Annotated in this window: 55 protein-coding genes and 1 riboswitch (2 of these 56 cut by a window edge); of the genes, 21 read left to right on the forward strand and 34 right to left on the reverse strand. The window is 53.9% G+C overall.

Annotated elements, in window-relative coordinates; translation table 11 throughout:
* The 3 genes in view from WKJ03_RS01265 to purU are tightly spaced (at most 41 nt apart) and all read right to left on the reverse strand, a layout consistent with a single transcriptional unit that may run on beyond the window.
* Positions 1-392: the 5' portion of a hypothetical protein gene (locus WKJ03_RS01265; protein ID WP_337840340.1), read on the reverse strand. 133 nt of this gene lie to the left of the window's left edge; the window shows 392 of its 525 coding nt (coding positions 1-392); the start codon lies at positions 390-392; the stop codon falls past the left edge of the window.
* Entirely contained in the window at positions 392-874 is a 483-nt protein-coding gene (locus WKJ03_RS01270; RefSeq protein WP_337840341.1) for an acyl-CoA thioesterase, read from the reverse strand. The genes WKJ03_RS01265 and WKJ03_RS01270 overlap by 1 nt, the downstream gene beginning before the upstream one ends.
* A 41-nt stretch (positions 875-915) precedes the next feature.
* Positions 916-1749 carry a formyltetrahydrofolate deformylase gene (purU, locus tag WKJ03_RS01275; protein WP_337840342.1) on the reverse strand — a complete coding sequence of 278 codons (834 nt, stop codon included), beginning with the start codon at positions 1747-1749 and terminating at the stop codon, positions 916-918.
* Between the two features lie 260 nt (positions 1750-2009).
* Here purU and tsaA point away from each other — a divergent pair, with 260 nt between their 5' ends.
* The 6 genes from tsaA to WKJ03_RS01305 all read left to right on the forward strand — a co-directional run bounded on the left by tsaA (position 2010) and on the right by WKJ03_RS01305 (position 7585).
* The gene (gene tsaA, locus WKJ03_RS01280; protein WP_337840343.1) at positions 2010-2798 is read left to right on the forward strand and encodes a tRNA (N6-threonylcarbamoyladenosine(37)-N6)-methyltransferase TrmO; all 789 of its coding nucleotides are present in this window, start codon (positions 2010-2012) and stop codon (positions 2796-2798) included.
* Complete coding sequence (locus tag WKJ03_RS01285) at positions 2689-3795, forward strand: galactose oxidase (protein WP_337840344.1); 1107 nt, start codon at positions 2689-2691, stop codon at positions 3793-3795. The genes tsaA and WKJ03_RS01285 overlap by 110 nt, the downstream gene beginning before the upstream one ends.
* Positions 3796-3853: 58 nt before the next feature.
* On the forward strand, positions 3854-5575 hold the full coding sequence (locus WKJ03_RS01290) for a proline--tRNA ligase (protein ID WP_337840345.1): 1722 nt from the start codon (positions 3854-3856) through the stop codon (positions 5573-5575).
* 40 nt (positions 5576-5615) lie between these two features.
* On the forward strand, positions 5616-5921 hold the full coding sequence (locus tag WKJ03_RS01295) for a DUF6170 family protein (protein WP_337840346.1): 306 nt from the start codon (positions 5616-5618) through the stop codon (positions 5919-5921).
* 2 nt (positions 5922-5923) lie between these two features.
* Positions 5924-6715: a TetR/AcrR family transcriptional regulator gene (locus WKJ03_RS01300; RefSeq protein ID WP_337840347.1), complete on the forward strand. Its 792-nt coding sequence runs from the start codon at positions 5924-5926 to the stop codon at positions 6713-6715.
* 108 nt (positions 6716-6823) lie between these two features.
* Positions 6824-7585, forward strand: coding sequence for a VacJ family lipoprotein (locus WKJ03_RS01305; protein ID WP_337840348.1), 762 nt, complete (start codon positions 6824-6826; stop codon positions 7583-7585).
* Between the two features lie 40 nt (positions 7586-7625).
* On the opposite strand, the gene WKJ03_RS01310 is transcribed toward WKJ03_RS01305, so the two are convergent.
* The 11 genes from WKJ03_RS01310 to ccmA form a co-directional block, all read right to left on the reverse strand.
* Complete coding sequence (locus tag WKJ03_RS01310; protein ID WP_337840349.1) at positions 7626-8609, reverse strand: galactose oxidase; 984 nt, start codon at positions 8607-8609, stop codon at positions 7626-7628.
* Between the two features lie 75 nt (positions 8610-8684).
* Complete coding sequence (locus WKJ03_RS01315; RefSeq protein WP_337840350.1) at positions 8685-10106, reverse strand: peptide MFS transporter; 1422 nt, start codon at positions 10104-10106, stop codon at positions 8685-8687.
* Between the two features lie 196 nt (positions 10107-10302).
* On the reverse strand, positions 10303-11490 hold the full coding sequence (ccmI, locus tag WKJ03_RS01320; RefSeq protein ID WP_337840351.1) for a c-type cytochrome biogenesis protein CcmI: 1188 nt from the start codon (positions 11488-11490) through the stop codon (positions 10303-10305).
* Entirely contained in the window at positions 11487-11978 is a 492-nt protein-coding gene (locus tag WKJ03_RS01325; RefSeq protein WP_337840352.1) for a cytochrome c-type biogenesis protein, read from the reverse strand. Before WKJ03_RS01325 ends, ccmI begins: the two co-directional genes overlap by 4 nt.
* A 3-nt stretch (positions 11979-11981) precedes the next feature.
* A complete protein-coding gene (locus tag WKJ03_RS01330) occupies positions 11982-12551 on the reverse strand; it encodes a DsbE family thiol:disulfide interchange protein (RefSeq protein WP_337840353.1) in 570 nt (189 codons plus the stop codon).
* Positions 12544-14502, reverse strand: a complete 1959-nt coding sequence (locus WKJ03_RS01335; RefSeq protein WP_337840354.1) for a heme lyase CcmF/NrfE family subunit — start codon at positions 14500-14502, stop codon at positions 12544-12546. The genes WKJ03_RS01330 and WKJ03_RS01335 overlap by 8 nt, the downstream gene beginning before the upstream one ends.
* Complete coding sequence (gene ccmE / locus WKJ03_RS01340) at positions 14499-14981, reverse strand: cytochrome c maturation protein CcmE (RefSeq protein WP_337840355.1); 483 nt, start codon at positions 14979-14981, stop codon at positions 14499-14501. Before ccmE ends, WKJ03_RS01335 begins: the two co-directional genes overlap by 4 nt.
* A complete protein-coding gene (gene ccmD / locus WKJ03_RS01345) occupies positions 14978-15181 on the reverse strand; it encodes a heme exporter protein CcmD (protein ID WP_337840356.1) in 204 nt (67 codons plus the stop codon). The genes ccmE and ccmD overlap by 4 nt, the downstream gene beginning before the upstream one ends.
* A complete protein-coding gene (locus WKJ03_RS01350; protein ID WP_337840357.1) occupies positions 15181-15918 on the reverse strand; it encodes a heme ABC transporter permease in 738 nt (245 codons plus the stop codon). Before WKJ03_RS01350 ends, ccmD begins: the two co-directional genes overlap by 1 nt.
* Before the next feature lies 1 nt (position 15919).
* Positions 15920-16582 (reverse strand): heme exporter protein CcmB, encoded by a 663-nt coding sequence (gene ccmB, locus WKJ03_RS01355; RefSeq protein ID WP_337840358.1) that lies wholly within the window; start codon positions 16580-16582, stop codon positions 15920-15922.
* Positions 16576-17202: a cytochrome c biogenesis heme-transporting ATPase CcmA gene (gene ccmA / locus WKJ03_RS01360; RefSeq protein ID WP_337840359.1), complete on the reverse strand. Its 627-nt coding sequence runs from the start codon at positions 17200-17202 to the stop codon at positions 16576-16578. The genes ccmB and ccmA overlap by 7 nt, the downstream gene beginning before the upstream one ends.
* A gap of 97 nt (positions 17203-17299) precedes the next feature.
* Here ccmA and WKJ03_RS01365 point away from each other — a divergent pair, with 97 nt between their 5' ends.
* Both WKJ03_RS01365 and WKJ03_RS01370 read left to right on the forward strand, forming a co-directional pair.
* Positions 17300-19246, forward strand: a complete 1947-nt coding sequence (locus tag WKJ03_RS01365; RefSeq protein WP_337840360.1) for a flagellar hook-length control protein FliK — start codon at positions 17300-17302, stop codon at positions 19244-19246.
* A 1-nt stretch (position 19247) separates the two neighbouring features.
* The gene (locus WKJ03_RS01370) at positions 19248-19559 is read left to right on the forward strand and encodes an EscU/YscU/HrcU family type III secretion system export apparatus switch protein (RefSeq protein WP_337840361.1); all 312 of its coding nucleotides are present in this window, start codon (positions 19248-19250) and stop codon (positions 19557-19559) included.
* Here WKJ03_RS01370 and WKJ03_RS01375 read toward each other — a convergent pair.
* Positions 19548-19826, reverse strand: a complete 279-nt coding sequence (locus WKJ03_RS01375) for a hypothetical protein (protein ID WP_337840362.1) — start codon at positions 19824-19826, stop codon at positions 19548-19550. The genes WKJ03_RS01370 and WKJ03_RS01375 overlap by 12 nt on opposite strands.
* Before the next feature lie 108 nt (positions 19827-19934).
* Complete coding sequence (locus WKJ03_RS01380; protein ID WP_337840363.1) at positions 19935-20132, reverse strand: hypothetical protein; 198 nt, start codon at positions 20130-20132, stop codon at positions 19935-19937.
* Positions 20133-20399: 267 nt separating this feature from the next.
* Between WKJ03_RS01380 and WKJ03_RS01385 the strand changes: the two genes are divergently transcribed.
* Positions 20400-21467 (forward strand): AI-2E family transporter, encoded by a 1068-nt coding sequence (locus WKJ03_RS01385; protein WP_337840364.1) that lies wholly within the window; start codon positions 20400-20402, stop codon positions 21465-21467.
* A gap of 65 nt (positions 21468-21532) precedes the next feature.
* Here the strand turns inward: WKJ03_RS01385 and rluB are convergent, their stop codons facing one another.
* The 8 genes from rluB to WKJ03_RS01425 form a co-directional block, all read right to left on the reverse strand.
* Positions 21533-22483 carry a 23S rRNA pseudouridine(2605) synthase RluB gene (gene rluB, locus WKJ03_RS01390; protein ID WP_337840365.1) on the reverse strand — a complete coding sequence of 317 codons (951 nt, stop codon included), beginning with the start codon at positions 22481-22483 and terminating at the stop codon, positions 21533-21535.
* Positions 22476-23066 carry an SMC-Scp complex subunit ScpB gene (gene scpB, locus WKJ03_RS01395; RefSeq protein ID WP_337840366.1) on the reverse strand — a complete coding sequence of 197 codons (591 nt, stop codon included), beginning with the start codon at positions 23064-23066 and terminating at the stop codon, positions 22476-22478. Before scpB ends, rluB begins: the two co-directional genes overlap by 8 nt.
* A 32-nt stretch (positions 23067-23098) precedes the next feature.
* Positions 23099-23917 (reverse strand): ScpA family protein, encoded by an 819-nt coding sequence (locus WKJ03_RS01400; protein ID WP_337840367.1) that lies wholly within the window; start codon positions 23915-23917, stop codon positions 23099-23101.
* 15 nt (positions 23918-23932) lie between these two features.
* The gene (locus tag WKJ03_RS01405) at positions 23933-24553 is read right to left on the reverse strand and encodes an L-threonylcarbamoyladenylate synthase (RefSeq protein WP_337840368.1); all 621 of its coding nucleotides are present in this window, start codon (positions 24551-24553) and stop codon (positions 23933-23935) included.
* Positions 24554-24609: 56 nt separating this feature from the next.
* Positions 24610-25461: a PHP domain-containing protein gene (locus WKJ03_RS01410; RefSeq protein WP_337840369.1), complete on the reverse strand. Its 852-nt coding sequence runs from the start codon at positions 25459-25461 to the stop codon at positions 24610-24612.
* A 105-nt stretch (positions 25462-25566) separates the two neighbouring features.
* Positions 25567-26985: a glycoside hydrolase family 30 beta sandwich domain-containing protein gene (locus WKJ03_RS01415; RefSeq protein ID WP_337840370.1), complete on the reverse strand. Its 1419-nt coding sequence runs from the start codon at positions 26983-26985 to the stop codon at positions 25567-25569.
* A 10-nt stretch (positions 26986-26995) separates the two neighbouring features.
* Entirely contained in the window at positions 26996-28498 is a 1503-nt protein-coding gene (locus WKJ03_RS01420) for a tryptophan halogenase family protein (RefSeq protein ID WP_337840371.1), read from the reverse strand.
* A gap of 13 nt (positions 28499-28511) precedes the next feature.
* Positions 28512-31253: a TonB-dependent receptor gene (locus WKJ03_RS01425; RefSeq protein ID WP_337840372.1), complete on the reverse strand. Its 2742-nt coding sequence runs from the start codon at positions 31251-31253 to the stop codon at positions 28512-28514.
* Between the two features lie 451 nt (positions 31254-31704).
* Here WKJ03_RS01425 and WKJ03_RS01430 point away from each other — a divergent pair, with 451 nt between their 5' ends.
* Positions 31705-32892 carry a helix-turn-helix domain-containing protein gene (locus WKJ03_RS01430; RefSeq protein ID WP_337840373.1) on the forward strand — a complete coding sequence of 396 codons (1188 nt, stop codon included), beginning with the start codon at positions 31705-31707 and terminating at the stop codon, positions 32890-32892.
* On the opposite strand, the gene WKJ03_RS01435 is transcribed toward WKJ03_RS01430, so the two are convergent.
* Together WKJ03_RS01435 and WKJ03_RS01440 are read right to left on the reverse strand one after the other, a co-directional pair.
* A complete protein-coding gene (locus tag WKJ03_RS01435; RefSeq protein WP_337840374.1) occupies positions 32884-34074 on the reverse strand; it encodes a PepSY domain-containing protein in 1191 nt (396 codons plus the stop codon). The genes WKJ03_RS01430 and WKJ03_RS01435 overlap by 9 nt on opposite strands.
* A gap of 67 nt (positions 34075-34141) precedes the next feature.
* Positions 34142-36262 (reverse strand): TonB-dependent receptor, encoded by a 2121-nt coding sequence (locus tag WKJ03_RS01440; protein WP_337840375.1) that lies wholly within the window; start codon positions 36260-36262, stop codon positions 34142-34144.
* A gap of 585 nt (positions 36263-36847) precedes the next feature.
* Between WKJ03_RS01440 and WKJ03_RS01445 the strand changes: the two genes are divergently transcribed.
* From WKJ03_RS01445 to trpA, 6 genes are read left to right on the forward strand one after another with little or no spacing between them, the layout of a single operon-like run.
* Positions 36848-38428, forward strand: a complete 1581-nt coding sequence (locus tag WKJ03_RS01445) for an anthranilate synthase component 1 (RefSeq protein WP_337840376.1) — start codon at positions 36848-36850, stop codon at positions 38426-38428.
* On the forward strand, positions 38425-39048 hold the full coding sequence (locus WKJ03_RS01450) for an aminodeoxychorismate/anthranilate synthase component II (RefSeq protein WP_337840377.1): 624 nt from the start codon (positions 38425-38427) through the stop codon (positions 39046-39048). The genes WKJ03_RS01445 and WKJ03_RS01450 overlap by 4 nt, the downstream gene beginning before the upstream one ends.
* Positions 39041-40057, forward strand: coding sequence for an anthranilate phosphoribosyltransferase (gene trpD, locus WKJ03_RS01455; RefSeq protein WP_337840378.1), 1017 nt, complete (start codon positions 39041-39043; stop codon positions 40055-40057). The genes WKJ03_RS01450 and trpD overlap by 8 nt, the downstream gene beginning before the upstream one ends.
* Positions 40050-41432 (forward strand): bifunctional indole-3-glycerol-phosphate synthase TrpC/phosphoribosylanthranilate isomerase TrpF, encoded by a 1383-nt coding sequence (trpCF, locus tag WKJ03_RS01460; protein ID WP_337840379.1) that lies wholly within the window; start codon positions 40050-40052, stop codon positions 41430-41432. Before trpD ends, trpCF begins: the two co-directional genes overlap by 8 nt.
* Positions 41425-42612, forward strand: a complete 1188-nt coding sequence (trpB, locus tag WKJ03_RS01465; protein WP_337840380.1) for a tryptophan synthase subunit beta — start codon at positions 41425-41427, stop codon at positions 42610-42612. Before trpCF ends, trpB begins: the two co-directional genes overlap by 8 nt.
* 26 nt (positions 42613-42638) lie before the next feature.
* Positions 42639-43445: a tryptophan synthase subunit alpha gene (trpA, locus tag WKJ03_RS01470; protein ID WP_337840381.1), complete on the forward strand. Its 807-nt coding sequence runs from the start codon at positions 42639-42641 to the stop codon at positions 43443-43445.
* A 90-nt stretch (positions 43446-43535) separates the two neighbouring features.
* Here trpA and WKJ03_RS01475 read toward each other — a convergent pair whose 3' ends face one another.
* Together WKJ03_RS01475 and WKJ03_RS01480 are read right to left on the reverse strand one after the other, a co-directional pair.
* Complete coding sequence (locus WKJ03_RS01475) at positions 43536-45326, reverse strand: TonB-dependent receptor (RefSeq protein ID WP_337840382.1); 1791 nt, start codon at positions 45324-45326, stop codon at positions 43536-43538.
* 37 nt (positions 45327-45363) lie between these two features.
* Positions 45364-45583: riboswitch (cobalamin riboswitch) on the reverse strand.
* Positions 45584-45653: 70 nt separating this feature from the next.
* Positions 45654-46136, reverse strand: coding sequence for a YajQ family cyclic di-GMP-binding protein (locus tag WKJ03_RS01480; protein WP_337840383.1), 483 nt, complete (start codon positions 46134-46136; stop codon positions 45654-45656).
* Between the two features lie 81 nt (positions 46137-46217).
* Here WKJ03_RS01480 and WKJ03_RS01485 point away from each other — a divergent pair, with 81 nt between their 5' ends.
* Together WKJ03_RS01485 and WKJ03_RS01490 are read left to right on the forward strand one after the other, a co-directional pair.
* Complete coding sequence (locus WKJ03_RS01485) at positions 46218-46580, forward strand: VanZ family protein (protein WP_337840384.1); 363 nt, start codon at positions 46218-46220, stop codon at positions 46578-46580.
* Entirely contained in the window at positions 46577-47479 is a 903-nt protein-coding gene (locus tag WKJ03_RS01490) for a 2-dehydropantoate 2-reductase (protein ID WP_337840385.1), read from the forward strand. Before WKJ03_RS01485 ends, WKJ03_RS01490 begins: the two co-directional genes overlap by 4 nt.
* On the opposite strand, the gene thiI is transcribed toward WKJ03_RS01490, so the two are convergent.
* The 3 genes from thiI to pomA form a co-directional block, all read right to left on the reverse strand.
* The gene (gene thiI / locus WKJ03_RS01495; protein ID WP_337840386.1) at positions 47455-48918 is read right to left on the reverse strand and encodes a tRNA uracil 4-sulfurtransferase ThiI; all 1464 of its coding nucleotides are present in this window, start codon (positions 48916-48918) and stop codon (positions 47455-47457) included. The two genes, WKJ03_RS01490 and thiI, sit on opposite strands and share 25 nt — an antisense overlap.
* A 70-nt stretch (positions 48919-48988) precedes the next feature.
* Positions 48989-49927: a flagellar motor protein MotB gene (locus WKJ03_RS01500; protein WP_337840387.1), complete on the reverse strand. Its 939-nt coding sequence runs from the start codon at positions 49925-49927 to the stop codon at positions 48989-48991.
* An 11-nt stretch (positions 49928-49938) separates the two neighbouring features.
* On the reverse strand, positions 49939-50706 hold the full coding sequence (pomA, locus tag WKJ03_RS01505) for a flagellar motor protein PomA (RefSeq protein WP_337840388.1): 768 nt from the start codon (positions 50704-50706) through the stop codon (positions 49939-49941).
* Between the two features lie 189 nt (positions 50707-50895).
* On the opposite strand from pomA, the gene WKJ03_RS01510 reads away from it, so the two are divergent.
* Genes WKJ03_RS01510 through dxs form a run of 3 tightly spaced genes read left to right on the forward strand, consistent with a single transcriptional unit; the run spans position 50896 to position 53906 of the window.
* Positions 50896-51138, forward strand: a complete 243-nt coding sequence (locus WKJ03_RS01510) for an exodeoxyribonuclease VII small subunit (RefSeq protein ID WP_337840389.1) — start codon at positions 50896-50898, stop codon at positions 51136-51138.
* Positions 51139-51141: 3 nt separating this feature from the next.
* Positions 51142-52026 (forward strand): (2E,6E)-farnesyl diphosphate synthase, encoded by an 885-nt coding sequence (ispA, locus tag WKJ03_RS01515; protein WP_337840390.1) that lies wholly within the window; start codon positions 51142-51144, stop codon positions 52024-52026.
* 14 nt (positions 52027-52040) lie between these two features.
* A complete protein-coding gene (gene dxs / locus WKJ03_RS01520; RefSeq protein WP_337840391.1) occupies positions 52041-53906 on the forward strand; it encodes a 1-deoxy-D-xylulose-5-phosphate synthase in 1866 nt (621 codons plus the stop codon).
* Positions 53907-53928: 22 nt separating this feature from the next.
* Here dxs and WKJ03_RS01525 read toward each other — a convergent pair whose 3' ends face one another.
* The 3 genes in view from WKJ03_RS01525 to thiL are tightly spaced (at most 31 nt apart) and all read right to left on the reverse strand, a layout consistent with a single transcriptional unit that may run on beyond the window.
* Positions 53929-56961, reverse strand: a complete 3033-nt coding sequence (locus WKJ03_RS01525) for a diguanylate cyclase (protein WP_337840392.1) — start codon at positions 56959-56961, stop codon at positions 53929-53931.
* A gap of 31 nt (positions 56962-56992) precedes the next feature.
* Complete coding sequence (locus tag WKJ03_RS01530) at positions 56993-57472, reverse strand: phosphatidylglycerophosphatase A (protein WP_337840393.1); 480 nt, start codon at positions 57470-57472, stop codon at positions 56993-56995.
* Positions 57472-57671, reverse strand: partial view of a thiamine-phosphate kinase gene (thiL, locus tag WKJ03_RS01535; RefSeq protein ID WP_337840394.1) — the end only. The gene runs 760 nt beyond the window's last position; only the last 200 of its 960 coding nucleotides appear in the window; the start codon falls outside the window, past its right edge; its stop codon occupies positions 57472-57474. Before thiL ends, WKJ03_RS01530 begins: the two co-directional genes overlap by 1 nt.

Below are 57671 nucleotides of genomic sequence, written 5' to 3' on the forward strand. Positions count from 1 at the left end.
TGGGTAATGCCCTGCTGATTATTTTCCACCTGTTCCAGTGCCACTATGGCCCCTGTCGCCGCATCCACCGACATAGTGCCATGCGTATAAAAACCTGCCGTGGTGAAATAATAAAACACCAGGCTTTGCCGTTTTTCATCCCAGAAGATCATGCTTTCGCCACCGTAAGCGCCATCATTCACCGAATGAACCGTTTTGATGGCCTGCCCGTTTAACACCCGCTGCCAGTGGGATTTATCCAGCATTCTTTCGGTTTTACCCGGCTCCGTCAGATCGCCTTGCCAGAAACTGCCCAGAAAAGGCCGGAACACTTCCAGTTTCGGGTGCAACACAGCTTCAGCGGCCTGCACACTCCAGACACAACTCAGTACAAATGCGATAAGGTATTTCATCAGTCTCTCCCCGAATAAAAATCCAGCATATCCTGCTCTACTTCCTGCGAAAAGGCTTTGGTTTTGCGGGCATAGGCCTCCAGAAACCTGTCTTCGTCCGTTTGTGGTTCCCAGGCCGGCACCCTTGCAGGCTGCCCCTGTGCATCCAACGCCACAAAGCTGATAATGCAATGATTGGTCTCCTGTTTGGTGCCACCTTTGCTGTCAAAAGAGCTGACCTGCACCAGCACCTGCATACTGGTGGTGCCGGTCTGTACGACACGGGCGACCAGCTCGACCTGATGCCCGACCAGAATAGGGTGACGAAAGCGGATGGTGCCGACGGATACAGTGACACAATAAAGTCCGCTCCAACCGGCGGCACAGGCATAGGCCACCTGATCAATCCACTTCATCACCATACCGCCATGCACTTTGCCACCAAAATTAACATGGGTCGGTTCAGCCAGAAAACGAAATTCAACCTGTCGTTGCAATGCCATAGCGTCTCCTTTGTTCCAGACAGCATAGCTGCCCGGACAGGTTAGAGAATCACTGTTTTATTGCCACAGACAAAAACCCTGTCTTCCAGCACCAGTTGCAGCGCTTTGCTCAGCACGTTTTTTTCCACATCCCGGCCTGCTTTCACCATATCAGCCGCACTGTAAGTATGATCAACAGGTGTCACCAACTGTTTGATAATAGGCCCTTCATCCAGATCATCCGTGACAAAGTGGGCGGTCGCACCGATGATCTTTACCCCACGTTTATGCGCTTGATGGTATGGGTTGGCGCCGATAAAGGCCGGCAAAAAACTGTGGTGAATATTAATAATCCGGCCCGGATACGCTGCAACAAAAGCCGGGCTCAGTACCCGCATAAATTTAGCCAGCACCAGATAATCCGGATTGTAACTGTCGATCACCTGGCGAAGTTCAGCCTCATGCTGCTCGCGGCTTTTATGCAAATGGCTGACCCAGTGGTACGGCAGCTCAAACTTTTCGCTCAGGCTTTGCAACTCCGGATGGTTTCCGACCACAGCCGCTATATCCAGCGATAAGGAACCGTCATACACCTTCATCAGAATATCGCCCAGGCAATGGGCTTCTTTGGTCACCAGAATCACCACCCGCTTTTTGCCTTGGGCTATCAGCTGGCGCTGGCTGCCTTTGGGCAAAGCGTGGTCTAAGTCCCACAGCAGCGTCTGGTCATTAAAAATGCCTTCCAGCTGAGTACGCATAAAAAACACACCTGAATCCGGGTCAACAAATTCGGTATTGCGGATAATGTTCAGCTGGTGCTTGTAACAAATATTGGTGATTTGCGCGATCAGCCCTTTGGAATCCGGGCATTCCACTAACAGTACTTTTTTTTCCATGGTTCATTATTCTCGTCAAAAACTATAGACACAGCATTCAGAGCGGAATTTACGTGAAAGGCAACAGGGGTTGATTGGCTGCAGGCTCTTTGGCTTGCTTACAGGCTATGTATCCTGCATATCCGCTGGATTGTAAAGCACTTTTTCTGTCGCATTGCCCCTTGCACCGACAAACTTGTCCAGAGGTGAACGGACCTGCCATAATACCGCCCTGTTGTTTTTCGTTTTTGGTGTCTGACACCACATGCCCAGAGGATCGAATGCCCTCTTATCAACTGCAGGTCGTGGGTTACGTCCGCTCCCCTTACAAACAGAAGTTTGCCATTCCCCGCCAGCCAGGCCTGATTGCTGAAGCCAAAGCTGAATTGGTGCTGGAAAAAGGTTTTGACGATGATGCGATGGTCCGTGGCATCGAAGCTTTCAGCCATTTGTGGCTGGTGTTTGTGTTTCATGAAACGGCGGACAAAGGCTGGTCGCCTTTGGTTCGCCCTCCCCGTTTAGGCGGCAATGAGAAAAAAGGCGTGTTCGCCACCCGTGCCACCTTCAGGCCCAATCCTGTTGGTTTGTCGGTGGTAAAACTCGAGGGCGTGGTGCGCCGCCAGGGCCGTTTAGTTCTGCAGTTATCCGGCGTGGATTTACTCGACAACACACCAGTTCTGGATATTAAACCTTATCTGCCTTATGCCGACGCCTTGCCAGAGGCGTTGGGAGGCTTTGCCGACAGCGCGCCTGAAACCGATATGACGGTCAGCTTTTCGGAGCAGGCAAGCGCTTTTTGTCAGCACCAGACCCACTACCCCGATTTACGCCTGCTGATTGAAAAGGTGTTGAAACAGGACCCCAGACCTCAGTACAAAAAACAAAAAAGTGACAGTCAAAGCTATGGCATGACCCTGTATCACTTTAATATCAAATGGACAGTGAATGGAGGCCATAACCATGTTACAGAAATACATCAGCTGCAAAATAGGGCAACAGGGCCTGTTGCTATGCCGGGCGCTGACGATGGGCCTGGTGCTGTCTCCCAGCCTGAGCCTTGTGGCGGCTGAACTGCCCCCACTGCCAGAACCTGTCAGCAATCAGGTTGTTTTGAGCACCAGTGTTGGCGGCAAAACATATGTCAGCAGCTTTATGGGCCTGGGTGGCGGCAAAAGCGCTAAAGATGTGCATAACAGAGCCTGGCAATGGACGCTTGGCGACCCGGTCTGGCAAGCGGTCAGCCCGGTACCAAGCCGGGCCCGGCTGACAGGCCGGTTAGCAGCCAGCGGAGTGGCCATGCAAAACCACTTCTTTTTATTTGGCGGTTACACTGTAGCGGCCAACGGAGAAGAAACCACCAGCGCCGAAAGCTACAGATACAGCCCGGTGACCCGTACTTACAATAAACTGCCGGACATGCCCGTAGCGGTGGATGATGCGGTCGCGCTGAGTTATCAGAACCGGTACATTTACCTGGCCAGCGGCTGGTCGCAGGACGGCAATGTCAACCTGATGCAGCGGTTTGACAACTTCACTCAGAAGTGGAGCCAGGCCACCCCTTTTCCTGGCACTCCAACCTTTGGTTTAGCCGGAGCTATCACAGGCTCAGTGCTGGTGCTCTGTGATGGCGTGGCGATCAATTACCAGCAACAACCCCGTCAGTATCAGAGCCTGGCTCAGTGCTGGCGAGGCGACATTGACGCCAAAGACCCGGCAAAAATCAGCTGGCAGCCGTTACCCCACCCAACAGGCACAGCCCGTTACCGGATGGCCGCCGCTGAAGTGACCATCAATGGCAGTACCTACCTGGCCTTTGTTGGCGGCAGTGAAGCGGCCTATAACTTTAATGGTGTTGGTTACAATGGCCAACCGGCCGAACCCAGCTCTGCCGTCTGGTTATTTAATCCGGCCAGCAACAGCTGGTTACTGGCACAAACAGCTGTAGGTGTGATGGACTTGCGCACACTGCTGACACTGGACGGTGAGTTATACAGCCTTGGCGGCATGCTCAGCGGCCAGCAAGTGACAAACCAGTGGACCCGGCATCAGATTAAACTTCTGCCCTGAGCCAACGCTTGGTAGAATGCAACCCAATTTTTATGAAAAGAACAACACGGAATTCAGTATGCGGACAAGTCAGTATTTAATCTCCACCTTAAAAGAAACTCCGGCGGATGCTGAAATTATCAGCCATCAGCTGATGATGCGCGCTGGCATGGTGCGTCGCCTTGCTTCCGGCCTGTACACCTGGCTGCCGTCTGGCTTGCGGGTGTTACGCAAGGTGGAGCAGATTGTCCGTGAAGAAATGAATAAGGCCGGTGCCATTGAAGTGCTGATGCCAGTGGTGCAACACGCAGAGCTGTGGCAGGAATCGGGCCGATGGGACAAAATGGATGCCGAGCTGCTGCGGTTTAAAGACCGACACCAGCGTGATTTTGTATTGGGCCCGACCCACGAAGAAGTAATCACCGATCTGGTGCGCAAAGAAATCACCAGCTACAAACAGCTGCCAATCAACCTGTATCAAATTCAGACGAAATTCCGTGACGAGCGCCGCCCACGTTTTGGCGTGATGCGGGCCCGTGAGTTTTTAATGAAAGACGCCTATTCCTTTCATTTAAGCCAGGAAAGCCTGCAACAAACCTACGATGCGATGTATCAGGCTTACTGCAATATCTTCACCCGCCTGGGCCTGGATTTCCGCCCTGTACTGGCCGACACTGGCGCCATTGGTGGCAGCATGTCGCATGAGTTCCATGTGCTGGCGGCCTCAGGCGAAGATGCCATAGTGTTCTCCGATGGCAGCGATTACGCCGCCAATATCGAAAAAGCTGAAGCACTGAAACCTGCAGGTGAGCGCCCGGCCGCGACAGCAGCCAAAGCCGAAGTGGCCACCCCCAATGCCAGAACCATTGAGGAAGTGTCAGCCCTGTTGAACATTGAAGCAGCACGCATTGCCAAGACCCTGATTGTGCGCGCCCATACGGACGATGACAAAGCACCGGCCAGCTTCGTGGCGCTCATCCTGCGCGGTGATCATGAACTGAATGAAATTAAAGCGGAAAAACACCCACTGGTGGCCAGCCCGCTGCAGTTTGCCACTGATGCAGAAGTGCAACACATTTGTGGCGCCGCACCTGGGTCTGTCGGCCCTGTGGGTCTGAGTATTCCGGTGATTGTCGACCACAGTGCCGCCCATCTGGCCGATTTTGTCTGTGGCGCCAATAAAGATGGCGTCCATTTGACAGGTGTGAATTTTGACCGCGATATTCAGAACTACCAGAGCTACGATTTACGCAACGTGGTTGAAGGCGATCCAAGCCCTTGTGGCAAAGGCAAACTGGTTATTCGCCGCGGTATTGAAGTAGGTCATATTTTCCAGCTGGGCGACCGGTATTCGTCTGCAATGAAAGCCGGCGTGCTGAACGAAGAAGGCAAACACCAGATCATGACCATGGGTTGTTATGGGGTGGGTGTCAGCCGTATTGTCGCCGCCGCCATTGAACAGAACCATGATGAATTTGGCATTAAATGGCCAGTCGCCATTGCCCCATTTACCGTAGCCCTGGTGCCGATGAATATGCACAAATCGGTGCGCATTCAGGACGCAGCCGAAGGGCTGTACAACGAACTGAGCGCCGCTGGGATTGAAGTGCTGTTTGATGATCGCAAAGAGCGTCCTGGCGTGATGTTTGCTGATATGGAGCTGCTCGGTGTGCCCTTCCATATCATCATTGGCGAGCGCAATCTGGATGAACAGAAGGTGGAACTGAAAAACCGCCTGACCGGTGAAAAGCAGCTGCTGAACCTGAACGAGGTTCAGGCAGTGCTGACATCACTGATCTAACCGGATATTGCGGGCTCTTCGAGCCCGCTTCGGAGCTGTGATGCATTTCTCCAGTCATACCATTGCCGAATTACAGGGGCTGAATTTTGCGCAGCGCATGCAGGTGATCCGTAAAGCCACCGATCAGCTGCCGACGCCGAAAAAACTGCTGTTGAATCTGCTGAAACTGGCCATTCTGATCCCATTGTTTATGTTGATCGCCCGTTATCAGCATATGGCCGATCTCGTGTGGATAGCGGCGCTGTTGCTGGCCTACCCCCTGCTGACCCGTCCGTTGACCTTTTGGCTGTGCCAGCCTTACCTGCGCCAAAGCAGAGCCCAGCTGAAGCTGGAAGGCCAAGGCTGACCATGCTGAAGTTCCTCTGTGATCTGGCCAGCAAAGAGCCGGTTTGCCCGTTACAGACCCGGGTCAGCCGTAAACAGCAGGCCATTGCCGAGCGGGAACAGGAACTGCTCGGCATTGCCTTTGAACTGGTCCGCCAGGAAGGTTTTGCCAACCTGACGATGGAGCGGCTGACCAAACTCAGCCCTTACTCCAAAGGCACTTTGTATAATCATTTTTGCAGCAAAGAAGATGTGATAGTGGCGCTGTGCAATGCCGCCATGCGGGAAGAACTGGTGCTCTACCGCAAGGCCAGAGAGTTTCGGGGCTGCAGCCGGGAAAAAGCGCTGGCCATGCATTTTGCTTATTTGCTGGCGTCCGAGCGCAACCCTGTGCTGTTTAATTGTGTACTGACCGCCAAAAGCCCTGTTGTACAGGAAAAAGCCTCGCAGGCACGCACCCTGATGCAGCAGGATCTGGAAAAAGAAATTACCCTGCTGATCGACAGCCTGCTGGCCCAGGCGGTCGCACAACAGGAGCTGGACAGTCCAACAGAATCATCATTAGAACTGATGGCCTTTGCCAACTGGGCCATGGCCTTTGGTGGTATAGCACTGCTGCTCAATGCCCGCGCCACCCACAGCATCAGCCGGCTGGATGGTATGAACCCATTTTTATTTAATCTCAATACCTTACTGGATGGCATGCAGTGGCGGCCACTCAGTGCCGATTTTGACTACCAGCACAGCTGGCAACGGGTCGCTCAGGAAGTCTTTTCTGTTGAAATGGCTGAACTTCCACTGCCATTTCAGCTCTGAGCCTGTTACAAATTCGAACTGTTGCTGTGGTAAAAGCGGATGTTTCCGGCCGTCATTTGTCCGTATAATGCCGCCATCCTGTCATCGTTCACTTAAGGATTTTCGTTGATGAAGCTAAGCATGATGCGTTTGATTGTTCCGTTGCTGGCCGTTGCTCTGGCCAGTGGTTGTGCCAGCACCACCAGCACAGAACCACAGGCCAACAGCGCCTACTCCGACCCAAGGGATCCGATAGAGCCCTTTAACCGTGGCGTCTGGGATTTAAACTACGACGTGCTGGATGCCTATATTTTGCGTCCGGCCACTGTAGGTTATATGACTGTGGTGCCCAAACCAGCCCGCCAGGGCATTGCCAATGTAGTGAATAACCTGGATGAGCCCGTGAATGTGGTGAATGCTTTATTGCAGTTCAAACCCAGAAGTGCAGTTATTGGCACAGGGCGTTTTGTAATTAACAGCACTTTGGGCTTGTTTGGTTTGTTTGATGTCGCTACCGCATTGGATTTAAAAGAACATGACGAAGACTTTGGCCAGTCACTGGCCGTCTGGGGTGTTCCTCATGGCCCTTATGTGATGTTACCCGCCATGGGACCAGGCACGGCGAGAGACGTCACAGGGCGTCTGGTGGACAATCTGTATTTCCCGGCCAACTGGCTCAACACACCACTGGCACTGACCAAAGCTGGCTTGAATATTCTTGGTGCCCGTGAGCAACTGATGTCCAGCGAACAGTTGCTGAAAGAATCAGTCGACCCGTACAGCTTTGTCAAAGAAGCGTACTTCCAGCGCCGCGCTTACGAAGTTCATGACGGCAACCCGCCAGCCGCCGAAGAAGATGAAGCTTATCTGGATGACTACCTGGATAACTGACCATGGTAAACAGAGGGCTGATATGCCCTCTGTGTTTTTTCTAATCTGCGCTTAGTTTTTCCACCACAGCGCTGGTGGCATTTAAGCCCGCCTGGGTGGCGCCACCAATCAGATACAACTCATTATTCAGCACCACAGCCCCTAACCCATGCCGGGCTGTGGCCTGTACTCCAGCTTGTTGCCATTCTTGTTTTTGCAGGTCAAAACGCCAGACTCCGGCATACACACCACCGCCTTTGGCATCAAAGTACTCACCGCCTATCGACCAAATGCCGTTTTGCCAGGCCACAGCGGCATGACCCGCCTGAGCCTGGGGTAAGTCGGGTAAGGACTGCCAGTGGGCTGTACTGGCCTGATAACGCCAAAAGCCAGCCAGATTGGCCGCGCCCATCTGACGGCCTCCCAACAGATAGCCGGCCCCTTCATGAGTTACCGAAGCTGCACTGTTGAACCGCAAAGGCAAGACCGGCTGCATACTGATACTGAAATCGGCCGGATTAAACACCCAATGCACGGACTGGTCTTGCTGGTCACCCCAACTGGCATTGGCCTCACCTTTGGGGCTGCGACCAGACAACAGGTGCACTTTACCGTCAAGCACAAAGCTGACAGTTTCAGTCAGAGGTTGGGGCAGCTGTGCTACTTTTTGCCAGCGTCCGGCGGTCAGTTCCAGTATGTCACTGCTGGCTGTCCAGTTGCCTTTATCCGCCAGCACAAAACCACCAAATAAAAACAACCGCTCTGCAACTGTCGCCAGACAGGCATGGTGCCGTCCTTCCGGCAAGGCAGGACCCATACTCCATTGGTTGCTTTTGGCGTCATACAGCTGCACAGCTGCTGTCATCTGACCTTGCTCCAGTGGCAACTGGCTGGCAATACCGCCGGCCACCACAATTTTACCCTGATACACCACAGGGTAAATTTCCTGCACTGCAACAGGCAAATCCGCCACTCGTTGCCATGGCAATTCTGCCTGCGCCAGCATGCTGCAGCCAAGCAACAGCACAACCCCACATCCTTTCATGATTTCACTCCCTCCAGAAACAACCAAGGGTATAAGTTGCCTTATACCCTTGGTCAATTTCAAGCCGACACTGCGTTATTCAGTTTTCGCGCGCTCAGCACCATGCATCCAGCGGACCAGAGTGCCAGACAACAGCCACAGCAGTGCAGCAAACACCACCAGGGCCACAGCAATACCACCAAAGACCACCAATAAACCGGCATCAGCCTGACGCACGCCCAACGAAGCGGCAAACTCCACCACGGCCGGGTTGTCACCGGCTGAGTCGGAATAAGCGCCAACGAAACCGGCGAGGTACTGTGCCACGGCAGGCATCAGGAACCAAATCCCCATCACCAGGGAAGCCAGTTTCACTGGTGCCAGCTTGGTCATCAGCGACAAGCCGACCGGCGAAATACAGAGCTCACCAAAGGTATGGAACAGGAAAGCCAGGGTCAGCCACAGCATGCTGGCTTTGGAACCTGGGCTGGTCTGCATCTCAAACACACCCATGATCAGGAAGCCAAAACCAATAGCGGTCAGCAGCATACCGAACAGGATCTTAATAGGCGCATCCGCCTGAATATTCCTTGAGCTTAACGTCACCCATAACCAGGCAAAGAAAGGCGCAAAGATGATAATAAACAACGAGTTCAGTGACTGAAACCAACCGGCAGGCACTTCAAAAGTACCGATAAAACGGTCAGTATGCGACAAGGCAAACAGGCTCATCAAACCACCTGCCTGCTCAAAGGCCAGCCAGAACATAGTCACAAAAATAAACAGGAATAACACCACACGCAGACGGTCAAATTCCACTTTGGTCAGTGGCGCCGCAGTCCCAGCTTCAGTGTGAGACAAAATACGGCCTGGTACTTTCCCTAAATCGCCCAGGTATTTTTGCGCAAACAACAGCTGAATTAATACCGACAGCGTCATACCTATACCAGCGGCTAAATACCCATAACGCCAGCCAAAGGCATCACTCTCGCCCAGAGACGAAGTCACCAGCGGCGCCAGAAAACCACCAATGTTAATACCCATATAGAAAATGCTAAAACCACCGTCACGGCGGGCATCACCTGGCTGATACAAATCACCGACTATCGCTGAGATATTCGGCTTGAACAGACCGTTACCACAGATAATAAAGCCCAGACCCACATAAAACAGATCCAGGCTGTGCGGTGTAGCAGCAAACAAGGTGAACTGGCCAGTGGCCATCAGAATGCCGCCAATAATGATGGAACGGCGTTGACCTAACCAGTTGTCGGCAATCAGACCGCCAAATAAGGTGGTGGCGTACACCAGGCCGGTGTAATAACCATAGGTCAGCAAGGCATCGCCATTGGTCATACCAAAACCTGGGTTGGTCGATTCAGTGGCGGCAACCAAAGTCAGGATCAACAGCGCGCGCATACCGTAGTAAGAGAAACGTTCCCACATCTCAGTGGAGAACAATAAAAATAGTCCTTTCGGGTGCCCGAACAGGGTGCCCGAAGCTGGAGGTTGATTCATAACGTGTTCCTAGAGTTCTGTTGTTTTAGTTATGTTGCGGGTCACAACCAGAGCGCTTCAAGCCTGCCTGAACAGCAGGCAAACTGCCGTGTTATAGCCGATTGGGCTGCAAATGAAAAGTAAAAACCAGCCACAGGGGGCTGGCTTTGGGATAACAGGGGTTGTTTGCTTAAAAATCAACCAACCCCCACATCCATCAGGGCTGCAGAGTCAGGCTCAGCTGCAGCGGCGAATTGGCCAAGTCCAACACGTCACTCCGCACTTCAGGGCCTTTTTCATCGTTCAGTACCTGGCCGGACAAGGACAGACGCGCCGTGATCTGCACCGTTTTGGCATTGCTTAACGCCCAGCCCTGCTGCATGGCATCGGCATCGGTCAGACGAATGTTCTGGGCGCCTTTAAAGGCGGGTAAACGTTTGACCGCCAGTGGCAAAGGCGGCCCTTCCACCGCTTTGGCAAACACAAACAAAGTTGCATTCTGGTAAGCCTGATACAACAACTCTGGAATATGCAATTGCAGTTCAATCACAGGGCCCGTCAGGCCAGCCTGATGTTGCCCCAGCTTTTGTTCGATCAAGGCGTAACGCGGGTCCTCTTTTTCCAGCTTCGGTAACAACAGTGCCCAGGCCTGCTGCGCCTGCTGCATATCGCCCCGCTCCTCAGCCACCATGCCTAACATGGACAGCGCATCTGTATTGCCGGGTTCCTGTTGCAGCACCCTGGCTAAAGCCCGGCCCGCTTTCCCCAGACTGTCTTCATCACCTTGCACCAGCAGGGCCTGACTGTAGCTGACCAGCAGGTTGACCCGGTTGGGGGTCAGTTGCAACGCTTTTTCAAACGCATCCACAGCATCGGCGGCCATGCCTTTAGACAAGGCAATACGGCCAATCACAAACCAGGCCACCGCATCGTCGCCTTCAGCCGCTATTTTGCTGCGCAGTGCTAACGAAAACAGCTGCACTTCCTGCTCGGTCAGCGGCTCGCCTTTATTTAGCAGCGCACGTTCACCATAAGACGGCAAATTGTCTTTGGCCTGCTGCCATTGCTGCAGTTGGCTGTAATGGCCGGTCAGGCTGTACAACCCTGCTGAACCGACAATCACCAGCAGCAGTGTGCCCCATAACCACCCCTGATTGGTTTTGTGCTGCACCGCCTGCAACTGCTCACGCTCCAGGTATTCCGCTTTTAAATCGGCGGCAGCCTGCTCGAAATCAGGTTCAGCCAGCTCGCCCTGACTGCGCGCCTGCGCCAGCAACTGCAGTTTCTGTTCAAATACCAGCAATGGGTTTTGCACTCTGTCCTGCCTGCGGCGGGCCAGCAGTAAAAATGCCAGGATCAGCAGGACCATACCGGCAAATGCCAGTAACATCGAACTCCAAATCATGGTTTTCTCCTGTACTGCGCAATCAGCTGATCCAGCTGCTGTTCCGCCGCATCCGGCGTTTGCGCTGCACTGTCGTTAGTCCGGCCGCGACGTCGCCAGAACACCGACAACAACAACACCAGCAACACCACCACCGGCACCGCCCACAACACCAAGGTGCTGCGATTCACCGGCGGCTGGTAATGCACAAAATCACCGTAGCGGCTTTTCATATAGGTCAGCACGTCTTCTTTGCTTTTGCCTTGTTTGAGCAGCTCCAGCGTTTTATTGCGCATATCCACCGCCACCACGGCATGGGAGTCAGCAATATTCTGGTTCTGGCATTTTGGGCAACGCAGCTCATGCGTCAGCTCTTTAAACAGAGCCTGCTGCGCGGCGGAATCAAATTCGGTTAACGCCTGAGGCGTATCTGCCGGGTTGGCAGCCAGCAACGACGGCGCCTGCAGCAGTGCAGGCAGCAACATCAGGGCAGTCATCCACTTGTTCATGCGTTACTCCTGTAGTGCCTGCCACTCTGACGCCAGCTTTTGCTGCCAGAGTTGCGGGTTGATATCGCCGATATGGTGGTAACGCACCACGCCGTTTTTATCGATCAAAAAGGTTTCCGGCGCGCCTGTCACCCCCAAATCAAAAATCAGCGAGCGGTCTTTATCCAGAATATTCCACTGGTAAGGGTCGCCATTCTGGCTCAACTTTATCGCTACCTCCTGCTGCAGGCGGGCCAGGTCAAATACCTCACCAAAAGCGGCGTCGGCCGGCTGCTCGTAATAGAGCCCGACAATAGTGACGCCCTGCCGGCGCAGTTCGGTCAGATACGCCAGTTCGGCATTGCAGGTTGGGCACCAGACACCCCAGACATTCAGCAGCAACGGCTTGCCACGTAAATCGTCGACGGTCCAGCGTTTGTCCGGGTCGTTTAAATCTGGCAGGCTGAACGCAGGTAAGGGTTTATTCAGTACCGACGACTCGCGCTCCATCGGGTTGGAGAACAGCCCGCTGAATAAAAACACTGCCAGGCCGAGAAACAAGGCCAACGGCAGGAAAAACGCCAGTTTACGCATCAGCAAGCTCCTTCTCTTTCACTGGACGGCGGTAACGGCGGTCCAGTAAGGCAATCAATCCACCCAGCGCCATTAATAAACCACCCAGCCAAATCCAGCGCACAAAGGGCTTCACATAGAGGCTAAGCGCCCAGGCGTTATCGCCCAGTGATTCACCCAGAGCCACATAGAGGTCGCGGCTTAAACGGGCATCCACCGCTGCTTCTGTCATTACAGTGCGCTGCACCGGATAAAAACGTTTTTCCGCATGCAGATGCGTGACGTAATTGCCCTGATAAGACACATCAATTTCAGCCGCTTCGCCACCGTAATTCGGCCCGTTAAGCTTGTACACTTCAACCAGCCGGAACTGATAACCGGCCAGTTCTGCGGTTTGACCCGGCTGCATCCGCACCTGAATATCTTCGCTGTAGGTTTTGGTCATCGCCACCCCAACCACCAGCACCGCAAAACCAATATGAGCCAGCGTCATGCCATAGTGGCTGGCGCTTAATTTGCCAAGACCAACGCCGACAGAGCCAAACTGTTGCAGGCGTTTAAGCAGTTCAAACAGCGCGGACGCCCCCACCCAGGCACCCAACAACAGGCCCATTAAGGCCAGATTGGCCTGAACCGACTGCAAGGCCGCCATAGTGCCCAAGGCCAGCACCAGCGCGGCAATCAGCACCAGGCTTAAAGGCTTGATTAAGGTTGCGGCCTGCTGCTGTTTCCAGCGCACCCAGGGGCCCAACCCCAGCAGCAAGGCAAAGGGGATCACCAGGTAATAAAACAGCTGATTAAAAAACGGCTCGCCAATGGAGATGGAACCCAGCCCCAGCTCTTTGTGCACCAGTGGGAACAGGGTGCCGAGAAACACCACCACCATAGCGGTCAGCAAAAATACGTTGTTGCCCCACAGCATCACTTCGCGGGAAAACAGCTCGTAGCGGGCCTGGCTGCGCACCGACTGCATCCGCAAGCCATACAGCAATAAGGAGCCACCGACAATCACCAATAAAAACGCCAGCAGGTACAAACCCCGGCTTGGATCAGACGCAAAGGAATGCACCGACACCAGCACACCGGAGCGCACTAAAAAAGCGCCTAATAAGCTTAAGGAGAACGCAGCAATCGCCAGCAGCACAGTCCAGGATTTAAAGGTGCCACGTTTTTCAGTCACCGCCAGTGAGTGAATAAGCGCAGTACCGACCAGCCATGGCATAAAGGAGGCATTTTCTACCGGGTCCCAGAACCACCAGCCGCCCCAGCCCAGTTCGTTGTATGCCCACCAGCTGCCGAGCATAATGCCAAGGGTCAGAAACATCCAGGCCGCCAGAGTCCAGGGCCGGGCCCAACGCGCCCAGGTGCTGTCAAAACGGCCGCCAATCAGCGCCGATATCGCAAAAGCAAAAGACACCGCAAAACCCACATAGCCCATATACAGCATAGGCGGGTGAATGATCATGCCAAAATCCTGCAGCAGCGGGTTCAGGTCGCGGCCATCGGCAGGGTAATAGGGCAAGGTGCTGGCAAAGGGGTTGGACATCAATAACACAAAGGCATAAAACCCCAGCGCTATCCAGCCCATCACACCCAGAATTCGGCCCTGCAGCACTAGCGGTAAACTGCGTGAAAACAACGCCACCGCCGCTATCCAGCCAGACAGGATCAGCACCCACAACAGCATCGAACCTTCGTGGCCGCCCCAAACCGCAGTCAGCTTGTAGTACCAGGGCAGCAGGCTGTTGGAATTGGCCGCCACATACGCAATGGTAAAGTCATCCTGGTAAAAGGAATAAGACAAAGCCCAGAAGGAAAAAGCCGTCAATAAAAACAGCGCATAGGCCAGCGGATGCCCCAGCTGCAAGGCTCCGCTTTGTTGTTTCAGACTGCCATACAGTGGCACCACAGCCAAAGCCAGTGACAACACCAGCGCCACTGTCAGCGCCAGCTGACCATACTCTGCAATCATGGGGTCTGGCCCTTGTCCTGTTGGGATGGCGGCACATGTTTTATGCCTTTCATCGCTTCGGCCACTTCAGGCGGCATGTACTCCTCGTCGTGTTTGGCGAGCACTTCCGAGGCTTTGATAGTACGGGCATCCAGTAAAACACCGGTCGCCACTATGCCCTGCCCTTCGCGGAACAGGTCCGGCAGAATGCCCTCGTACTCCACAGTCACCAGTGGACCTGTATCGACTAAATCAAACCGCACTTTCAATGAATTCGGATCACGTTTGACAGATCCTTTCACCACCATACCGCCAATCCGCAGTCGTTGGCCTAGTTCCGGTTTGGTTTTGTTTTTGCCTATCCCCTCCACCAGCTGGCTTGGGGTATAAAACAAATCAATGTTTTGTTGCAGCGCATAGAGCATGGCGCCTACAGCGCCCCCCACCAGCACAATCACGGCAGTGACCGCCAATAAGCGTTGTTTACGACGTGGATTCATTCGTTATGAGTCTCCTGATGTTGCCGCACCCGTTGCTCCCGCGCTGCTTTGGCGCGGATTTGTCGTTTTAATTGGTTATGCTCACGTTGGCTGAACCAGCCAAGACCGAGCAATAAAGCGTAAGTGACACCAAAGGACAGCCAGACAAAAACGCCATAACCGCCCATAGCCCAGAAGTCTGCCCAGGAAGAAAATGCCATCAGTTGCTCTCCACCAGCTGTCGGACCCAGGGTCTGTGTTGTTCGAATTTTAAGATCTGGCTGCGCAGACGCAGGCAGGTTAAAGCCCCCAGTAATAAAGCAAAGCCCAGCAAGCTAATAAGCAGTGGCCAGAGCATAGAAGCATCAATGGAAGGCTTGGCAAATTTGGTAATAGTGGCGCCCTGATGCAGGGTATTCCACCACTCCACTGAATAATGAATGATGGGTAAATTCACTACCCCGACAATGGCCAGCAAGGACGCCACTTTAATGCCACGCTGCTGATCCGAAAACGCACCGGCCAGTGCCAGCACCCCTAAATACAAAAACAACAGCACCAGCTCTGACGTTAAACGTGCATCCCAGACCCACCAGGTGCCCCACATAGGTTTGCCCCAGGCGGCACCTGTGACAAGCGCAATGGCGGTGTAGACAGCGCCTATAGGTGCAATGGCCAGCACAGACCACTGCGCTACCCGAATTTGCCAGACCAAACCGACAAAAGCGGCAACCGCCATGCTGCTGTAAGCGCCCATAGACCAGATAGCGGCCGGTACATGAATATGGATAATGCGGTAGGAATCACCTTGCTGATAATCGGCCGGCGTAAAGGCCAGGCCCCAGACGCTTCCCAGTAACAGGGTAAACACAGCACTCACCATCAGCCAGGGCAACAAACGGCCACAGAAGTGATACAAGGTTTCAGGTTTTGCATAAGGATCCAGCCAGCGGAACATATCACCCCACATTCATTTTTAATGCCTGTCGCACGGCCAGAGGCACCAGCGCCAGACTCAACAATAAAAACGCCAGCAACACAGCCAACTGACCACTGTAATCCAGGCCTGTTGCAGCAGCATCCATCGCACTGCTGGCAAAAATCAGCAGTGGTATATACAAAGGTAAAATAATCAGCGCCTGCAGCAAACCGCCTTTATCGGCCGCTGTGGTCAGTGCGGCCCCCAGCACACTCAATAAACTCAGTACCGGCGTGCCCAGCAACAGGGTCAGCACCAAGGCCTGATAACTGGCGGTATCCAACCCCAATAACAGCGCAATCAAAGGTGATACCAGCAGCAGCGGCACGCCGGTCGACAGCCAGTGGCAGGCGATTTTGGCCAGCACATAACGGCCAAGGCCGGTCTGAATAGCCACCAGTTGCTCAATCACCCCAAAGCGGTGATCCTCTTTAAATAAACGTTCGGCCGACAGCAACACCGACAACAAAGCCGCTATCCAAACCACGCCGGGAGCGATTTGGCGCAGCATATTAGGCTCTGGTCCAATGCCAAGCGGAAATAAACTCAGTACCAGCAGAAAAAATACCAGCGGATTCAGCCAATCCGCTTTTTGCCGCACCAACAGCGCCAGCTCCCGGCGCACTAACACCTGGCTTACCATCTGTACTGCAACTCCAGTTGGGCAAGTGCCTGATAATCGGATGATAACGCTTGATGACTGGTCAGCACCACGGCGCCGCCACGGGCACAATGCCGCTGGATCTGTTGCTCCAGCCGGGCGATCAGCTGTTTATCCAACGAAGTAAAAGGTTCATCCAAAATCCACAGCGGCCGCTCTGTCAGCCATAAGCGTGCCAACGAGACCCGGCGCTGCTGGCCGGCACTGAGCATATAACAGGGAATGTCTTCCAGACCAGCCAGCCCCAGTTGGCCCAACAACTGATAAGGATCGTAGTGGCGGCAGCCTAACAGGGCGGCCCAGAATTCCAGGTTTTGCAGCGCATTGAGTTGACTGTGGATGCCAGCCTGATGGCCGATAAAAAGCAGATGCGCGGAAAATTCGGCCGCCGATGCGGTGATCACCTGACCTCGAAAGCGGACCTGACCGGCTTCCGCATCAGCCAACCCGGCGATAATGCGTAACAAAGAGCTTTTGCCAGCGCCGTTTTTGCCCTGAATATGCAACACCTGTCCTTCTGGCAGGTCAAAGCTCAGCTGGTCAAATAACACTCTGTCCTGACGGACACAGCTTAGTTGTTCGGCGCTTAACAGAATCGACAAAACGCAGGCTCCGGAAAAAAGTGGCGGCATCTTAGCATATTGGTAATAGAATACGAATGCGCTGCGCGCCTGAACAGCGCCGACACAGGACAAAACTATGAATCAAATCAACCTTGATAGCCTTTTCCAGCCCCAGGCCAGATCAGCGCAAACGCTGGTGACACTGGTGCAGGAACAAAGTTATCAGGCGCTATTGAGTGTCGGAAAATCCCAGGGCAGTCTGACAGTACAGAGCCCAAGCGGCCCCTTAACACTCAGCTCAAGCGCATTAAAGCTGCCACAACTGCAGGGTCAGGTCACAGTGCAGTTCAACCCGACCCCGGCCGGTCAGCTGCAACTGCAGCTCAGCCAGCAGTTTGCCAGCCCACAAGCCATTCAGCTGAATCAGGCGCAGTGGTACCAACTGGTCAGCAGCCTCAGTCAGCAATTGCCGCAAACAGCGGTCAGCCTGCAGGTTCAGTTCAGGTCACACGACATGGCGCTGCTGCTCAAATTGCCAGCACAACACACGCCTGTGCGTCTGCCGCTGCCTGCGGTATTGCAACCTTTGCAGGCCCTGTTTGCGCAGCAAGCTGCCTCTCAGTGGCTCAATGCCAGATTGGAGTTCAGCCAGGGGGAGCTGAAATTGCAGGTGCAGCCAGAGGCAAAATGGCTCGCCAGTCAAACGGAAGAAATACAGACCAGCCTCAGTCAACTGGCCACTAAAGCAGTGCGACTCACTCCATCGCCGGCTGTACAGGCCCAGTTGTTACCGGCACTCAGCCACAAGCTCAACCAGCAACTGGGCCACACAGCAGTCCCTTTGTTACAACTGCAGCAGCTGGCATTACCCATTGCGCTAAAACAACAACTGGCCGCACCGGCTTATCAGCTGCAGCTAAGTTCAACAGGTCAGTTGCAATTAAAGGCACCACTGCAACAGCAGACGGTCATCATCGAATCGCCCGGAAAATCTGTGCAACTGCAACCTGCGCCTACCGAACAGACAATGGCTCAGCATCCATCCAACGCCCGTGCTGCTCCACTAGCGGCACAGGCAATCACAGCAGCAGAGCCCTTTGCAGGTACAACCAAAAATCAACCCCAGCACGCAGAAGCCTTAGTTCCAGGCAAAGTACTGCAGCCAGAAAGGCCTCAATCACAGGCAGTGCCATCGCAGCTGCCAGCCATCAATCAGCACGGTGCAGTCCAGGCAGCGCCCGTGCCGCTGAAGCTTGAAGCCTCAACGGTGAACCAGGCATGGCGTCAGTTGCTGCCACTGCTGCCAGAACAATGGCAAGAACTGCCCGACAGCCCGGATTTACCGCCTGTGGTCCGAGAGTTGCTGCAACAAGTCCGTCAATGGCAACCTGACCCACTAAAACCACAGCTTGCCAAAGAACTACCCGAACAATTACAGGCCTTACTGCAGTTCAGTCCTGCCATGGTATTGCCCGGCACTGCGCCCACTAACGCGGCGTCTGGCCTGGCCCTGGCGCTGCAATTATTACTCGGACGGGTCAATTCAGGCTCCCAGGAAAAAACACCGGTCAAAGAAGGCAAACTGAAAGAGCTGGTACAGCAACTGGACAGCCAACAAAGCCTGGACTTACTGAAGAAACTGTCCTCGCACAGTGCGTCGGTGCAACAGGCTCAACTGGCCACAGTGGAGCAACAAGCGAAAGAGCCGCTGCAGCAACTCTATTTCGCCCTGCCGCTTAATGGTCAGCATCAAAGTGATCTGTGCCAGATTGTGATTACCGAGCGGGAGCCTGACCCTGAACAACGTCAGGCCGGCGGCTCCGGCTGGCAGCTGACCATGAAGTTTGACTTAAAAATTCTTGGCAATCTGCTGGTGATCAGTCAGTTAGCGGGCCCCAACCTGAGTTTGCAGCTCTACACCGACAACAATACCGCCTTGTTGCTGGCGGAAAAGTTTTTGCCTCTGCTACGGGACCGGCTGAAAGCTCAGGGCCTGCAGCTGGGCGAAACCCGCTGTCAGTTGGGTAAAATTCCGGACAGCCTGATGCCCAAAACCACCAGCTTACTTGCGATACGGGTCTGAGATGACAGAAAAAAATGACAAAGCCCAGTCAGCCGTTGCGCTGGCTTATGACGGCGAACATGCGCCGCAAATCGTGGCCAAAGGCCATGGCGAGCTGGCCGCCGACATACTGCAGGCCGCCAAAGAACATGGGGTTTTGGTGCATGAAGATGAAGAACTGGTGAAAGTACTGCAGCGCATTGAACTTGGTGATTCCATTCCCAAAGAGTTGTTTGTCATTATTGCCGAGCTCATCGCCTTTTCTTATGTGCTGCAGGGCAAATTTCCGGATGAGTGGCACAATATTCATCAGCGGATTGATTTAAAAAGCTGACGGCTGCACCTGCAGTACCCGGGCTGCAGCAACAGCAGGATGGGAAATACTCAGGTTTAACTCCGTCAGCAGACTGAAACTGTCAGTTCCTTCACTGACTTCCAATAAAAACTCCAGGCAAGGCTCACCATGCCAGTGCAGCGCCCGCAGCAAATGCCAGTCGCTCAGCTGGACATGGCTCAGGGTATGGCCGCAGTCCCGCGCTACTTCGTCCAGATCCGCGTCGTCGTCCGACAGTTCTACACCGATACAGGCATGCAATTTCATCACAGTCTCTCTTCTTTTGTCAGGTCTGATCCTCAGTGTACCAAGAGACAGCCAAAAAAAAGCCGCATCATGCGGCTAAAAGTTCATGAAACTTGGAGAATGATCCGTTCAGTAGTAGATATCTCCCTTTTGATGCAGCTGAGGTTCGTCCAGCAATTCATCAAAAGAGACGGCCATGTGACGTTCCTTGTCGTCCAGATCGGATAAATACACAGCTCTGTCCTGTGCGTCAATCCAACTCACCACTCCGACCCCTTTTTTGGTCTGGCAAATCATGCCCAGCTTCAGCTCAAGTACATTCATCACACAACCTCCGACTCAGTCACAGACAAAAAGTTAGACTGCTTTTACCGCTCTTATGAGCTCCGACCAGTGGGGTTGCACTTTAAGTCTATGAACAGAAACTGAATTTAATTTCCAGCATGATCGGACTGAACAGCAGCCCTTGAATACAGACAGAAACAACGCCAGATCCACCTATTAGACGAAAGTTCTGGTTTTTTATTGCAATTCAAGCTTTTAGAATAACCTAGAAAGCTTTACTCTGGTGTCGCCAAGCTAACAAGGGGTTTTATGCCGCAGATCATCAGTAATACCGCCATTAGCCAGGTGCTGCTGGTTCTTATTCTCGCCGCCGGCGTGTTCTTTTTTATCGGTTTTCTGGTGCCTGTTCTGGCCGCGCTGATTATCTGCTTTGCCAGTTGGCCTTTGTACCGCCGTTTACTTGGGTTCTGTCGCCACAATACAGCGCTGGCCGCCAGTCTGGCCATTTGTGCCATATTGCTGGGGTTGATTGCGCCTTTGTCCCTGGTGTTCTCTTATGCGGCTGACGAAATTCGCGGTTGGGTGCAATGGCTGGTCGATGCCAACCAACATGGAGCCCCTGTGCCACAGTGGGTGCAGGATTTACCTATGGTTGGAGCCTCGTTGGCAGAAGAGTGGCGGCATTATTTATCAGAACCGCACCAGCTCGGTCAGGTGGTCAGTTTATTCAGTGGTGAGCAACTGGGTGGTTTATCCAAACTGGTGCTGAGTTTTGGCTTAAATTCCGCCGGGTTATTACTGACCTTACTCTTTATGCTAATCACCTTGTTTTTTCTGTACAAAGACGGCGAAAAACTGGCCGTACAGCTGGACACTGTTGGTGAGCGTATATTGCCAGACCGCTGGAACCGTTTTTCCCGTGTGGTGCCCGCCACTGTCAGTGCCACCGTCATTGGCATGACGCTGATTGCCATAGGCGAAGGCGTGGTGCTGGGGGTCGCGTATTGGATCGCCGGAGTACCTTCCCCTGTCGCTTTTGGGGTACTGACTGGCTTTATGGCACTGATCCCAGGTGGGGCTCCGCTGTCTTTCACTCTGATTTCGCTGTACCTGGTGGGCAGCGGTGACATAACCGCAGGGGTCGGCTTATTTCTTTGGGGCAGCATTGAGCTGTTTATTGTCGATAAAACCATCCGGCCCACCCTGGTCGGCGGCCCTGTGAAACTGCCCTTTCTGCCCACCTTCTTTGGTCTGGTGGGTGGCGTGAAAACCATGGGCATGGTTGGCCTCTTTGTTGGCCCTGTGCTGATGGCACTGTTGGTGGCCATCTGGCGCGAATGGCTGCATGAAGAGCCGAGAAAAATGCCGCTGATGTAACTACAGACTGTTGAAGCATGAAAAAAGCCAGAGCAGTGCTCTGGCTTTTTCTATGCGGCAGTCCGTTAGATCCGGGTGCGTTTTTTCGGCGCTGGTCCCTTCGATTTTGGCTTAGGGCTGCGCTGCTCGGCCGGTTTAGCTTTTGGCGCTTTTTCTTCCTTCGCTGGCTTTTCACCGCTTTTCACCGCGATCTGGTGCTTACGCACCGCGCGTTTAATGGACGCCATACGGCGACGGCGCTCGTCGCGGTCTTCCGGTTTGGCCAGACTTTCGGTTTCAGCAGTCAGATGAACCAACTTGCGCAGGTAATTCACTTCTGCCAACGGGTATTCACTGTAACCACCGGCCGGTAAATGCTTTGGCAGCACCAGGTCGCCATAACGCACACGCATCAGGCGGCTGACCACCACGCCCTGCGACTCCCACATCCGCCGTACTTCACGGTTACGGCCTTCAGTCAGCACCACATGGTACCAGCGGTTAATACCTTCACCGCCCATGGCTTTGATTTTTTTGAAGTTGGCTTTGCCGTCTTCCAGCTCCACGCCCATCCGCAGTTTTTGGATCATCGCATCCGTCACGTCACCAAAAATCCGCACCGCGTACTCACGCTCCACTTCAAACTTCGGGTGCATTAAGCGGTTGGCCAGCTCACCGTCTGTGGTAAACAGCAATAAACCACTGGTATTGATATCCAGACGTCCTATCGCAATCCAGCGGGCGCCCTGAATTTTTGGCAACCGTTCAAACACCGTCGGCCGCCCTTCAGGATCGGTACGGGAACAAATTTCGCCTTCCGGCTTGTGGTAAGCAATGACCCGGCAGATTTGTTCGGTCTCAGCGGCAATTTTTACCGGATGGCCGTCCAACCGCACCTGTTGGGTTGCCGTGACCCGGTCGCCGAGATGGGCCACTTTGCCATCTACTGTGACACGTCCAGCACTGATGTACTCTTCCATCTCACGGCGGGATCCGACACCGGAACGCGCCAGCACTTTCTGTAGTTTTTCACTCATTGGTTGTGTTCTCTTCAGTCATCACGACTGGGTTAAAAAAATCGGGCTTGTCGGAAAACTCCGTCAAGGCCGGTAACTGGCTTAAATCCTTTAAACCAAAATAGTCTAAAAACTGCGCTGTGGTGGCATATAAACCTGGCCGGCCCGGCACTTCTTTGTGTCCCACCACTTTGACCCAGTTGCGATCGAGCAAAGTCCGCATAATTTGGGTCGACACTGTCACACCACGCACTTCTTCAATTTCACCACGGGTAATGGGCTGGCGGTAGGCAATCAGCGCCAGAGTTTCCAGTACAGCCCTGGAGTACCTTGGGCTGCGCTCAGGCCACAGCAGCGCCAGATAATCGCTTAAATCGGCGCGGGTCTGAAAACGGTAACCACTGGCCGTTTCGGTCAGCTGAATACCCCGGCCGGCGTAATCCTGTTGCAAAGCTGCCAGCGCGGTCTGAATCCGCTTTTTACTCAGGTCAAAAACCTGTAGTACCGAGTCCTGCAATTCGGCAATCGACAAGGGTTTTTCCGACGCAAAAATAGCGGCTTCCAGTAACTGCAGCAGCTGCTGTTCATTAATGCGTCTGGCCATCTTGTTCCCTGCCTGAGCTAAAAAGGCGGCTATTATGCCAATTTGACGTGGATCTGACCATAAACTTCCACCTGGATCACCTGCACCAGTTTTTCTTTCACCAGCTCCAGCACCGCCAGAAAGGTCACCACCACCCCGGCGCGGCCTTCGGAAAGGTCAAAACAGTCTTCAAAATTCAGGTAACCACTGCGGCCACGCAACAACTCCAGAATGCGGCTCATCCGCTCGCGGGTCGACAGCGCTTCTTTTTTAATCTGATGGTGCTGGAAGTCTTTGGCGCGTTTGGCAATGTCAGTCAGTGCAGACAACAACTCCTGCATCGACACTTCGGGCAGGATCACAAAAGGGCTAAAATTGTCGGCAAGCTCCGCCTGCCCGCTAAAATGGTCGCGCTCCAGCCGTGGCAGCAGGTCAATGTCCGACGCCGCCTGACGGATCACTTCGTATTCCTGCAGGCGGCGGATTAAATCCGCTCTGGGGTCTGCCTCTTCGTCGCTGCCCAGTGAATGCTGCGGCAACAGCAAGCGGGATTTAATTTCGGCCAGCATCGCCGCCATCAGTAAATACTCGGCCGCCAACTCAAAATTCATTTCCTGCATCAGGTTGATGTATTCCATGTACTGCAGGGTGATTTCGTTGACCGGCAAGTCGACAATATCAAACTTGTGTTTGCGAATGATATAAAGCAGAAAATCCAGCGGGCCTTCAAAACTGTCGAGCAGCACTTCAAGTGCCTGAGGCGGAATATACAAGTCCTCCGGTTTTTCCAGCACGGCCTCACCGCGGACAAAAGCCAGCGGCAGCTGATGCTGTACCGTCAAGGATTCAAATTCGGCCTGCAGCTCGCTCATCAGTGCTGTTCAGGTTCAGACAAAAGCTGAAGCATCGCCCTGGCCCTGACGCACCAGTACAGGGAAATCCTCGGACAGGTCAATGACTGTGGTGGGCGCTTCGGCTATGACACCGCCGTGGATAATTAAATCGACCTGACGCTCCAGTTGGTGGCGCATATCGTCCGGGTCTGCTTCGGCAAAATCCTGGCCTGGCAACACCAGCGAGCTCGACATTAGCGGCTCACCCAATTCGGCCAGCAGCGCCAGCGCAATTTTATTGTCCGGAATACGCAGGCCCACGGTTTTTTTCTTTTCGTTCAACAGGCGCCGCGGCACTTCTTTGGTGCCTTTGAGAATAAAAGTAAAAGGACCTGGCGTATGGTTTTTAATCAGCCGGAAGGCGGTGTTTTCCACTTTGGCGTACACCGACAGCTCCGACAAATCGCGGCACATCAGGGTGAAATGGTGTTCGGTGTTCATCTGACGGATTTGCAGAATACGCTCCAGCGCATCTTTGTCGCCAATATGGCAGCCCAGTGCATAACCCGAATCGGTCGGGTACACAATAACGCCGCCCTGCTGAATAATCTGCACCGCCTGCTTTAACAGACGCTGCTGCGGGTTTTCTGGGTGAACATAGAAAAACTGGCTCATAAGTGCTTCTTTTTACTCAAAACTTTGTATAGAAATAGCAAGGCTTGCGGTGAAACTCAAGCCTGCGCGGCCCGGAACTGCGACCAGTTGTGCCACACCGGGATAATATCATCGGTAAAATACAGCTGCTTCCCCAACTCGTTCCAGGGCGTGGGCTGGTGAAAATCAGAGCCAGCTGACGCCGTTAAACCAAACTTCTTCGCCAAATCCCAGACCTGACGTTTTTGCACCGGGGTGATTTGCGCGGACGCCACTTCAATGGCCTGGCCCCCAGCGGCAGCAAAAGCTTCGGTCAACCGGGTGAGGTAGCGGCCATTCAGGTTGTATTTCAGCGGATGCGCCAGTACTGGCACCCCACCTGCGTCTAAAATCCACTGCACAGCCTCGGCCAGCGCCACCCAGTTATTCGGCACATAACCTGTTTTGCCACGGCCCAGGTACTTTTTAAATACACCGTTCATCGAGGGGGCTTTGCCTATCTCCACCAGGTAACGGGCGAAATGCGTGCGGGTCAGCGCGGCACCATCGGCAATACGCAGCACGTTGGGCAATACGTCAGGAATTTTGTTTTTCTCCAGCCGGCGCGCCATTTCTTCGGCGCGTTCCAGTCGGCGCTGCTGTTGTGACGCCAGCCGTTGTAAAAACTGCGGGCAGTCCGGGTTGATATTCAGCCCGACAATATGAATTTCAAACTCCTGCCAGGCGGTGGAAATCTCCACGCCATTCACCAGTTGCAACGCCAGTTGCTGCGACGCAATAGCCGCGTTCGCATCCGCCAGACCGGCCACAGTGTCGTGGTCAGTAATAGCCAGCACATCCACGCCCTTTTCGGCGGCGCGGGCCACCAGCTGTGCCGGGCTTAGCACACCGTCAGAACAGGTGGTATGGCTATGTAAATCAAATCGCATTGCGGCTACTCATCAGAAAACAGCCGCCATTGTGCCATGCCAGGGGCCTCAGGTCTTGTCTTTTGCGTTTCATGACAAAGTGGCAGACCCAGTGCCGGGGGAAGTTCAGTGCGCGGCCGGCGTTTTAACTGACGGCAGAATCAAACTCAGTACAGAGTGCGCAGGTACACGGACTGCATATGGCAAAGGTTGCTGGTCCAGAGTCAGGTTCAGCGCCTGAGCGTCTGCATTGCGGTTAAGCAACAGCAGCGCCACCTGACCATCAGGCCGCAGGTAAGCAATCTGATGCATATCCGCCAGCGCCAGGCTGGAGCCTATCCGCACCGAGCCCGGCGGCACCACTTTGCTGGCCTGGCCGATAATGTAATAGGCCACATTGCGGCTAACCTTATCGCCGTCAATGGTCAGCGCGCCTTTACACAAACTGCAGCCACCTGCTGTATAGGGTTTAAACTCGCTGTCGGCCGCCAGGTTCCATTCCAGCACGTTGCGGGCCCAATTGGCCGGAGCGCCGATGATCAGATGCTCAGTGTGCCACAGCAGGTTGTCGGCAAACTCCGACTTTCCGCCAACCCACTGCTCGGTAAAATAAATATGTTTATCCGGATGCGCTGCTTTTAGCTCGGCCAGATTGCTAATCTCACCGCCGTACAGATGAAAGGCTGAGCCATCAATAAAGGGCTTGGCCACCGGGTCGTTCAGCACCGTAATGGCGTACTCCACGTGGTCAGTGTTGTGGTCATAAATAATAATTTTGGTGTCCAGTCCGGCCGCTTTAAATGCCGGACCCAAATGGCGGCCGACAAACTTGGCCTGATCCCAGGCGTGCATTAGCAAGCTTGGGTTGTTGCCATCATGCAGTGGTTCGTTTTGCACCGTTACCGCGTCAATTCGTACCCCATGCGCCGCCATCGCCTGCACATACTTGACAAAATAGTTGGCGTACACCGGAAAGTACTGCTCCAGCAGCTCGCCGCCCACAGTCGACTGATTACTCTTCATCCAGACCGGTGGCGACCAGGGACTGGCCAACAATTTAATCGTCGGGTTAATCGCCAGAATTTGTTTTAACAGCGGCAGCAGGTACTGCTCATCCGCACGAATTGAAAACTGCTTCAGCTCTGGGTCCGTCTGGCCAGCCGGCAAATCGTTGTAGCTAAAAGGTTTCGGGTCTAAATCAGAAGCACCCAGGCTGAGCCGTAAATAACTGACCGCCAGGCCTTCGGCACCAAATAACTCCTGCAGTAAGGCTGCCCGGCGTTCAGCACTAAGTTGCATCAGGTGTATAGCGCTGCCGCCGGTCAGGGTATAACCAAAACCCTCCATTGACTGAAAACGTTCAACGGTGTTCAGACGAAGCTCCGCCTGACCAGCCTGAACTGGCTGCTGCCACGACCAGTCGGAACTGAGCAGGTACTGTTGATCGGCGCTGGTCAGGTACGAAGTGGCAGGAGCCGCCAGCGCGGGCAATAACATAGCGTAACCCAGAGCCAACAGGCCAAGGGAACGGGACAAAAGGGTCATAAACAAACCTCTAGGTTGATGCCATAAATCGGGCAATAAAGTCTTGGTGTTTGGGCATTTGCTCCACACAGCTTTGGATCACCGCTGCGGTCGACGCGGCAAAGTCCCGCAATTGTGCTTCAGGTTTTAAATCCACCAGCGGGTCATAACGGGCGGGCGATAAGCCCTGGCCCAGCAGCACCTGTACCCAGCTGTCTTCGCGAAACAGCTCATCAGCAACCCGGTGCACCCGGCCATAAGCGCTGAAGATCGCCAGTTTTTGCGCCAGCGACTGCGGCACCTGCATGCGGCGGCAATAGCGCCAGTATTCGCTGTCACTGCGATCAGTCACCTTGTAATGCGCCACAATAAAGTCACGGATTTGCTCTATTTCGGTGGCCGCCAGCAGGTTGTAATGGTCGATATTGGCCTGGGCAAAGCTTTTGTCCGGAAACAAATTCACCAGCCGGGTAATGGCGGTTTGCACCAAATGCAGACTGGTCGATTCCAGCGGCTCCAGAAAACCGCTCGACAAGCCGATGGCTACACAATTGCCCCACCACATTTGTTTGCGTTTACCTGTGGTAAAGCGCAATAAGCGTGGTTCATCCAGTGGTGGCGTAGTTAAGCCCGCCAGCAATTGGTTTCTGGCCTCATCGTCCGAGCAAAACTCAGAACTGAACACCAGGCCATTGCCGGTGCGGTGCTGCAGCGGTATACGCCATTGCCAGCCAGCACTATGCGCGGTCGAACGGGTGTAAGGCGGCAGCTCGGCCAGGGCTTGGGTGGGCACCGCCCAGGCGCTGTCATTTGGTAACCAGTGGCTCCAGTCGTCGTAGCCCACCCCTAAGCTTTGCCCCAACAACAAAGCGCGGCTGCCAGAGCAGTCGATAAATAAATCGCCTTGCACCTGACGACCATCATCAAGCAATAAATGGCGGATATGGCCTGTCACTTCATCTCGCGCCACATGCGAAATCAGCCCTTCGACTCTGATCACGCCACGCTGCTCAGACAACTGACGCAGGTAACGGGCATAAAGCCCGGCGTCAAAATGGTAGGCATAAGCAATTTCACTGACCGGTGATTGTGGCCGGTTCGCATCAGCAGGCATAAATTTATGCTGCTGCGCCATACAACTGGCAATGCAGTAGTGCTCAAATGGCCGCGCCTGCCCCAACCGCTGCAGCTTTAGCCAGTACTGATAAAAACTCAGCCATTCCCACTGCCGGCCCAAAGCACCAAAGGCATGAAAATAGCTGTGGTCTGGTGTTTTCCAGCCAACAAATTCAATACCCAGCTTAAAGGTGGCCCCTGTGGCTTTAATAAAACTGGCCTCATCGATACCGGCCAGATGATTAAACAGTTTGATCGCCGGGATAGTGGCTTCCCCTACCCCGACCGTACCAATCTGTTCAGACTCCACCAGCGTGATCGCGACCCGACCTTGCAGTAACTTGGATAGCAAGGCCGCGCTCATCCAGCCGGATGAGCCGCCGCCGACGATCACAATGTGCTTAATGGCTTCAGACATTGTGACGTCTCTCTCAGAGTTTGTAGCTGACACCAAAAAGGAACTGGCGACCATACTCTTCGTACACTTCCGGGAAGTGGCCGCCATTTTCCTGCAGCGTACTTAACCTGGTGGTGTACGGTGAATTGGTCAGGTTATTCACCTGGAACAGCACCGTCAGGCCATACAAATCGCCTTCCTGGAAGCTGTAGCTCAGCTGAGCATCCACTTGTTTATCCGCCAGCACTTCGGTGTAACCCCGGGTGGCAAACAGCTGCACCACTTCGCCACGGAACTCCGAGCGGTAGCGCGAGTTCAGGCGGGCAGAGAAGCCGTCTTTTTCGTAGTAGAAGGTTAAATCACGCACCCGGTCGGACAAGCCGGGCAGTTTATTCCCGCTGGACGGGCCGTCCGGCCGGATGTCCGAGTCCGCCCAGGACTGGCTGCCAATAAAGCCAAAACCATCCAGTGGCTGGTAAAACTGGCCTAAATCCAGTGACATACTCAGCTCCAGGCCACGAATATTGCCGCCCTGTCCATTGGCTGGACGGCTCATATTGCCAATAGGGCTGACCGGCTCAATGTTGGAATTGTTCGGTGCGTTGCTAAAGTCAAAATCAAAGTTCTGGGTGTAAATGTAACTGTCGAGTTTCTTATAAAAGGCACCAAGCGCAACATAGCTGGTGCCTTCCAGATACACCTCGTAGGTTAAATCCACTGCTTTGGCACGCCATGGCTCCAGCTGCGGGTTGCCGCTGCTGCCACTCCAGCGCCGGCTGTCGACCGATACCCCGGCGGTAATATTGGCGCGCATTTCGTCCATTCGCGGCCGCGCCATGGTTTTGCCCAGGCCCAACCGGATAAACTGATCATCCAGCACTTCCAGCCCCAGGTTCAGCGCCGGTAACAGGTCGTTATAGGAGGCGCCACTTTCCACCTGGGTCAGGGTCGCCGGATCATCCGGGTTGTAATCACTGGCCAGGAAGCCACTCGACAGCTGATCCGTCTGCACAAACTGAGTGCCGATATTGCCCTTTAATGGCCGGCCAAACAGCTCCGTATCCAGGTTCAACCGGACAAAACTGGTCAGCACCTCTTCGTCCACACTCCAGGCTTTGTTCCATCTGTTGGTGTCCAGAATGGGTTCGATGTCGTAATAGCGGTCGACCGTTTTCAGAATGTCGTAAGAAATCACCCCGGGAATACCGGCAAAGGCCAAGGAGGTGGGGCTGACCAGCAAGGTCGGATCGATACTAACCGGCGTACGGCCGTTTTTCAGGAATAAATCGTTGTCATCCACCAGCTTGTTTTTGCTGCGTTCGGTGTAATTCGCACCTATATCAAATGAGCTGAAGTGTTTGCCCAGCATGCCGTCGGTTAAATCGTAGCGGCCGCTCAGCTCCACGGCTTTGACGGTCTCTTTCACATGAGGGTAACGGATAGAACCGTCGTGGCCCCAGCCGCCCCAAGGCGCCGGATCGCTCAGCTGCACTTTGTTCACGTCAGTGTAATCGGTGGCCGGTGTATAGGTCGGGAAGCCATAGGGCTGCAGGTTAAACTGAATGGAGTCAAAACTGCCACTTGGTGCCAGGCCGGCATAGGTTTCCAGCACCTGCTCATCGCGCTCGGAGCCCGAATACGACAAGTCCGCTTCCAGTGTCCAGCGGTCCAGCTTGAACTGAGTATTCCAACCCAGCGCTTTTAATTCGTCGTCTCTGGTGTTGTTGTCGTTACGCAGCACAGGGCGCAAATTGGTCGCGGTGCCACTTTGCACCACTTTAGTACCACCAAAATTAGCAAAGGTCGGGTTTAAAAACTCCATGCCATCGCCTGTCCATTGGTTGGTAAACCACATAGCGCCACGCATCACTTCGTCTTGCTCAAACTTGGAATAGTAGGCGTCGATAATGCTGTGCACCTGATCGCTTGGCTTGTACTCCAGCACCGCCATCAGGCCATCCCGCACCTGACTGCGCGCCACAGCGGTGACCTCCTGACCGACCAGGCCCAGCGCGTCGTCGTTGTCGGTGCCAGCCAGCGCCTGGTCCACCGTATTCCACTCCCAGGCTTTGTAATGTTTTACCTGAGTGGGTGTATCCATATGGGCAAAGCCAATGGCCAGGCCAACAGTGTCGTCGGCAAACTGGTCAATATAAGACGCGCTGCCGCGCCAGCCATCGGCCGACACTTCCGGATGCATTTGGTCAAACGAGCTTTTCTCGCCACGCAGGTTAAACACCAGGGCTTGTTCGCCATAGGCCAAAGGGCGGATGGTACGTAAATCGACGGTGCCGGATAAGCCCATGCCAGCAATGGCCACGTCTGAGGTTTTGTACACCACGGCGCCGTTAATCAGCTCGGATGGGTACTGATCGTATTCCACCGCCCTGTTGTCACCGGCGCTGGCCTGCTGACGGCCATTTAAGGTGGTAGTGGAGAAATCTGGTGCCAGACCCCGAATCGAGATCACCTGCACCCGGCCATTGACCCGCTGACCGGCGAGGCCTGGTAAACGGGTTAACGATTCGGCAATACTTTGGTCCGGCAATTTGCCAATGTCTTCGGCAGACACAGCTTCCACCACACCAATTTCATTCTTTTTAATATCGATGGTGGTTTCCATACTGCGGCGAATGCCCTGTACCAAAATCACTTCAACCTGCTCTTCGGCCTTCGGTGTGGGTTGTTGTGCCATCACCGCCGACGGCAACAGGCTTACCCCGACTGCCACCCCTAAAACCTGTGAAATTGCCACACCCAATTTGCTTTTATTCATCTTGTTATCGTCCTTCTCCCGTTGATGAGCGCCCGCATGTTCTGTGCATGCTCTGACGTTATCCTGACACTAGCGCTGAGCCTCTCTTTTGTCGTTTGAACTAGGTCATACCTGAAAATTTTTGCATTATTGGCAGGTTCGAATAAAGTCGAACCTGCACAAATTATTGATTTAAAACAGTAAAGCCTCTTGCCGTTGGCAATCATATAGACGCATTATTTTTATGCATAACCTGCACAGAGTCCGGCATGCGCTGCTCTCCGTTTTCATGTTAACCACAACCTGCCTGAGCATTCAGTGTGCTGAACAAGGCCAAAAGGCAGCGACCGACAAAGCGCTTGCTCTGGGCCAGAGGCAGAGGCATAGTGAAGAGCAATTGCATCGTCAGAATGTGATGGTTTGCTAAAGAGACCGGCACTCAAGCCCGTCCGACAACAGGTTATTTGGGGATATGGATACCATTCTGTTTAACTTCCATGACTTGCTCATGGTGGTCACTGCCTTTGAATGCTTACTGCTTGCGGCACTACTGGCAGCCTCTGCCCGCACACCGTCGCTGAGCAATACGCTCTTGATCGCCTTTCTGCTTTGCCATTTTCTGATCCCACTGCACGAACTGATGTTCTGGGGTAAACAATTTCGCATCTGGTTGCTCGATATTTCGCCCGATCTGTTTTTTATCTTCAGCTTTGCCTATTACCTGGACGGACCTTTGTTGTACTTTTTTGTGCGGGCGTTGCTGTATAAAGATATCCAGCTCAAACCCAAACACAGCTGGCATTTACTGCCCTTAGCGCTGTATTTGCTGCATATGCTGGTCAGTTTCTACCTGCAGCCAGACGGCGTGCAGCATCAGTTGATTGAAACTCAGCATATTGCCTATTCATCCCCTCACCTTTATGTGGAAACCCTGGGCCGCTTTGTCCGCATGGGGTATCTGCTCTGGTGTTTTATGCTGGTGTGGAACTACCGACAACAACTGCGGCATGAACAGGCTGATTTAAAAACCTCGGACGTGGCCTGGCTGAAAATCATGCTGCTGTCATTTTTGCTGATCTTCGCACTGGACACAGTGCTGGTCTGCCTGAAACTCTATGGCTTTCTGGCTGACGATTTTGATATGGACTTGCTGAATGTGGTGGGTTTAAGCAGTTACTACCTGAACTTTGTGGCACTGAATATTCTTATTTTTCTGCGTTTTACTTCCTTTGTGACGGTGGAGCCGGTCAGCGAACAACCGCTGTTTGAAGCCAAAGAAGAAAACACCGCCGTCTTTGATCAGCAGATCGCCCAGCGGCTGGAACAGCTGATGCGTGAACAGAAGTTTTATGCCAACCCGGACATCACCCTGGACAAACTGGCAGCCGCCGCTGGCTACCCGGCGAAAAAAGTGTCACTGACCATCAAACAATGCCATCAGCAGAACTTTTACGAGTACATCAACAGCTACCGTATTGCCCAAGCGAAGACATTGCTTGCCGAACATGGACCAGATGCCAAAAGCATTACCGATATTTATTTTGCGGTGGGTTTTAACAGCAAGTCGGTGTTTAACACTTTCTTTAAACGGCTCGAAGGCGTCACCCCCAGCCAATACCGCGAGCAACAAAACCCCATGCCCGGCAACTCCTCAACCTAATACCGGCGAGTACGGCAGCCGTTCAATCTCCCGCTGGCTGAAGTTGACTGTCGTCAGCCCCAAAGCCAGCAGCACCAATGCCATGCATAAAGCACCGTGCAGCCCATACCATTTATACAGCTCGGGTTGCTGACGTTTGGTACGCAGCCGGTGCAGCCAGAGTCCACTTGCCACCAGAAAACTCAGCGCCAGGCCAAACAGCAGATATAACAATTTGACGCCCAAGCCAGCAAAACTGCCAAAATGCAGCGGATCGGCAATATCCACCATAGTCGCCACCACGGCTAAATCACTCTGCCGTTGTGTTTGCAGAAGCTCGCCACTGTTTGGATGCAAGTACAGGCGGTTGGCTCTGTTGCGATACAAGGGATTGCCGTCCTGCCCTGAGATCATTACAGCAGCGCTGGCCTGAGTCGGGAAATTAATGGCGCGAATATCCAGCCAGGGGGCAGCCCGCTGCGCCTTTTGCATCAGCTCAGACAACGACAACACAGCAGCAGGATCTGCCGACTGGCTGAGTTTAGGTACGGTTGGGTAATGCTCCACTTTAAGCCGCAGCAACCAGAATTCACTGAAGTACCAAAGCCCGGTTAAGGTGATCAGCAGCACAAAAGGCCAGCTGCAGGCACCCAGCCATTTATGCCAGTCAGACCAATGAGTGCGCTTTTGCAGCGTCAACCGGCCCGGCCACTTCAGCACGCCCTTCCACCACTGCTTGTACACGTAAAAACTGCTGATCAGCAGCGCCGCCAGCAAAAAACTCAGCGCCGTGACCAGCACTTTGCCAACATCGTCCATCGACAGGTACATATGCAGGTTGCGCAGGTAACGTGACAACCGCCCCCACTGGCCATCACCGGTCAGCTGTCCGCTGGCCCGATCAAAATACACAAACAAAAACTCGTCCTGCCGCACCAGGCTGATCTCGCCCGCCAGATAGGGCTGATCCGGCACTTCAAGCGCCAGGATCTGATAGCCCGCATAGTCACGGTCCAACTGTGCCTGCAGCTGCGCCCAGGGCACAGGCCCCGCCTCACCACTGGCGCGAAACTTGGCATCGCTCAGGTACTCAATTTCATGGCTGACCACCGCCAGCGTGCCGCTCAGGCAGACCAACAGCATCAGCCAGCCAAAATAAAAACCGGCAAAACTATGCACCGCATACCACTTTTTCGGGCTCATCAATCCTTTTTCCTGTCAACACAAAGGCTGCCCGACAGGACAGCCTTAAAGCATGCAGAGCCCCGACTCAAAACTCGTACCCCAGTTGCAGCATCAGGCGGCGTGGCTCACCGGGGAAATGCCCGGTCCGGGCAATAAAGCCAGAGGTGGCATAGGTTTTATCGAACAGGTTTTTCACGTTGGCCTGCACTGTCCATTGCTGCCAATGGGTCTGCCAGCTTAAGTCAAACACGGTGTAAGGCTTCACCTTTTGCCCGTCGATACTTAATTGCTCGGCGACATAATCCAAGCCGGCAGACACCGCAGAATTGAGCTCAGGCAAATCATAACGGGTCCATAACCCCAACTGATGCAACGGCGCATTGGCAAACTTGGTGCCAACCGCGTTGGTGATGGCACTGGTGCTTTGTTCCACCCGGGTGTCGTTGTAGGCGTAGTTCAGGTTCAGCACCCAATTGGCCGACAAGTCACCCAGTAAATCCGCTTCAAAGCCTTTGGCCCGCACTTCACCCAGCGCAATTAAATCATCGCGACCATCACCGGCCACATCACCACGAGGGTCAGACTGCAGAATGTTGTTCCGCACCATGTCATACACAGCGAGGTTCAGCCGTACCGCATCGTCCAGCAACGAAAAGCGCACGCCCAGCTCGTCAATGGACGACTGCTCCGCATCAAAAGGACCACCGACGGCTTCCACCTGAGAGCTGGCCGACTGCGGGCTAAAGCCGGTGCCACGCAGCGCATAGACCCGGGCGCTGTTGCTCAGCTGATAGGTAGTGCCGATGCGCCAGGATCTATCCTGTCCGGCCACTTCCGAACCATCCACCAGATTGCGGTCACTGAAGCTGTCCCAACGCAGGCCCGCCAGCAGGTTCCAGTGTTCGGTCAGGTCCACCATATCCTGCAGATACACACCTTTACGTACGGCCCTGGTGTTGGTTGAACTGACAGTCGCCAGGCTCATATCATAAAGTTCACGACCAGCCAGGCCATAGACCGGGTCTTTCAGGCTCAGGCCTGGCACCTGGCCACGCTGCTCTTGAGGCGCAATGTTACGGCCAAGAAAAAATGAGTCCTGACTGAAATAATCCGCGCCCACCAGCACCTGATGCATAAAACCGGCGGTGTTGATTGAAATGACGTTGTTCAGAGTAACGCTGTTGGCGGTGTTGTCACGCTGCTGATCGCGGAACTGACGGCGACAGTAGTCAATGACGCCATCGTTATCGGTGTCATAACTGCAGTAAGGCTCGTGGTAATTTTGCAGCTCGGTGTTGTCATAACGGCGCCAGGTCAGATCAAAGGACCAGTCGCTGCTAAATTCATGATCCAACCGGGCCTGCCAGACATCGGCTTCCAGTGTCTGAAAGTCAGAGGCTTCATTGTGGTTCCAGTCGCGGCTGGCCAGAAAATTGCCTTCCACATCGGTCGGCACCCCACGCAAACGCGCGCCCTGATAGTCCTGCTCCAGTTGCTGATACTGCACCAGCAAGCTGGTTTTGTCGCTGAGCAACCACTGATAGCCCAGATCCAAAATGTCGTTTTCCACTTCGGTATTTTGCCGGAACGGCTGCTCGCTGTCGCGGTAATACCCGACACGGTAGAGGTGCTCGTCGGTCAGCGGACCGCTAAGCTCCAGCGACCCCTGCCAGTAGTTGTAGTTACCAAGCCCCAGTTCCAGCCGGTTATTCTGCACAGCGGTCGGTTTTTTGGTCACATAGTTAATCAAGCCACCAGGTGCACTGCTGCCGTATAAAGCACCACTGGTGCCTTTTAGCAGCTGAACTTCCTGAATGTTAAAAAGTTGCGGTACGGCAAAGCCGTTAAAAGGGTCGCCACGTACACCGTCATACAGAATTTCGTCCTGACGGAAACCTCGGAAGGTCACGCCTGAGTAACTGAAGGCACTGACACCGCTCATGCTGCGGTATAAATCAGTAATCTGCCGGGCGGCCTGGTCCTGAATAAGGGCTTCAGGCAACACCTGAATATTCTGTGGCACCAGCGCAATATCCTGATCGGTCCGGGTGGCCACACTGGAGTTCGAGGCACGATATAAGGTTTGGGCCCGGCCTTTTACTTCAATCACTTCCAACTCATCGTCTTGCTTATCAACCGCTTGCTGCGCTTGCGCAGACAATGACAACAACGCACTTATTACACTTAACCGAAACACAGCACGCACCACACACCTCAAAACACAAATGATAACAATTATCATCTTACCTTTTTAATCTGGTCCCGTAAACGCCCGTTTCAGCTGGGCTTCAATGAAAAACCACCGCAGGAACTTAGCCATCTATCCATTTATACGGTTTTATTTGGCCTTATAACAAAAAACCAGCTTGACGCTTTTGCTAATTCAGGGTTTTATAGAGCGCAGTGGATCAGATGGAAAACAGCTCAATGAAAATTCAACGCAATTCAATCACTGTGTGGTGGTGGCATACTCCTTAACGGGCGTGTGTTGGCGTTGTTGTAGCTATCCATCCAGGCCCGTTTCGTAAGAAGCGGGTTTTTTGCTTTAAAGGACTGAAAGAATCTGCCCCATGACTAAAGATAAAGGTAAAAGAATGAAACCGATCAAAGCAGTAAGTTGGCACTGGTGGCGCATTTCCTGACTCAGCGGGCCGGACTGTTATTGTCTGAAATTAGCACCACAAGCCCGCGATAAGCGGGTTTGTTGTTTCTGGCTTATCGCAGGGTGTAACCCCCAAGTCACTTCAGGCTGCGGCTTCAAGGACGACGGGTAGAAAACTTAAGGAACAGGATGAACTTACAACACATCACCCAAATTCAGGGCCAGGTGGCCAGCTTTCGCCAGCCACTGCCCTATTTGCCCGATCCACTGCAAAGCTTCAGCCAGCTGTGCGCTCAGAGCCAGGGCAGCCTGTTGCTGGAATCGGCCGAAATTGACAGCAAAGACAACTTAAAAAGTCTGATGCTGATTGACGCCGCGCTGCGCATTGAATGCCATGGCCTGCAGGTGACTATTCAGGCATTAACCAGCAATGGCACCACCCTGCTGCCGTATTTACAGCACAAACTGCAACCGGCAGCCGCCAATGCAGAACTTAACAACAGCACACTGCAGGTACAGTTTGCCCAGCCAGACCCATTGCTGGACGAACACAGCAAACTGCAAGTGCCAAACAGCCTGACGGTGCTGCGCGTGCTGCAGCAGCAACTGACCAGCAACAGCAACGAGCCCTTCGCCGTCTTCTTGGGGGGCGTGATTGGTTATGATCTGGTGGCGATGACCGAAGCCCTGCCAGAGGTGCCTACCACCGCCAACCAATGCCCCGACTACCTGTTTTACCTGGCTGAAACGCTATTGGTGATCGATCACCAGAACCCACACAGCACCCTGATTGGCAACGTGTTCTGCGGTGAACAGGCGCAGCAGCAGTATTTTGTCATTGGTAACCGCCTGCAGCAGCTGGCCCAGCAATTGGCACAGCCGCAAGCGCAGCCTGCCTGCACACCAGTCAGCATCGCCGAAGTGCAGGTCGATATCAGCGACGCCGACTTTGTCCGTCAGGTTGAGCAGCTCAAAGAAAACATCGTCGCTGGCGATGTGTTCCAGGTGGTGCCGTCCCGTTGTTTCAGCCTGCCCTGCCCGGCGCCGCTGAACGCCTACGCCAAACTGAAGCAGCAAAACCCCAGCCCTTATATGTTCTACCTGCAGGACAAAAACTTCAGCCTGTTTGGTGCCTCGCCTGAGTCAGCGCTGAAGTACAGCGCCGACAACCGCCAGGTCGAGATTTATCCTATAGCCGGCACCCGTCGCCGTGGTTTTAATGCCGCCGGTGAGCTCGACCGCGATTTAGACAGCCGCATTGAACTGGAACTGCGCCAGGACGAAAAGGAAAAAGCCGAACACCTGATGCTGGTCGACTTAGCCCGCAACGACGTGGCGCGCATCAGCGTACCGGGCAGCCGTTATGTCAAAGAGCTGCTGAAAGTCGACCGTTATTCTTACGTCATGCATTTGGTGTCCCGCGTAGTCGGCACCTTAAAACCCGAACTGGACGCGCTACATGCCTATCAGGCCTGTATGAATATGGGCACTTTAGTGGGTGCGCCAAAAGTCAGAGCCGCCGAATTGATCCGCCAGGTCGAACAACAGCGGCGCGGCAGCTACGGCGGTGCCGTCGGTTACCTGTCAACCAATGGTGATTTCGACAGCTGCATCGTGATCCGCTCAGCCTATGTGCAAAACGGCATGGCCTACATTCAGGCCGGTGCCGGTGTGGTGTACGACAGCGTGGCGCAAGCCGAAGCCGACGAAACCCGCAGCAAGGCTCAGGCCGTGATCAACGCCATTCGCGCCGCAGGAGGTGCCGTATGAGTATTGTGTACTTGCTCGATAACCTGGATTCCTTCAGCTACAACCTGGTGGACGAAGTGGCTCAGCTGGGTTTTAGCCTGAAGCTGTACCGCAACACAGTGCCAGCCGCTTATATCTTCGACAAAATGCTGGCCGAAACCGACCCTGTGGTGCTGTTACTGTCCCCTGGCCCAGGCGCGCCGGCCGATGCAGGCTCGATGCCTGAGCTGATTCAACTGGCCGCTGGCCGTTTCCCAATGCTGGGCATTTGTCTGGGGCATCAGGCGCTGGTGGAGCATTACGGCGGTGAAGTCGGTCGTGCCGGCGAAACTGTGCATGGCAAAACCTCTGTGATTACGCTGTCAGACCACCCGGTATTTGGCGCGCTGCCTAAACAATTTTCCGTGGCGCGTTACCATTCGCTGATGGCGACCCAGGTGCCACCAGCCCTGACGGTCATCGCCAATTACCAGCATATTCCGATGGCCATTGCCAACGATGCCGACAAAGTTTTGGGGTATCAGTTCCACCCTGAGTCCATTCTGACCACCTTGGGCAAACCGCTGCTGCAGCAAAGCCTGAACTACCTGCTGACTGGCGCAGCGCAACATGGCCAAGAACAAGGAGCTGCCCATGTCTGAGTTACTACCGCTAGTGCAACAAAGCCTGCGCGGCGAAGCCCTCTCAAGCGCACAAGCGGAACAGTTTTTTGCCGCCGTAGTGCAAGGAAATGTGGAGCCTGTGCTGCTCACCGCTTTATTAGTGGCGCTGAAAATGCGCGGTGAAACCGCCGCCGAAATTGCCGGTGCCGCCCGCGCCTTGCGTAGCGCTGCCACGCCCTTTGAACGCAGCGTACCGAACAGCATTGACTGCTGCGGTACAGGCGGCGACGGCTCCAACACCATTAATATTTCCAGCACCGCCGCTTTGGTGGCGGCCAGTATGGGCCTGCCTGTGGTCAAACACGGCAACCGCAGCGTGTCGTCGCGTTCCGGCTCAGCCGATTTACTTGAGCAGCTCGGCGTCAATATTCAAATGAGCCCGGCCACTGCCGCCAAAGCACTGGCACAAAGTAACGCCAGCTTCTTATTCGCGCCGCTGTACCATGCAGGCATCCGTCATGCCATGCCGGTGCGCAACGCACTGAAAAGCCGCACTCTGTTTAACCTGCTGGGGCCGCTGGTCAACCCGGCCAAACCGGATTTCCAGCTGCTTGGCGTCTATGATCCGGCGCTGACCAGGGTCATGGCAGAAGCACTGCAACAACTGGGCACCCAAGCCGCCTGGGTGGTGCATGGCAGTGGCTGCGACGAAATAGCGCTGCACGGCCCGACCAAAGTCAGCGCCTTGTCGGCCAGTGGCATCGATGACTTTGAGCTGACCCCGGCCGACTTTGGCCTGAACAACCGCGCACTCAGTGAGTTAGCCGGTGGTGAACCAGAGCAAAACGCCAAAGCAACACTGGCTATTTTGCAAGGCAAAGGTCAAAGTGCACACAACGAAGCTGTGGCGGTGAATGTGGCCGCCATGCTGAAAATCAGTGGCCAACCCGACAACCTGAAGCAGCTGACCGCACAGGTGCTGGAGCACCTGGCCTGCGGTAACGCCCTATCGACCTTAGCGCAGTTAAAAGAGATCAGTCATGGCTAATGTGTTAGACACCATCATCACCCATAAACGTAACGAACTGGCCGAGCGCAAAGTGCAACTACCGCTGGCGCAGTTTATTGACCAGGTGCAGCCCACCACCCGCAGCTTTCTCAAAGCACTGCAGCAAAAAGGCCCGCGTTTTATTCTGGAATGCAAAAAGGCGTCGCCGTCCAAAGGCCTGATCCGCAGCCCTTTTAACCTGGACGAAATTACCGCCGCTTATGCACAATACGCCGACTGCATTTCAGTGCTGACCGACGAAAAATTCTTTCAGGGCAGTTACGATTACCTGGCCAAAGTGCGTGGCAAAGTGCAGCAGCCGCTGCTGCATAAAGACTTTATTATCGACCCCTACCAGATTTACCTTGGTCGCCTGCAGGGTGCCGACGCCGTGCTGCTGATGCTGTCGGTATTAAACGATCTGGAGTATCTGGAGCTGGCGAACGTGGCCAAAAGCCTGAAGATGGGCATTCTGACCGAAGTGAGCAATGAGCAGGAAACCCAACGGGCAGTCGCCTTAGGGGCCGAACTGATTGGCATTAATAACCGCGATTTACGTGACTTAAGCACCAACCTCGACACCAGTTTCCGCTTAGCCAAGCTGATCCCGGCAGGCATTTGCATAGTGTCAGAATCCGGCATTTATACCAATCAGCAGGTGCGCCAGCTGAGCAAAGTGGCCGACGCCTTTTTAGTCGGCAGCTCGCTGATGGCGCAGGACGATTTGGCCGACGCCTGCCGGGCGCTGATCATTGGTGAGCATAAAGTCTGTGGCCTGACCAAAGCCGAAGACGCCGCAGCTGTGTATGGCGCTGGTGCTTATTACGGCGGCTTAATTTTTTACCCGAAATCGGCGCGCGCAGTCAGCCTTGAGCAAGCCAAAGCCGTGCAACAAGGCGCACCACTGCTGCATTATGTCGGGGTCTTCGTCAACGAACAGGTGGAACAGGTGGCCGCCATTGCCCAAGAGTTAAAGCTTGCTGCTGTGCAGCTGCATGGCGAAGAAAGCGACCTGTACCTGCAAAAATTAAAACCCTTACTGCCGGCCGACTGCGCCATCTGGAAGGCCTACCGGGTAAAAGACCAGTTGCCGGAACTAAGCCGCCACGCCGACCGCTACCTGCTGGACGCCTTCAGCGACAAAGCCCATGGCGGCACAGGCCAGCAATTTGACTGGGATTTACTGGACCAACGCCTGCTGGATAAAAAAGTCCAGCTGGCTGGTGGCCTGAACCCGGACAACGTCGCAAGCGCGTTAAAGCATCAAATACTGGCACTGGACCTGAATTCAGGTGTAGAAACGGCTCCAGGCCAAAAAGACCCAAACAAAGTTCAACAGGCATTTTTACAGATCAGAGAATTCAGCCATGAGTAAATTAAAGTTAAACCCTTATTTTGGTGATTACGGTGGCATGTTCGTGCCTGAGCTGCTGGTGCCGGCCTTAACTCAGCTGGAGCATGCATTTGTTGAAGCGCAACAGGACCCGGCCTTTTTAGCCGAGTTTCAATCGCTGTTAACGGACTATGCAGGCCGGCCGACGCCGCTGACTTTATGCCGCAATTTATCGCCCAACCCGCTGGCGAAAATTTACTTAAAACGCGAAGACTTATTGCACGGCGGCGCGCACAAAACCAACCAGGTGCTGGGTCAGGCACTGCTTGCCAAACGCATGGGCAAAAAAGACATCATCGCCGAAACCGGCGCTGGTCAGCACGGTGTGGCCACCGCCTTGGCCTGTGCCCTGCTTGGCCTGAACTGCAAAATCTATATGGGCGCCAAAGACATCGAACGTCAGCAGCCGAACGTATTCCGCATGAAACTGATGGGCGCCACAGTGATCCCGGTCACCAGCGGTTCCGGCACCTTAAAAGATGCGGTGAACGAAGCGATGCGCGACTGGTCGGCCAGCTACGCCACCAGCCACTATTTACTCGGCACAGCGGCGGGCCCGCATCCCTTCCCAACCATAGTGCGCGAATTCCAGAAAATGATTGGTGAAGAAGCCAAACAACAAATTCTGGCGGCCGAAGGCAAGCTGCCAGACGCGGTATTAGCCTGTGTGGGCGGTGGGTCCAACGCCATAGGTATGTTTGCTGACTTCATCAAAGAAGACGGGGTGCGGCTGATTGGGGTGGAACCTGGCGGTAAAGGCATCGACACCCACGAACACGGCGCGGCGCTGTCGACCGGCAGTTACGGCATTTTGCACGGCGCTTACACCGCCATTATGCAAACCGCCGATGGCCAGATTGAAGAATCTTATTCGGTGTCGGCAGGCCTGGATTACCCGGCAGTCGGCCCACAGCACACTTATTTGCAGTCGATTGGCCGTGCTGAGTATGTAGCTATTAATGACGACGAAGCCTTAGCCGCCTTCCAGCAGCTGGCCAAATCCGAAGGCATTATTCCGGCGCTGGAAAGCTCGCACGCCTTAGCGCACGCGCTGAAAATGGCCGCCGCCGCCACAGAACCTCTGGTGCTGCTGGTGAACCTGTCTGGCCGTGGCGACAAAGATTTAAACCATGTGTATTCAATTTTGGGCATGGCAGGCTAACAGCGCCTCGAACTAAGGAATTTGTGATGCAACGATATACAGAGTTATTCAGCCGCTTAGCTGCCAACCAACAAGGCGCTTTTGTGCCTTTCGTCACCATTGGTGACCCAAACCTTGAGCTGTCGGAACAGATCATCCGCGCCATGATAGAAGGCGGCGCCGACGCTTTGGAGCTGGGCATTCCCTTCTCAGACCCCATTGCCGACGGCCCCACTATTCAGGGTGCCAATATTCGCGCTTTAGAAGCTGGCGTGACGCCGGACCAATGCTTTGCGCTGATCAGCCGTATCCGCGCCGACTACCCGCAGTTGCCGATTGGCCTGCTGCTGTACAGCAACCTGGTGATGGCCAAAGGCATAGACACCTTTTACGCCCATGCCAAAGCTGCAGGGGTGGATTCAGTGTTGATTGCCGATGTGCCTATGCTGGAAAGCAAACCCTTTCGTCAGGCCGCGATGAAACACGAGGTAGCGCCTATTTTTATCGCACCACCAAACATCGACGATGAGGGCCTGCGTGAACTGGCCTCTTATGGCCGGGGTTACACTTACCTGCTGTCCCGTGCTGGCGTGACGGGCACAGAAACTCAGGCCACCATGCCAGCCACCACCCTGGTCGACACCCTGAAAAGCTACCACGCCGCACCGGCCTTATTGGGTTTTGGCATCTCCACACCAGAGCATGTCAAGGCCGCTATTGCCGCAGGTGCAGCGGGCGCAATCTCCGGCTCCGCCATAGTGCAGCGCATCGAAAAACTGCGGGCCCAGCCAGAGCAACTGCTGGTTGAACTGCAACATTTCGTGCGCTGCATGAAAGCTGCCACCCAGCTCTGACCTTCAGGGGACAGATTCAGGCGAAGGCGAACAAAAAGGACGCCATGGGGTCAGGTACCGGAATCTATCAGGCCTGCCCCCAAAACCAGGTCAGAAACTGCTGCTCACCTGTAACGACCACTCCGAGCCTGGAGCTGCGTAGCCTGGCACGTACTGGTAATCCCTGTTGGTCAGGTTATCCAGTTTCAGTGCCATCTCCCAGTGTTGGCCAGGTGCCCAGCGCAGTCCTGCCCCCCACAAGGTAAAGCCGCCTTGTACAGGAGTTGAATAATCTCCGGTGACAAAATCGCTTTGGTACTGGCTGTTGATAAAGGCGCGCCACTGCTGCCACTGATAGCTGGCTTGCCAAAACATGCTGTGGCGGGATTTTTTGATCAGCCGCTCATCATTGATTTTGTCTTTGGCATCGGTGTAGCTGTAATTCAGCTGCTGACTGAACGCCTGCCATTGCTGCGCCAGGCTCAACTCCGCGCCCTGGATTTTGGCTTTCCCCACATTAGCGGGCAGCCAGTTGCCGCTGTCATCCGGCGCCCATTGCACCAGATTATCGACGTCCTGCTGATACAAGCTGCTGTCCAGCTGCCAGCTTTTGCCACTGTAGCGCAGCCCCATTTCATGGGATAAAGCCCGCTCAGGCTGCAACAAGGCATTGCCGCTGTAGGGGTAATACAGGTCATTAAAAGACGGCGCTTTAAAGGCAGTGGCGCGGTTGATTCGCCATTGCCAGTCCGCGGTGAGCTGATAACCGGCAGACAGCTGGTAGGTATTCTGATGGCCATACTGGCTTTGTTTATCATGCCGCACAGTGCTGTCAAGCAACCAGCCATGCTGCTGATAACTTACACCAGCAAACAGGGCTTTATTAATGCGGGAGTCAACCTCATAGTCGGTGCCATACACCTCTTCCTGATACCAGTTCACCCCAGCCAGTGCAGTCAACGCAGTATTCAGCTTGTGGCTGCTTTGATAATCCAGTTCATCACGACGGGTTTGAAACAGACTGTCCGGGCTGTTATTGCCAAAGTTCAGGTCGGCATTTTTCTGTCGGGCCAGCTTCAACTTCTGCTGGCTAAGTTCAGAGCCATACTGCCAGCCCAAGGTGGTCAGGTCGGTCTGAGTGTCGGCCTGATCGGTGCCTCCCCAGGTCGGGTCGGCATCGTAGTGCACCTCTTGTTGCAAGCGCTGATGGTCCAGACTCCAGTCACCTAAGCTGCTTTGGTAGGCGGCTGCGACTTTACCAAAACGCTGCAGATAGCCATCTTCATCTGGCTGTGTCCCCGGACGCACATCAAAGCCATCGGCTCGGGCCACCCCCAGGTTTGCACTTAAAGTCAGATCGCCACTGCGAACAGAAGTGGCGAAGTCCGCTTCTCTGTCGCCATAGCGACCGGTTTTGACCCTCAGTTGGCTTTGTTCCGCTTTGCGGGTAGTAATGGCAATGACGCCTGAGACTGCATCAGACCCGTACAAAGCCGCTTTTGGCCCTTTAATCACTTCAATCTGTTCAATCTGTTGCAACGGCAGTTCTGCCAGCGACGCATAACCCAAAGTGGCCGCTCCGATACGGACACCGTCAATCAACACCAGGGTATGACCGGCAGCCCCACCGCGGATATAGACAGAGCTGGCGTGGCCTTTTGTGCCATTCCGGCTGATTTGCACCCCGGCTATTTGCGCCAGTAAAGCCGGCAAATCGGCCACCTGCGCCTGTTCGATGGCCTGGCGGTCCAGCACCACGACAGAAGAAAGCTGTGCAGACACAGGGCTGGCCATACGGTTGGCATACACAGTCAGATGTTCAACAGGCTGTGGGCCTGGATCCGCCACCACAGCAAAAGACGACAAAGCCACAGCCGTGGCCAACGCAGAATAACGCACCATGAAAAAACTCCTGCAGGACGCCCACCGCGCCTGAGTTAGGTTGATAGGTCTTTCAGGCCGGTCTCCGGGCTGACCTCAGGCATTGCAGCAATCACAGGTCCTTCCCATTGGCATAACGCTAACAGTGGACTTTGCAATCAACCGGTGCGAACCGGTTCTGGGGTGTACCGTTGCGGGGGCAGCTCTGGGTTTGCACCAGATTCCCGTTTCACGCCACCACAGACTTGTGGCAGCGCACCTGAAAAAAACGCGGCCACAGTGTAGCGGCCGCAGTTTAAAAGTCAATTGGAAATCCAGACGTCTGAAACTTCGTATTGGAATTTTCTGTTAGTCGCGGAAATTCTGGTACTGGAAGGGCTGGCCTAAATCGCTGGCACGAATATGGGCAATGGCTTCCTGCAGATCATCCCGCTTTTTACCACTGACCCGCACTTCATCGCCCTGAATCGCCGCCTGCACTTTAATTTTGCTGTCTTTGAGCAGTTTCACAATTTTTTTCGCCATTTCAGTTTCAATACCCTGTTTGACACTGATCAACTGGCTGTAGGTTTTCCCTGAATGCACCACTTTCTCTTCACTAAATGAACGCACATCCAGATTGCGTTTCACCGCTTTGGCGAGAAAGATTTCGAACATCTGCTGGAGCTGATACTCCGATTCCGCTGTCATACTGACTTGTTTGTCTTTCAGCTCAAAGCTGGCCTGAATGCCACGAAAGTCAAAACGGGTGGCCAATTCGCGGTTGGAGTTTTCCACCGCATTTAAAATTTCCTGTTGTTCCACTTTGGACACGATATCAAAAGACGGCATAAGGCTTCTCCTTGTTTTGGCTGGTGATTATAACGCTAAAACTGATACAATCCGAGCAGGTCTTTTTGCAACGAGCTCTGTGTGAAACGTCATCTTTATCATCTGATCTGCCTGGTTGGCTTTGCGGCTGTCACTTACGGGTTTCTGGCAGAGATAAAAAACAGCGGTCTGAATCTGAACCAATACGACAAACATCTTCACTTCACGATTTTTTTTGCTTTGTCCGCCTTATTGCAATGGAGCTATAAGCCAAGACTCTGGCAAGCCGTGTTGTTGCTTGCCAGTTACGGCGTTGCCATTGAGTTTTTGCAGCAAAGCTTTACCCGCGGCCGCAAAGCTGAACTGTGGGATTGGGTGGCCGATTTGTGCGGCGTGGCCGCATTTTACCTGCTGTTTTATATCTGGCGTATCTGGCGTATCCGCCGCCACGGCCACCATCTGTGAAGCCGGTATGGACTGTGGTCGGCCAGGGCGCTATAGGTTTGTTGGCGGCCAGCCGTTTGCATCTGAGCCAGCAACAAGTTCAGCTGTTCCGACGCCAGCCAGGTCCCTTCCGTTATCAGTTTGAACAACAGCAACAAGGGCTGCAGCAGATTGAACTACCCGCTGCCACAGCCCCAATCCGGCTGGTTTTGATTCCGGTCAAAGCTTATGCCGTGCTGCCTGCAATCAGACAGTTGCTGCCGTTATTGTCGGCCGATGCCCAAGTGGTGCTTTGCCACAATGGTATGGGCACTATCGAGCAGGTACTGCCGCTGCTAAGCCCGGCGCAGGGCCTCTGGTTTGTCAGCACCAGTCAGGCTGCCTTTAAACCCTCAGAATCACAGATCCGCCATACGGGCTCGGGCCCCTCATACCTGGCGAGCCTGAAAGCAACCGACCCCCTCAGTGCCCAGTGGGTAACCAGCGCCATGGCACTGGCTTTTGCACCTCTGACCCTGGTGGACGACATCACCCCACTGTTATGGCGTAAACTGGCGATTAACTGCGTGATCAATCCGCTGACTGCAGTGCATCAAATCCGCAATGGCGAACTGGCGCAGCCGCAGTATCAGGCCCTGATCACGCAGCTGCTCAGCGAATTTATTGCGGTTGCTCAGCACTATGGTCAGGCCTTTGATCAGGCAGATATCAGCAGTCTGGTGTATTCAGTGATTGGCACTACCGCCGGAAATTATTCATCGATGCAGCAGGATAAAACCCATGGCCGGCCGCTGGAGCTGGATGCCATTACCGGCTACCTGCTGCAACGCGCCGATGAAGCAGGCCTGACTTTACCTGCTCATCAGGCGCTGTATCAGGCGCTGCGGGCTGGCGATCAAAGCTTGTCGTTGCCTCGGTAAACCCCAACATTGGCATAGCCTTGCTCGGCCAGCAGCAGTGCCTGCAAGCGGCTCATCACCCCACGCTGGCAATACAGGAAGTACTGCTTGTTCTGATCCAATGCAGAAAACTGACTGGCCAGGCGGAAAAATGGCAGTTCCTGCACCTGGTGGCTGGCGTGCAGCGGCTGCTCGTCCGCCTCTTCCGGCGCGCGGATATCCAGAATAATGGCGTCTGCGGCCATCTGCTGTTCATCCAGTACCGTCTGCACCTGCTGGCTGGCCTGGTACTCCACAGTGCGGATATCCATCACTTTGGCGTCCATCGCCAGTTGCTGCAGCATGCTGAAGTCCAGCGCCTGTTCAGCCCTCTCTACATCAGCTAACTTGGCACTGACAGTCGGGCTTTTCGAGATCACACCACAGTACTCCGGCATGGTTTTGGCCATATCTTCGGCCCCGATTTTCCGGCACAGGTCGACAATCTCCTGCTTGTCCTGCGCTAATAAAGGCCGCAGCACCAGAGTTTCAGTGGCCCGGTCTATCACATTCAGGTTGGTAATGGTCTGGCTGGCCACCTGCCCAATACTCTCGCCTGTGACAATAGCCTGAATGCCCAAACGCTCTGCCACCACAGCAGCGGCGCGCATCATCTGGCGTTTCAGCACCACGCCCATCAGGCCATTGTCTATTTTTTCGAGGATCTCATTGACCACAGGCGCAAAATCGACACTGACAAATTTCACTTTGTGCGACAACGAAAACTTTTGCCACAGGTAAAAGGCCATTTGCCGGACGCCGGTCTCGTGGGCCGGGCCACCCAGATTAAAAAACAGGTAGTGAGTACGCAGACCTTTGCGGATCATCAGGTAGCTGGCCACTGCCGAATCAAAACCACCAGAGATCAGGGACAACACATCAGTCTGACTCGGAATAGGAAAGCCGCCCATGCCTTCATAGGCTTCACTGACCAGCAGTAATTTGTCTTTGCGGATCTCAAGCAGCACTGTGACATCCGGCTTTTTCAGCTGCACCCGTGCCGATGCAATATGCTGGTTCAGGCCGCCACCAATATAGCGCTCGGCGTCGAGCGAGCTGAACTCATGGTTGCCCTGACGACGCACACGTACACAAAAGCTTTTGCCTTCCAGCCGCGACCGGTACACAGGCAATACTTTTTCAAAGATATCGTGTAAGGAATCAAAGCCACTGGACTGCATGGCCATAAATTGCACTATGCCTGGAATGCACTGCAGGTGCTCCACCATACGTTGCTGCAATTTGGCATCGTCGGACGGGCAGCGCACCACCAGATGGTCGTAGTTGTTCTGAACTGTGGTCTCAGGGTGCAGACGCAACAGAATGGTTTTTAAGTTTTGTTCCAGCAACTTCGTCTGGCGCTTACGTACCGACTGCGACTTAATCGAAATTTCCGGGTGCAGTTTAATTAAAAATTCCATCAGCTGACTCTGTACTTATAAGGGGCCTGAAAAACAAGGGCGCGGATTATACCGCGCCCTGCCCTGACTGTCAGTTGCTTTGAGGTTGGGGTTCCAGACTAATGGGCTCTGATTCCTTCGCTTTGCCTTGCAGTATGGCAATTTCAACCCTGCGGTTGCGCTTGCGGTTTTCTGTACTGTCGTTGGGGACCAGCGGGCGGGTGTCCGCATGACCGACCACCACCAGGCGATTTTTATCAAAACCCGGCGCTTTAATCATTTCTGACGCCACTGAGACGGCCCGCGCGGCCGACAAGTCCCAGTTGTTGCTGTGCAGCTCATCCGACACCTGATCATCGTCTGTATGACCAGACACGGTAATTTCACCGGGCACGTCTTTAATCAGGGCACCTATTTCCTGGATAATCGGCTTAAAGCGTGGCTGTAAAAAGGACGAACCTGACGGGAAGGAACCATTTTCCCGGATCCGGATAATAATCTGCTGACCTAAAGACTCCAGCTCGATAGCCCCATCCATAATTTGTTTTTCCAGCTGTTCTGCAATTTTTTTCAGCAGCTCGTTGGTTTGCTCCTGCATTTCACCGGCCATGGATTCCGGATTATCCAACGGTTGTTCAGCTGTACTGGTGGATTGGCCGCCGGTTTTGTCTTCCCGTTGCTCCTGACGGCCACCGGCAGAATCTTCTTTACCAGCCTGGAAATTCAACATCTGTTGGGTCATTTCCACCGTTTGCTGCTGAATGGAGTCAATAGGGGTGGGATCCGGCCGGCCTGGCCTGAACTCCATCGCAATGACACTGGTGCCTTTGGGAATATCTTTGACTTCAATTTTATTTTGCACACCAAAGGCATATTGCATGGAGCCGGCAATTTGTTTGAATTTCAGTACATCCATTTCAGAAAATGACAGCAACAACACGAAAAAACACATCAGCAGAGACATTAAGTCGGCAAAGGTGCCCATATAGGCCGGTAAACCCGGCGGTGGACATTTTTTACATTTTGCCATCAGTGATGCTCCTACTCAGCCGGTGCCACTTCACGTTTTTTCGACGCCAGATAATTGCGCAGCAAGCTTTCGATGACTTTGGGGTTTTGACCATCCTGAATCCCCATAATGGCATCCAGGATCAGTTCGCTGTTGGTCTTTTCCTCTTCGTTACGCACCGCCATTTTTTCGGACAGAGGCAGAAAAATACAGTTGGCCTGAATAGCCCCATACAAGGTCGTCAACAAGGCCACCGCCATGGCCGGACCTATGGCTTTGGGGTCTGACATATTGGACAACATGGCCACCAGGCCAATCAGGGTGCCGATCATCCCCATAGCGGGGCCGAGGTCGCCCAGCTGTTTAAACACCCCAATGGCCGACTCATGCCGGCTGTAGGTCAGTTCGATATCTTTTTCCAGCGTGCCGCGCACCACATCAGCATCATGGCCATCGACCAGCATATTGATGCCCTTTTGCATAAAGGGATTGGGGATCTCCGCCTCTTCCAGTGCCAGAAAACCGCCTTTACGGGCTGAGTCCGCCAGTTGCACCGCTTTTTCAATCAGCTCTTCCGGCGACTCAATTTTGAACATAAAGGCTTTGCTGATGGCTTTCATTGCATCAGCCAGTTGGGAAAAGGTGAATTTAATGATCACCGCGGTAAAGCTGCCGCCAAATACAATAACAATAGACACGAAGTCATAAAACATGCCTATGCTGCCACTGGAGCTGAGCCACATAGCCCAGACCATCATGCCCATAGTCGCAATCAAACCAATGACGGTTGCTAAATCCACGGTTTATCCCCCAAAACGACCGGCAAATTTTCGGTTTTATCTTAGCTTATAATGAGTTATCGGCAAAACTATCGGATTGTTGAACAAGAATTTCAGCACTGAACTGATTTATCCTTTCCCAAGCTGCCACAGATTGCTCATAATAACGCGCTCAGCTTGGGTTGCACACCGACTTTCGGGCAAAAAACAATGACAAAGAAAAAAACAGATTTCAGCCAGTTTGAACAAGGTCTGACCGAACTGGAACAGATAGTTCAGCAACTGGAACAAGGCGACCTGCAGCTTGATCAGGCGCTGGCGCAATTTGAACGTGGTATTACGCTGGTACGGCAAAGTCAGCAGCAATTGCAGGCAGCGCAGCAGAAAGTGCAGATCCTGCTGGACCAACAAGGTGAAGAAAGTCTGCAGACCTTCAACCCGGTTGAGGAATAACAGATGTTGGTTGCTTTATCTCACTACCAGCAGCGGTTGGAGCAACTGCTGACCCAGCAGTTGGATGCCCGCCCGGTCTCAGACCCGGTTTTGTTGGAGGCGATGCGCTATAGCCTGTTGCTTGGCGGCAAACGTTTACGTCCTTACCTGGTCTACAGTTGTGGGCAGATGCTCGGCGCCAGCCTGACTGACCTGGACGGCCCGGCCTGCGCCATTGAAGCCTTGCATACCTACTCGCTGATCCATGATGATTTGCCGGCCATGGACAACGACGATTTGCGCCGCGGTAAACCCACCTGCCATAAAGCCTTCGACGAAGCCAATGCCATTCTGGCTGGGGATGCCTTGCAAGCCTTGGCTTTTGAGTGGTTAAGCCTGCACCCTTACCAGAGCGTATCCGCACCACGTATTGTTGCCATGGTGCAGCAACTGGCGCTGCTATCCGGCTACAACGGCATGTGTGGTGGTCAGGCCATCGATCTTGCCCATACGGATAAAAAGATGACGCTGGACGCGCTGGAGCAAATGCACCGGCTGAAAACCGGCGCGCTGATTGAATGCGCTATCCGTTTTGCCTATCTGGCCAGTCCGGCCGACAACGAGCAACACCTGACAGCCCTGGTGAGGTACAGCCGGGCCATAGGTCTGGCCTTTCAGGTTCAGGATGACATTCTGGATATTGAAGGCGATACCGCAGTGCTTGGCAAAACCGCAGGTTCCGACCAAAAGGCCAATAAGGCGACTTACCCTTCCCTGTTAGGCCTGGACCAGGCAAAACAAAAGGCAATTCAGCTGGTCGAACAAGCTCAGGCTGAGTTACACTCCTTGCCTTATGACACCACAGCACTGGCCGGTTTGGCACAGTATGTGATAGCTCGACAGTATTAATACAGGCATTTTCCATGGCTTCAGAAGTTCACGATTTTCCTTTATTGGCCCAAGCCAACTGGCCTGCCGAACTCCGTCAGATCCCTCAGGATCAGTTAGTCCAGCTCTGCGACGAGCTGCGCGCCTTTTTGCTGAAAACCGTCAGTCAAAGCAGCGGCCACTTTGCCTCTGGCCTGGGAACCATTGAACTGACCACAGCGTTGCATTATGTGTATAACACCCCTTTTGACCGGTTGATCTGGGATGTGGGCCATCAGGCCTACCCTCATAAAATTCTGACCGGTCGCCGCGATCAAATGCACAGCATCCGCCAGAAAGATGGTTTACATCCGTTCCCCTGGCGTGAAGAAAGTGAATACGATGTATTGAGTGTCGGTCATTCCAGCACCTCGATCAGCGCAGCCTTGGGTATGGCCATTGCCGCCAAAGCGGAGCAAAAAAACCGCAAAGTGGTGGCTGTGATTGGCGATGGTGCCATTACAGCAGGTATGGCGTTTGAGGCCTTAAACCATGCCGGTGAAGTCAAACCTGATATGCTGGTGATACTGAACGACAACGAAATGTCGATTTCAGAAAACGTCGGTGCACTGAACCGCTATTTTGCCCGTATTTTGTCTGGTAACTTTTACACTAATCTGCGCGAAGGCGGTAAGAAGATTCTGCGTAATGTGCCGCCTTTGCATGAGCTGGCCAGTCGCGCCGAAGAACACTTTAAGGGCATGGTGACCCCTGGCACCTTTTTTGAAGAGCTGGGTTTTAACTACATAGGCCCGATTGACGGCCATGATGTGATCAGTCTGGTCGACACCATCCGCAATATGCGCAATATGAAAGGCCCACAGCTGCTGCATGTGGTGACCAAAAAAGGCAAAGGCTACCTGCCGGCGGAAAAAGACCCTATCGGCTATCACGCCGTCAGTAAATTTGACCCCAGCGAACAGAAACAACCGGAGAAAAAAGCCGGTAAACCCAGTTTCTCCAATGTGTTTGGTCAGTGGATTTGCGATATGGCCGCCGCCGACCCCAAGTTACAGGGCATTACGCCAGCCATGCGTGAAGGTTCGGATCTGGTGCGGTTTTCACGGGATTTTCCGGAGCGTTATTTTGACGTGGCCATTGCGGAACAGCATGCTGTGACTTTGGCTGCCGGTATGGCCATTGAAGGTTTAAAGCCCGTGGTCGCCATTTACTCCAGTTTCCTGCAGCGCGGTTACGATCAGCTCATTCACGACGTCGCGCTGCAAAATTTGGATGTGTTGTTTGCCATTGACCGCGCAGGTGTGGTTGGCGCCGATGGACCCACCCATCAGGGCGCTTTTGACATCAGCTTTATGCGCTGTATTCCGAATATGCTGGTGATGACGCCCTCCGATGAAAACGAATGCCGCCAGATGCTGTACACCGGCTATAGGCACCCAGGCCCAGCGGCAGTGCGTTACCCCAGAGGGGTTGGTTCTGGTGTAACCCCAGAAGCACAAATGCAGGCTTTACCTGTAGGTAAAGGCCGGGTGCGCCGTCAGGGTCAACAGACCGCACTGTTGGTGTTTGGTCCTCTGTTGCAACAAGCCATCAGCGTGGCCGAACAACTGAATGCAACCCTGGTGGATATGCGTTTTGTAAAGCCTCTGGATGAAACACTGCTGACAGAGCTCAGCCAACAGCACAGCCATTTTGTTACCATCGAAGACAATGCGCTGATGGGTGGCGCTGGCTCGGCCGTCAATGAGTTCTGTATTGCCCGGCAATTGCCGGTGAAGCTCTGTAATCTGGCGCTGCCGGATCAGTTTATTAAACACGGCACCCAAGAGCAGATTTATGCGGAACTGGGGCTGGACAGTGTGGGGCTGTTGCAGTCAGTTCAGCGTTTTCTGGCCCGCTAACGCCTAACTCTACAGCTATCGTCTAAGGGCGATAGCTGTAGAGTTCAAACCAGGCCATGCCGTCGGCCAGCAGCTTTTCTACCAGTTGTTCGATGTGCCCGGCATCTTCAAACTCAAACGCATCAACCTGCGCATCAAAACTCAGGCAGGCGTTGCCGTTACGCCCGGATAATTTCACGCGTTTACCAGCAATTTCAGCCAGTTGCAGCGACGTTTCCCAGGAAATCAGCTGCCCGCCCAACAAATCCAACGGAAAACAGGCATAGCCTATAGAACAGGTTAACGTCAGTGCCTGGCCGTCTGGTGTCTGGAACAGATGCGACGCCAGCTTTTGATTCCACTGCCTGGCGTAGTCAGCCACCGCATTTTGCTGAACGTCACGCAGCACCAACACAAATTGCTCCCCCGCATAACGCACCACATAATCGGCACCCCTGCTCTCCCGTAATAACAAGGCGCTGACCTGCTGCAGCACCGCATCGCCGACACTGTTGCCATGCATATCATTGATCTGTTTAAAGTGGTCTAAATCCAGATGTAATAAGGCCATGCATTTGCCTTGCAGCAGCAGGGTTTCACGGTTTTGCTGATACTGTTCGGCATCTTTAGGCAACTGTTCAAATAAAAAACGCCGGTTGCGTAAGCCAGTCAGCGCATCTTTATGCGTCAGCTGCTGCAACTGATCGTTCAGTTCATAGAGCCGTTCATTACTGCTTTGCAGTTCAGAAGTGCGCTGGCGCACCAGCTTGCTCAGTTCCTGCTGTTGCTGCAGGGTTTTGCGCCGCCAGAGCCAGGCGAACCCGTAAAGCATCAGCAGGACCAGCAGAAGCCATAAGCCCTGATACACCAGGGTTTCATTAAACAACCTGGGCACCACCAATTCCAACTGTTGCTGCTGATCTGCAGACCAGCTTTGCCCGCTGTACCTGGCCTGTAACTCGAAACTGTAAGTGCCGGGTGGCAGGTTGGTGTAAATGGCCTCCCGGCGCTGCCCGGCGTATTGCCATTGTTGATCAAAGCCATTCAGCCGGTAGCGGAACTCCACTTCATTGGCTTTGCGAAACTCAAGTGCGCTGTAATACAACGAAATATTCCGATCGGATAACGCCAGTACCAGCCGGCTCTGATCCGGCTGTATCAGATAAACCTGATGACCTTGCACGGACTGCAACAGAGGTTTCAGCGTTTTATCGGACAAAGATTTTAAATTCAGCGGCACCGCCACCAGTCCCTTCAGGCTGGGGTACCAAAGCTGATCCTGCCACAGAGCCACCTTGCTATGGCCTGAACCATTGCAACAACGACCTGGCGCTGCCCCCAACTGTCGGTCATAAGGGGTCAGGATCTGTTCAAAAGGTGGCGGCTGCGTATCTGGCCCGTCAAGCTCTGCACTTTTTACCCTGAAGATGCCTTTGAGCGAACTGGCCCATAACAGATCGGTTTTGGCATCAAACAACAAGCTGACCACTGGCTCCTGCGGTAAGCCTGTGCTGCTGGAAAATTGCCGCCAGAACCCGGCCTTTGAACGCACAAACAAACCATCATCCAAGGTCGCCACCACCAGACGGGCATCCGGCAATGTCAGGACCCCGGTAATATAAGCGCCGTACAAAGAGGTACCGACCCCAACTCTGGTCAGTTTTTGTTGTGCATACCAATACAATCCTCCCGTGGTGCCAACATAAAGCCCAGGCTCAGTGTCTTCAATCACAGTAACAAAGTTCGATTCCAATTGTGCATTAAAAGCCGCAGCCTGCAGCTGACGACCGTCGTAATGAAACAAACCTGTGGCCCCACCAACCCACAAGCCGCCGGCACGACTGGCTTGAACCACCCGCAGCTGCGTATCCGCCAGCTCAGCAAAGGGGTGCTGTAAGCTCGCTGTCGCCGGCGAAAAACTCAGTAACCCTTTATCAGTTCCCAACCAGAGTTGCTGCCGAAACTCGGCGAAGTCGTAAACGTTGCGGTTCTGCAACTGCTGCTCGTTTAGCCAGGGCTGAAATTTCAGCTCTGGGTTAAGCAGGCCGACGCTGTTCTGGGTCGCAATTAATAAACCTTGGTGTGTGGCCGAATACCGCACCGATCGGACTATGGCGTCCTGCTGGCCTTGTCCTGTTACCCGCCGGATATTACCTGGGGAAGCCCGGAACAAACCTTCGCTGAAACTGGCCAACCAGATATTCTGTTCGTTGTCTTCAAAAACATCACTGAACCAGGGCGAGCTACTCAGTTCATCCGAATTAATTCGTTGCCACTGCCCTTTGGTTTGCCGGTAATACAAGCTGTTATAGCTGGAGACCCAATCGTTGCCGCGACTGTCACGAAACAAGGTATAGACGGGCGAACTGTCGGTATGGGGTTCGGGGCAAACCTCCAGTTGCATATTCTCATTCAGATGGAAATAACCGGACTCGCTGGCCAGATGCAAGCTGCGGCCTGTCCAGAGCAAATCATAAATGGGATGTTGCTGCAGCTGCTGAGGTAAGGAAATGGTCAACACTTTGTTATCAGGGCCAATGCGGTGCAAATGGTGGGCTGTCGTTGCCCAGACATAATCTCCGGCTTTTTTCAGTTGCACCACAGGCTCTTTGATCAAGTCAATCCGGCTGACTTTGCCTTGTTTAACACGGAACAAATTGTCTGCAGCCAGCCAAATCTCCTGCTCAGCCACCTGCACTATAGAGGTCACTTCGGACAAAACGGGAAAACGTTCAAACTTCAGGCTGGCCGGGTTCACTCCCGCCAGGCCAGCTTTGGTACCAATCCACAAATACCCCGAGGAATCAAGCAGTAGCTGATTGATGGCATTGCTGGGCAATTGGCGGATCGTTTTGGAGCTATAGGTGACAAATTGCTGACCATCAAAACGGTTCAGGCCATAGGAGGTGCCAACCCAAATGTAGCCCTGCTGATCCTGGCTGATGGCCCGAACTGAGTTGGACGACAGACCATCTGCACTGGTCCAGTGTTTTATATCAAAATCATAAATGGAAGATGGCTGGGCAGACAGCCAGAAGGAGCAAAATGCATAGCACAGGGCCAGCCAATAACGCACAAGGATCACCGGGTTAAGTTAAAAAATTATCTTAACCAAAAGGCAGGTAAGGCACCAGTAACAAAATCAGCCCCAACGCCATAGCACCCGCCAGCATATCATCCAGCATAATTCCCAAGCCGCCTGGCACCTTGTGGTCAAGCAAACGGATAGGCCAGGGTTTGACAATATCAAAAAAGCGGAACAACAAAAAAGCCGCCAGCAGATAAGGCCAGTCAAAAGGCAGAGTCCACATCGCCAGACTAAAACCAGCGACTTCGTCCCAGACAATGGCACCATGGTCATGTTCACCTATGTCGTCGGCCGTTTTACCGCAGACATAACAACCAAGCAGAAACAACAACAGCACCCAACAGAGGGCCAGCACAGGGCTGAGCTGAGATTGCAGCCACACCAAAGGAATAGCGGCCAGAGTGCCAAAGGTACCAGGGGCCTTGGGTGCCAGTCCGGAGCCAAACCCCAGCGCCAGAAAGTGTGTCCATTTTCTCAGTTGAAAAGCTGGCTTGCTCATCAGAAATGCTCAAAGCCTTTGTGCAGATAGTTCAATGGTACTTCACCCTGCTTCAGCTCCAGCTTGCCGGCCACACCTGTGATACGGCCAATGCACGTGACAGGCACACCATAAGGGGATACTAACACCTCAAGGGAACTGCGCCGGATCTCCGGCACTGTAAACAACAATTCATAATCTTCACCACCGGATAAAGCCA

Origin of the sequence: Rheinheimera sp., from assembly GCF_037442525.1 — a bacterium.
Taxonomy (GTDB): Bacteria; Pseudomonadota; Gammaproteobacteria; order Enterobacterales; family Alteromonadaceae; genus Pararheinheimera.

Coding starts and splice junctions, on each gene's coding strand:
- WKJ03_RS01270 (WP_337840341.1), bottom strand. CDS start 874: ATGGCATTGCAACGACAGGTTGAATTTCGTTTTCTGGCTGAACCGACC.
- purU (WP_337840342.1), bottom strand. CDS start 1,749: ATGGAAAAAAAAGTACTGTTAGTGGAATGCCCGGATTCCAAAGGGCTG.
- tsaA (WP_337840343.1), top strand. CDS start 2,010: ATGCCCTCTTATCAACTGCAGGTCGTGGGTTACGTCCGCTCCCCTTAC.
- WKJ03_RS01285 (WP_337840344.1), top strand. CDS start 2,689: ATGTTACAGAAATACATCAGCTGCAAAATAGGGCAACAGGGCCTGTTG.
- WKJ03_RS01290 (WP_337840345.1), top strand. CDS start 3,854: ATGCGGACAAGTCAGTATTTAATCTCCACCTTAAAAGAAACTCCGGCG.
- WKJ03_RS01295 (WP_337840346.1), top strand. CDS start 5,616: ATGCATTTCTCCAGTCATACCATTGCCGAATTACAGGGGCTGAATTTT.
- WKJ03_RS01300 (WP_337840347.1), top strand. CDS start 5,924: ATGCTGAAGTTCCTCTGTGATCTGGCCAGCAAAGAGCCGGTTTGCCCG.
- WKJ03_RS01305 (WP_337840348.1), top strand. CDS start 6,824: ATGAAGCTAAGCATGATGCGTTTGATTGTTCCGTTGCTGGCCGTTGCT.
- WKJ03_RS01310 (WP_337840349.1), bottom strand. CDS start 8,609: ATGAAAGGATGTGGGGTTGTGCTGTTGCTTGGCTGCAGCATGCTGGCG.
- WKJ03_RS01315 (WP_337840350.1), bottom strand. CDS start 10,106: ATGAATCAACCTCCAGCTTCGGGCACCCTGTTCGGGCACCCGAAAGGA.
- ccmI (WP_337840351.1), bottom strand. CDS start 11,490: ATGATTTGGAGTTCGATGTTACTGGCATTTGCCGGTATGGTCCTGCTG.
- WKJ03_RS01325 (WP_337840352.1), bottom strand. CDS start 11,978: ATGAACAAGTGGATGACTGCCCTGATGTTGCTGCCTGCACTGCTGCAG.
- WKJ03_RS01330 (WP_337840353.1), bottom strand. CDS start 12,551: ATGCGTAAACTGGCGTTTTTCCTGCCGTTGGCCTTGTTTCTCGGCCTG.
- WKJ03_RS01335 (WP_337840354.1), bottom strand. CDS start 14,502: ATGATTGCAGAGTATGGTCAGCTGGCGCTGACAGTGGCGCTGGTGTTG.
- ccmE (WP_337840355.1), bottom strand. CDS start 14,981: ATGAATCCACGTCGTAAACAACGCTTATTGGCGGTCACTGCCGTGATT.
- ccmD (WP_337840356.1), bottom strand. CDS start 15,181: ATGGCATTTTCTTCCTGGGCAGACTTCTGGGCTATGGGCGGTTATGGC.
- WKJ03_RS01350 (WP_337840357.1), bottom strand. CDS start 15,918: ATGTTCCGCTGGCTGGATCCTTATGCAAAACCTGAAACCTTGTATCAC.
- ccmB (WP_337840358.1), bottom strand. CDS start 16,582: ATGGTAAGCCAGGTGTTAGTGCGCCGGGAGCTGGCGCTGTTGGTGCGG.
- WKJ03_RS01365 (WP_337840360.1), top strand. CDS start 17,300: ATGAATCAAATCAACCTTGATAGCCTTTTCCAGCCCCAGGCCAGATCA.
- WKJ03_RS01370 (WP_337840361.1), top strand. CDS start 19,248: ATGACAGAAAAAAATGACAAAGCCCAGTCAGCCGTTGCGCTGGCTTAT.
- WKJ03_RS01375 (WP_337840362.1), bottom strand. CDS start 19,826: ATGAAATTGCATGCCTGTATCGGTGTAGAACTGTCGGACGACGACGCG.
- WKJ03_RS01385 (WP_337840364.1), top strand. CDS start 20,400: ATGCCGCAGATCATCAGTAATACCGCCATTAGCCAGGTGCTGCTGGTT.
- rluB (WP_337840365.1), bottom strand. CDS start 22,483: ATGAGTGAAAAACTACAGAAAGTGCTGGCGCGTTCCGGTGTCGGATCC.
- scpB (WP_337840366.1), bottom strand. CDS start 23,066: ATGGCCAGACGCATTAATGAACAGCAGCTGCTGCAGTTACTGGAAGCC.
- WKJ03_RS01400 (WP_337840367.1), bottom strand. CDS start 23,917: ATGAGCGAGCTGCAGGCCGAATTTGAATCCTTGACGGTACAGCATCAG.
- WKJ03_RS01405 (WP_337840368.1), bottom strand. CDS start 24,553: ATGAGCCAGTTTTTCTATGTTCACCCAGAAAACCCGCAGCAGCGTCTG.
- WKJ03_RS01410 (WP_337840369.1), bottom strand. CDS start 25,461: ATGCGATTTGATTTACATAGCCATACCACCTGTTCTGACGGTGTGCTA.
- WKJ03_RS01415 (WP_337840370.1), bottom strand. CDS start 26,985: ATGACCCTTTTGTCCCGTTCCCTTGGCCTGTTGGCTCTGGGTTACGCT.
- WKJ03_RS01420 (WP_337840371.1), bottom strand. CDS start 28,498: ATGTCTGAAGCCATTAAGCACATTGTGATCGTCGGCGGCGGCTCATCC.
- WKJ03_RS01425 (WP_337840372.1), bottom strand. CDS start 31,253: ATGAATAAAAGCAAATTGGGTGTGGCAATTTCACAGGTTTTAGGGGTG.
- WKJ03_RS01430 (WP_337840373.1), top strand. CDS start 31,705: ATGGATACCATTCTGTTTAACTTCCATGACTTGCTCATGGTGGTCACT.
- WKJ03_RS01435 (WP_337840374.1), bottom strand. CDS start 34,074: ATGAGCCCGAAAAAGTGGTATGCGGTGCATAGTTTTGCCGGTTTTTAT.
- WKJ03_RS01445 (WP_337840376.1), top strand. CDS start 36,848: ATGAACTTACAACACATCACCCAAATTCAGGGCCAGGTGGCCAGCTTT.
- WKJ03_RS01450 (WP_337840377.1), top strand. CDS start 38,425: ATGAGTATTGTGTACTTGCTCGATAACCTGGATTCCTTCAGCTACAAC.
- trpD (WP_337840378.1), top strand. CDS start 39,041: ATGTCTGAGTTACTACCGCTAGTGCAACAAAGCCTGCGCGGCGAAGCC.
- trpCF (WP_337840379.1), top strand. CDS start 40,050: ATGGCTAATGTGTTAGACACCATCATCACCCATAAACGTAACGAACTG.
- trpB (WP_337840380.1), top strand. CDS start 41,425: ATGAGTAAATTAAAGTTAAACCCTTATTTTGGTGATTACGGTGGCATG.
- trpA (WP_337840381.1), top strand. CDS start 42,639: ATGCAACGATATACAGAGTTATTCAGCCGCTTAGCTGCCAACCAACAA.
- WKJ03_RS01475 (WP_337840382.1), bottom strand. CDS start 45,326: ATGGTGCGTTATTCTGCGTTGGCCACGGCTGTGGCTTTGTCGTCTTTT.
- WKJ03_RS01480 (WP_337840383.1), bottom strand. CDS start 46,136: ATGCCGTCTTTTGATATCGTGTCCAAAGTGGAACAACAGGAAATTTTA.
- thiI (WP_337840386.1), bottom strand. CDS start 48,918: ATGGAATTTTTAATTAAACTGCACCCGGAAATTTCGATTAAGTCGCAG.
- WKJ03_RS01500 (WP_337840387.1), bottom strand. CDS start 49,927: ATGGCAAAATGTAAAAAATGTCCACCGCCGGGTTTACCGGCCTATATG.
- WKJ03_RS01510 (WP_337840389.1), top strand. CDS start 50,896: ATGACAAAGAAAAAAACAGATTTCAGCCAGTTTGAACAAGGTCTGACC.
- ispA (WP_337840390.1), top strand. CDS start 51,142: ATGTTGGTTGCTTTATCTCACTACCAGCAGCGGTTGGAGCAACTGCTG.
- dxs (WP_337840391.1), top strand. CDS start 52,041: ATGGCTTCAGAAGTTCACGATTTTCCTTTATTGGCCCAAGCCAACTGG.
- WKJ03_RS01530 (WP_337840393.1), bottom strand. CDS start 57,472: ATGAGCAAGCCAGCTTTTCAACTGAGAAAATGGACACACTTTCTGGCG.